This is a genomic window from Pontibacter sp. E15-1, assembly GCF_022601975.1.
GTDB lineage: Bacteria > Bacteroidota > Bacteroidia > Cytophagales > Hymenobacteraceae > Pontibacter.
Window position 1 is genome coordinate 1 of record NZ_JAKVIR010000036.1, and the last position, 56,129, is coordinate 56,129.

Below are 56,129 nucleotides of genomic sequence, written 5' to 3' on the forward strand. Positions count from 1 at the left end.
CTTGTATAAGCGATGGATAATGTAAACTTGCCATGCCCCTAAAACAAAGCATGCGTAAGAATCATTCGATAATGGTACTACTGAACGCTGCGGCATACCCAAGCTTTTCTTGCAAACCAGCTAGAATAAAGTAAGCTGTTGGTAAAGTTGATTGGGCAGCAATTGGAGAGGGGACTAGGTTTGGGGTATGGCTGAATGTAATAAGTTCTGTATAAAAATACCCCGGTACGCAAAATCCGTTCGATCATGGTTAGCCCGAAAATTCTATCAGAGAGCCGCACTTTAGTTATACCGAAAATTGTCCGATGAAACACTTCGCACCGCCCCACGCAAAGTCGCTGTTGGCAGCTGGACTTAGGTTTGTATTCGTTATACCACCCAACTAACTCGTTCGGCAAGATAATCCGTTTTCAAATTCAAGCTTAGCTGTCTGAGCAATAGTTATACCCTGAGCGATCCACGGAACGCCCTGGCAGCATAGTATGAGGGTGCACTGTTGTGATACACGAAGACATTGCCGTAACGGAAATCAGCAAAGAGAGCTCCGCCGAGGTTTCTGATCTCAGCAGGTGTATTTATCCAGCTGGATGTTTTCGTATCGAACTTTCCAAGTTTCTGCAACTCGCGATATTCTTCTTCGGCTAAAAGTTCAATGCCCATGGCAGCAGCCATATCAACCGCGTTATTGGCTGGTTTATGCTCTTTTCTTGATTCCTGCCCTTCGCGGTCGTAACAGACACTTCTGCGGCCTTTGGGACTTTCCGCTGAACAATCATAAAAAATGTACTCGCCCGTTTTTTTATCGTGACCTACAACATCTGGTTCGCCGCCAGTCCTTTCCATTTCATTAAGCGACCACAGTTTTTCAGTAGTAGCTTCCAGCTTTGCCTGTACTTTAGTCCATTCGATACCTTGATGGCGGTTCATGTTTTTCTCAAATCGGGCTTTTAATGCGCTGCGTAGTGCTTCACGTTCTTCTGGTGACAACTCCTTATTGTTTTCCATTGTCCTAATGTCTTGCGAATGGTTATGTGTTCTACGATTAAAAACTTTGACAGAAAAAACAGAAATACAAGAACCCCAATCTTTCCAAGCAAGATGAAGAGCAAAAAGGTGAAATTGCCCATCCGCTTATTCTCCCCATTGAACGTAGCGAGTTCAGGATCTATTAAATTTAGAGTCGGCATAGTTATAAAGAGCAAGCCGAAAATCAACATCCCGTATTTTAATCCTACAAAAGCATATTTGTCACTTTCCATTTTATGTTTTAATGCATCATAGCCTACCACTAAACAAAGTATGTTCCGTTTAGCCACCCAAATTGAGTGGCCAAATGAAACTCTTCAACGAATATAACCTATATACTTCAGAATATATAGGTATGATCTAGAAAGTAAATTTGGATTATGCCGTGTGTGCTTACGCTTTCATAGCTGGGCGAGAAGCATTGGAATATAGCTTCTCTTCAGGTCTGTCTCCTGAAGAGAAGTATTTGGCAGTTGGTGATAGGTGAATACGCTACCGCTTCACATCAGCCACTTTGGGTTGCTGGCAATGAAACTCAGCGGCGATGATGTGGTTGCCGTTTCCGTCTGGTGTTCGGATCACTTTTTTAAACGAGCCATCGTCGAAGAAGAAATACTGCCAAAGCACCTGTCTGGCTGCCTGTTTTCTGCCCCTTGCCGGCTCAAACAGGATCATGCTGAAATTGGGGTTCCAGTGACCGAACAGGATTTGGGTTGTGTTTCCTTTCCTGTCGAGCTGCATATACTCGAAGCGCTTGTTTTGCGCGGAATAGCGCAGAATTCCTTCCATCTTCTCCACAGATCCGTCGGGCTGCCGTACCGACAACTGTTCGCGTACACCGCCTTCGTCAACCCTGCTGAAACTGGCCTTGCCTTTCACTGAGGCGAATTTATGCTGCCACGGCTGCCAGGTAAGGGCATCAATTTGCCAGGCGCCAAGGGTATGATGCAGCAGGGCATTGGCCTCGTCTGCGGTGAGACTGCCTCTGGTTTGGGCGTTTGCTACGGGGGCTATTCCTATCAGCAGCGCAGCCGCTAGCAGGAAAACACTGAATAATTTTTTCATGGTTTGTTGGGGTTAGGGTTCAAGATTAATTTTCAAGGGTCACTTGCAAGTGCTTTATGTATTGTAAGTTTATGGGGTTTTAAGGAGAAAGTTTTGGCTTTTATACTAGCGTCCCATAGGAATAGCCGTAGGCAGGAATTGTTTGTACGAACGCAATCGTACTGGCAAGATTCATCGACGAATCTGATGGGGCTATGCTTTTTCGGGCACAGCATATAAAACACGCTGGTGAGGAAGGGATAACAGTATGATGGCTAGGGCTACTGCCTATTTAGGTGAACATGCATAAGCTGCTCTCAAAGCTGGGCTAACGCAGGATGGCGACCAACACAGGCTTCGTTGTTGTCGCACAGCGCTGCTGGAAGAAGCGGTGTATGCAGTTTATTTTGAGGAGCTTGCCTATACCCGCTTTTTAGTGTGGCTCTTTTGCTAAACGGTATAGCGCGACCAGATGGGCAAACAGCACAAGGGGCACCACCACAGTAGGCAGCAGGTGGTATGGGAAATACAGCACAGCCACGTTTGGCTGCTCCAGAGACAGTGCCTGAAACGGGGATGGGATAGCAAAGATCGCCGTAACGACAACGTTGAGCAGCAACAGCAAACAGATAACATTCCACCAGAAGAAAAGCTTTGTATTGGTATGATGGGGCTTAAAAGCAATATAAGCGACCAATGCGGCTGTGAGGCCCGAGAAGATGTCGAAGTTGGTGCCCTCAAAAGTCATGTAAACAGAGACCACCCCCTGGTGGAAAAGCAGCACCAGCACGATTTCTACCGGTATCCGGATCGAGTGGAAATAAGTGAGTGTTTTCAGGTTGACGCCGCCGATGAATGCCCTGCAGCCTGGACTAAGAAACGTGATGAGCATGGCCAGGAGGGTAGGGAGCACCCCAAAAAGCATGATTTTCGGAGGCATTGCCTCCACGTCCTGGTATACACCGGCAATTCCCAGCGTAGCCTGCAGCCCCGTCCACGCTATAACCAAAAGCAGGAACACGCGCGATCCGGAGGCATAAGAAATCCAGATAAGCGTCACAACCACCGTCAGTAAAAATAGCAGGGAGATATACAGTGGCAGTTCTTCAATCATTCTGAGGTTTTTACGGTTTGCAAACCGCGTGCTGCAGCAAACACGGAAGGTCTCTATCCTAAAGTAGTCAAAATAAACCAGGAAGTGAGCTGTGCGTCAATAGTTTATCTTAGACAATCCCAATATAAGCAGGGTATGGAGAGCATACAGTAATCAGATAGGGTTAACGAAGACGGCTGTTTCTAACTTCTATTTAGAGTCAGATAGCTTATACCCTAAAAAAAGCTCATACCATGCTGGATGTGATGCAACATAAAGCAACCCATACCTCCGGTATAGCCTCATACGCTGTGCCGTTTAGTTTTTAGGCGGTGAAATTGGGGCCAGAGGAGGGGTAAAACTCGATAGCAAAATAAGTCGTGAGTTGAGTTGCATAGTGTAATAGCCGACACGAAGGCAATCAGACCAGTACGATACCTTGGTGTTTTACCTGTCATGATGTGCCTATATATGGTATAGCGACAAATTAATTTTCTTACAAGTGAAGTTTTGATGTCTTTTTGTAAAATATACTTGACATTAAGTATTATTTGTATATCTTTGTGTAAATAAAACTTTACATTTAATCAAATCTGTTTTACTTATGAAAAATCGAAACGAAGAATGGGCTGTGTCTGGCAGGAAAAACACAACGCGGCTGGCCATCTGGACGGTCGCCTGGACGGGCTCTATGGCGCTGGCGGCCTTTGGGCCTAAATTTATCTGGTCAGAAAATGTAATGCTCACGGTTCTGGCCATCCTGCTCAACGCCGGGCTTGGCATCGGGATGATTCTGGCCAACATCAGGCACATGAAAGGGCTCGACGAACTACAGCAGAAGATACAGTTGGAGGCCATGGGAATTGCACTGGGGGTTGGCATTGTGGGCGGGCTCAGTTACTCGCTGCTCGACACCACCAATGTGATATCCGGTGATGCCGAAATCTCTGTACTTGTGATCTTAATCAGTCTTACCTACCTGGGTGGCATCATCATGGGACAAATCCGGTACAAATGAAGAATCGACTAAAGGTACTCCGGGCCGAACGGGATTTAACGCAGGCACAGCTCTCCGAGGCGTTGGCTGTGTCGCGGCAAACGGTAAACGCAATCGAGAAAGGCAAATTTGACCCCAGTTTGCCTCTCGCGTTCAAGATTTCACGCTTGTTTGAACTGCCGATCGAGGAAATTTTTCAGGATGAGGAGGCAGTGTGAGGGTATGCTGGTGTGTTGAGGCGCGTTTTATATTTGTTTCATGAGCGCATCAGCATCAGACTGGAAGAAGTTTTGAGACCAGCCTCGCATCAAGCTTCTTCCAGCACTTCAATTTAAAAAACGCCTCCTTTAAATTAGTTATACATGCTTTGAGGTATAAGGTATTTGCCATGGAGGCAAGGCCTTCTGTAATCGAAAGCCTGCGGCTATTTTATACCTAAATATTTAGCATTTGTCTTCCAGCCACCAGGGTTATTTTTTCCTGGTCATGCTTAATCTATTATCGAACGTTAATCGTGCTTTTGAGATCACGGAAATTTTACTTGCATCAGGATGATGCGGATTGATTAAGTAGTTGAATTCAGCAGGGACAATACTGCTAGGCACCTTCAGGACAGCCGCGCTGCTGCTGGTTACAAAGTCATCCCCTATATATTGTGTTTCAAGAGATGGCGGCTTTGCATCCCAGTTTTCTGGTAAGTCTTTGGTTCTTAGTTCTAAGGTCTGAACTTCATCCGGGATGTCTATTTCAACATAATATCGATCGGTGGGTAAATCTTCGCTGAGGTCTAAATGAACAGACACCTCTAAAGTTGCCAGTGCTCTGGATTCTGAGGTATAAACTAAATAGGTGTTGAGACTATTCCAGCGATATCCCTCCGTTAATGCTGCTCCAATTCCTTTTAAAGTCGTGGCAAGGTGTTTTTCTCTCTCAATCCGGTATACCCTCATTACGCCATATTTCCATATTCAAGTCTGTTCAGACTGTTTCTGACCTCCTGAATTCCGGTCAACGAATCGAACAGACTTTCTGGCGTAGCGCCCCCCAGCGAAATATTTGGCTTCTTTAGCCATCGTTGAAATTTTTCCTTTTCATCATTGAAAACTTCCAGGCCAAAATCCAGCAACTCTGTAAGCACCAATACTACTTCACTGTCCCTGCCGCTGAGTAAATCGTTGTCTCTCTTTTTCTTATTGTATGTAGTTTGGGGCACTCCCAATAAATGCAGGACTTGTTTTACAGGTAAATTTGTCCTTCTGCTTATGACTTCAATAGATTCATAAGGCAGTCCTTTTCTGATAATAGTCACTCGATCCATCTTTGTAGCCCAAACATACTTACCTCCGGTAAGGGCAATACTCCAACTGGGGCTTTTTGCCTTACTGCTGCTGGCTCGCTTGATACTTTCCTTTGGATCAAAGGCTTTGGGGCTAGACGGGGTATTTTCTTTCTTTGGGTACATGGCAACATATTTACTGTGAATGTACAGTAGATTTACTACAAAAACGAAGTTTTAGTTCAATAAATGTCCACAGGCATACAGTAGTAAACATATCCTTAGCGTACCAAATGGTGCAGAGCATACGCAATGAGCTGCCTTACCCAAAGCTCTCCATCTCAAGTTGCTTTCCGTTAAATCATTTTTCAGCCATCGCTGTTAGGCAGGTATAATTTACCGCTCGGGGCAGGCGTGTTGCGCCCCGTCTAAAAGTTGGCCGGGCCCCGAGGAGGCTTGCCCAAGAAAGCATAGCTTTGTAATATGGAAGTTAAGTTGAATCAGGCAGAGACCTTTGCGCCCGATAGCGCCTGGGGCCTGCCCGAGGTGCGGAACGTTACCCAGAACCGGTTGCTATTGCACCTGCTCTTCTGGACGGTGTATGTCACTTTTTTTGGCTTGCTATATGGCAGCTACATCGACGACTACTACATCGCGTTTATAGTGGAGCTGGTGGAACTGCCGTTTAAAATGGCGCTGGTATACTTTAACATGTACTACCTGATGCCGCGCTACCTGCTGGAAAAGCGCTATCTCGAGTTTTTCGTGTACCTGCTCCTGCTCATGGGGGCCATCGGGGCGCTGATGCAGTTCGTGCTGGTGCCCTTTTTGATTCACCCGTTCTTCTGCCCCAGCACCTGTACCGATGACAACCTGACCTTCTACCGCTTCACCAGAAATATTGTTAACATTAGCTATGTGGTGGCCATTACGGCGGTGATTGCCCTGCTCAAGAACTGGTATAGCCACCAGCAGGCCGCCCGCAACCTGACCCAGGACAAGCTGGAGGCAGAACTGAAAGTGCTGAAAGCACAGATCCACCCGCACTTCCTTTTCAACACGCTCAACAGCCTGTACTCCCTCACGCTCAAAAAATCGGATAATGCGCCCGAGGTGGTTCTCAAGCTCTCGAGCCTGATGGATTATATGCTTTATGATGCCAACGCCACCATGGTGCCGCTCGAAAAAGAGCTGGCTTATATCCAGAACTACATTGCCCTGGAGCGCATGCGCTACGGCGACCGCGTGGATGTACGTTTCACGGAGAGCGGGGGTATGGCGGGCAAGCAGATCGCCCCGATGATGCTGCTGCCCTTTGTGGAGAACGCGTTTAAGCACGGCGTGAGCACCGAGACAGAGAATGCCTGGGTGCGCATTGACGTGAAAGTGACCGATGAGAAACTTACCCTGTTGGTGGAAAACTGCAAGTGCGGCAGCCGCGCCAGCAAAAGTCCCCGCGACATGGCATCCGGCATCGGCCTCAAAAACCTGCAGCGCCGCCTCGAGCTGCTCTACGAAGACCGCTACGAACTGGAAATAGAAGACGAACCCGATAGCTACGCCGCGAAGCTGGAGATTTGGTTCTGATGGAGACGTTAGATACTGGACGTTAGACGTTAGACTTTCGGCAATTTTGAACTTTCGACTTTCGGCAGAAACCTGCCACAGGAATACGGTTCAGGTTTCTTATTGCTGCGCTGGCTCTTGGGAAGGATCAAAGATATGTTTATACCCCCTAAACGCTACTGAAGTCATCGGTACGTAAGACACACATATAGCACTGCCGGTATCTACTGGCCGGAGACGAACACCTAACATAGCAAAAGATGAAATTACGCTGTATGATCGTGGATGATGAGCCGCTGGCGCTGGATGTGCTGGAGACTTTCATCGCGCGCCTGGACAATCTGGAACTGGTATGCCGCTGCCACAATGCGGTGGAGGCGTATAACTGCCTGCAAAGCGAGCAGATAGACGTCATGTTCCTGGATATCCAGATGCCCAGGCTCACGGGCATCGACTTCCTGAAGTCGTTGGCGCACCCGCCCAAGGTGATTTTTACCACCGCTTACCGCGATTATGCGGTGGAGGGCTTTGAGCTGAACGTGGTGGATTACCTGCTCAAGCCCATTGCCTTCGAGCGTTTCCTGAAAGCGGTTTCGAAAGTGGCGGCACCTGAGCAACCGGCCCCCGTGGCCTCGTCGGCTACGCCACAAGCCGCCCAACCTGTCTCCAAGGCGAGCCCAGACTACAAAGAGGCCTTCATCTACCTGAAATCTGATAAGAAAATGGTGAAGGTGCTGCTGGCTGATATTCTTTACATCGAGAGCCTGAAAGACTATATCCGGGTAAAGACGGAGACAAAGGAGATTATCTCATACCAGAAAATCAGTTTCCTGGAAGAAAAGCTCCCGGCGGGCAAGTTCCTGCGCATTCACCGTTCCTACATCGTGGCCCTCGACAAGATCCAGGCCTTCTCGGCCAGCGCTGTAGACATCGGCCAGGCCGAAATCCCGATCGGACGCTTCTACAAAACAGAGGTGTTGCAGGTCCTCAACCTCAACAACCTGCTCGAAACCTAGCCTTTTTAAATTATGAATTATGAATTAAAAATTAGAGATTGAGTGTATATGTATAGAAGTGGGGAAACTGTATACTTCCATCACACTACCACTCGACCAATTTAATTATCAGAATTAGCGTTTAGTTTTATATGTATAGAAACGGCTATTGTGCCTTATTTCTAATTCTTAATTTCTAATTTTTAATTTGGCGAAGCACTACATTTCTAATTCGTAATTATTAACTCGTAATTCGTAATTCCCAAAAGGTGTATATCTCTAAAAAGAAGCTTTTTTATACCATCTCGGGGCGTTTGCGGAAGTACCTGCACCACTACGACCGCGAAACGAAGCTGGCCCTGCGGTATGAGGACCTGCTGCATTACTCCGACGCCTATCCCTACTTCGACAAAAAGGGCAAAGACACGCTGTGGGAATCCGTGATTTACGACCAGCATGCGCAGGAGGAACTTAAGACGGGGCTGGCCCAGATCTACGCGCTCCTCAAAACAGACGGCGACATGTCGGTGATGGAGCATGTGTTCGTGTCGCGGATCGACTACTGCACTTTTGGCAACTCCAGCCCCTTCCGGATACAGGTGGTGAATGAGCTAAACGATAACTACGATTATTTCTATGTGAAGCGGGCAGACGCATCCAGGGTGTATGGCCTGGAGCTGGAGCACATCCTCTCGCCGAGCCGCATCAATTACCTCGTGGACGGCGACACGCTGATAGAGGAGCATATTGCCGGCATACCCGGCGACGTGTTCATCAAAGAGTACCTGGAGCGGCCCAGCTCCAACAAAGTGCGGATCGCGAAGGAGTTTGTGAAGTTTAACGAGCGCTGCTTTATGCGCCTGCTCGGCGATATGCGCTCCTATAACTATGTGATCGACGTTACCCCCGATTTTGAGGACGAGCAGTACCGCGTGCGCCCCATCGACTTCGACCAGCAGTCGTATGAAGGCCGGAAGCGGATGTATCTGCCGCAGTTTTTCAAGGAAAACAACCAGATGGTGGAGCTGGTGCAGCAGCTGCTAAAGCCCGAAACCATCAAGCAGTACCAGAACGAGGAGCGCACCCTCATGTTCCGCCGCCTGCGCGCGGCCCGCTACCGCCTGAAAGATCTGGTGGACTGCATGCGGCAGGACACGGTATCCACGCCCGAGAAAATCGAGGAGCTTCGGCTTGAGCTTGCCGCACACCATCGCTCCGAGGAGTTTATGGCCTGCCGCAACATGGGCGACCTGGTGCGCCTGCACCTGAAAACCGTGATTACGCGGGCTCCGGGAGAGGGTAAGCTGAGGTTAGGACATGTATAAATTCTCTTTCAAAAGCCTAATTTATACATACCTATAGCCGTTCCAGTGTGGTGCGGGTGCGTTCACTGTTCTGCAGGTTGCCGGTGTTTACGGTAGAGGCGGGCTCAAACATCAGCACTTCGGCTTCCTCGTTGGCCACCGGGCGGTGCTCCACGCCGCGCGGCACGATCAGAAACTCGCCCGGCTGCAGCGTCACTACTTTGTCGCGGAGGTGCATCTCAAACTTCCCCTTTATCACCATAAAAAACTCATCTTCGTGCTCGTGGTGGTGCCACTCAAAAGGGCCCCTAAACTTTGCCAGTTTTACCTGCTGGCCATTCAGCTCCCCGGCAACGCGCGGGTTCCAATGGTCGTGTATCTGATCGAATTTTTCGGCAAGCACTACTTTATCAATCGGTTGCTTCTCCATATGTCGGCAGTTTTATTTTGAAAATCTTGTTGTTTTTATTTGGACTCGTTCTAAATAGGGGTTAGCTTTGTATATATAACCACCGCTGCTACAGCGAAGTTAGGAGAGAAGATGACAACAGCCACTACCTTAGCCGAGATTTTTGTGTCCGATGCCGGAGCCGTGTACCAGTGCGACAGACGCAACCGTGTATTGATAGACTTTGCCGGACAACTGACCGTGCTGCGCGTAGACGCCTTCCTGCGCCTGAAGCGGGCAGTAGACCAAGTAGACCTCGAGGAGATGGCCCTGAGCACCTCCCGCGCCGATGTGGAGCTGATTGCGGTGTGCGGGTGCGAGCGCTGCTATGTGCTCACGCTGCCTGAGTTGTATGCTTTTAGAGAACTGTTGGCCGGGGCGAAGTTTTGCATGTCGCTCAACAGCGTGCTGCACGAGTGCCTCAGCGCCACTTTCGCCTGATTTTCCTTTGATATCCCGATTTTCTGCTTTTTTACAGGCACAGCCATACCGCTGTGCCTTTTTAATTTAGACTGTTTCCATATTTCGGACTGGCCTATACATGTTATGGTATAAACTCGTAAATTAAGGTAGAAATAAAGATTCGCGCTGTTTAGTGTGCGTTAACTGATAACAAGTAGAACAACCTTATGAAGGATTTACTGAGATTGAGAACATCCCTCACCGAGGAGATAGAGCGGGTGTTGAACGAGCAGATAAAGATGGAGGCGGAGGCGTCGGCAATGTATCTGGCCATGTCAAGCTGGTGCGACCGCAACGGCTTTGACTTTAGCGCGGGGTACTTTAAAAAGCAGTCGGACGAGGAGCGGGAGCACATGTTGCGGCTCTTTAAGTATGTGTCAGACATGGGCGGCCGCGCGGTTTCCCCCAATATCGCAAACATACAGGTAGAGTATGATTCGTTTAAAAGTATATTTGAATTAGCCCTGCAGCAGGAAATTGCCGTCACCCAGTCGTTTAACCGTATGGCCGACAAATGCCAGAAGGAAAAAGACTACGTGACTTTCTCGTTCCTGCAGTGGTTCCTGAAAGAGCAGATAGAGGAAGAGTATGTGGCCCGCCGCGCGCTGGAGCTGTTTGAGGTGATAGGCGAGGATGGCACCGGCCATTATGAGATTGACAAACGCGTACCGAAGATTACCTACGAAAACACTTACGAAGCTTAGTAAAAGGATAGTATAGGCAAGAGGCAAAACGCCTTTGGGTAAAACCAAAGGCGTTTTTGTGTTTATCCGGGGCTGTTCCCAGTATCAAGGATATTCTTCTGGAAGGCTTCCCTGGTCATGTGCTCCGTGGTCTGCGCGTACCAGGCGTTGTTGGGTTGCATGCACACCACCGGTGCAAAGTCGCAGCGGTCGGTGCACTCTGTTTTCACGATTTCCACTTCTTTTTTCAGCCCCATCTCTTTAATCATACCCCTGAAAAGCTTCGCGAGGTCTTTGCCGCCTTTCTTTTTGCACTTGCTGCCAGTGCATACATAGATTACTTTGTCAGGGGTATCAAAACTTTTGCTCATATCGGTTTTTACGGTATATGTATAGCTAAAGCGTATTTTGATGAAAATAGTTTAGCGCAATGGGCAATCCCAATCCCGAAAATGCGAATGGGGGAGCCATACCTATACAAAATCTTGAGCACAGCGCTGTGGGTGTTTGTTCAAGCCTTCTCCTGCCGCACGGACAGGAATCGGCTTCCGGCTTTCCCGTCATCTGCCTGCCCGGCATGATTTTTTAGATTTTGAGCACAGGGTAAACTATAAGTATTCCTTTTGAGCAGGTATAAAAATACAGAAAGCTCCGGTTGTTTTCAGCCGGAGTTTTTTTGCTCAACTCCATTTATACATAGCCAACCATTTTCACACCTGATACACCTGCCGCGCCGGGTCCTGCTGCAGCAAGGTGGCCAATGCCTGATACAGGTCCGGGTGGTGCTGGCTGAAGTGGTGTGGGCGCTCAAAAAAAGACTCCGTGCTGACGGCGAAAAACTCGTGCTCGTCGTGGCAGGCCTGCAGACGCAGGAAGCCTTCCGGCTTTTGCTGGCGCAACTGCATCTCGTGTGCCGCCAGCTCGTTCCATTGCTGCAGGTGCGCGCTGTCCAGAAAGCCGTATTCATTGTTTTGGATGATGTTCTCGAAGTGAAGCGCGTGGGCCATCTCGTGGAGCCCGAGGTTGAAGCCGTCCGTGCCGTTGCGGTAGCCTGACTCAAAATCCTTCCACGACAGCACAATGTAGCCCCGCATGTTCACCTCGCCGCAGTGGTAGCGTTTGGAGATGGTAGAGTAATAGCGGTCGGGGTATACCAGGATCTTGCTGAAATGCGACAAAAAAACCGGTGCCAGCCCGAACGTCAGCTGCACAGCGGCGGCGGCGATGCTTACCTCCATGGCTAACGTTACTTTGAAATGCCGACCCCGCGAGATAAACGTTTTCCGGAGCACGAAATCAGCCACGCGCCGCTCAAACCTGCGCCGCAGGTGAGGCGGCAGCGCGGCATAATACGCAGGTTGCTGCCGCTGCAGCATTTTTATATAAGGGCGAAAGCGCAGGAGCTTTACGCCATACTGGATCAGTTGCATGAGCATGAAAACCAGCAGCACCATCAGGAGCGCCTGCACGTGCGTTAGCTCTGCCAGCTCCAGCGAGCCGAGACCTGCGCTGTAGCGGATGCAAAAGGGTGGGAGTCGCCATCCAGCATCAGAAAGAAAAGAGAAGTTGGCCAAGGGGTATAAATTATGCTTCCTAAATATAGGCTTTTTTAGATTATGGACGTATGCTTAGCCATCTTGCATTGTTTATTATCTTTATAGGTAGCGTCTGTTTGATATTCGTCTTTTGAAAGCGAAATTCACGCAGGCGCTCGCCATACCTAACCCCAGAGCGTGAAGCTGAGCATCATCATACCCACTTACAACGAGGAAGCTGTTATCGGGCAGCTGCTGGGTTTTCTCCGTCAGCATGTCAGCGCGGGCACGGAGATCATCGTGGCCGATGGCGGAAGCACCGACGCCACCCGGCATATAGCCGAGGCGCAGGGCGCATGCGTGCTCCACTGCAAACGCAAGGGCCGCGGGCCCCAGATGAACGAGGGGGCAGCCGCCAGCACAGGGGAGGTGCTCTATTTTCTGCACGCCGACACGTTTCCGCCCCACGGCTTGGAGGCGCAGCTAAAGCAGGCCATTGCACAAGGGGTGGGCAGTGGCTGCTACCGCCTCCACTTCGATGACCAGCACTGGTTCCTGCGCCTGAATGCCTGGTTCACCCGCTTCGATCTTAACGCCATCCGGTTCGGCGACCAGAGCCTGTTTGTGCGTCGCGACGTGTTCTGGGCAATAGGAGGGTTTAACGAGCGGCTGCTGCTGTTGGAAGACCAGGAAGTGATTGGGCGGCTCCAGGAAAAGGCCCCTTTTGTGGTGCTGCCCCAGCAGGTGGTTACCTCTGCCCGAAAATATAGGGAGCTAGGGGTATACCGGCTGCAGGCGGGTTACTTCCTGATCTACGGTTTATACCGGCTGGGTGTGCCGCAGGGGAGGTTGGTTCGGATATACAAGTGGCTGCTGCGGGTATAGCTGGCTGCTTACGCTTTTTCTGGGCCTTCGCCGACAGGATAGCTACCGGGGGTATGGAATGGGATGCTCACGTGGCTGCTATTGGCGTAACCCTGGGGCATGGATGCAGTATTCCTCTTTAAATCCTGTCAGAAATATACTACCTTGAGCTCAGCAAAAACCAACAGACATATGAATAAAACATACCTACTCTCTTTCCCGGCACTTGTTGCCGGCTTGCTTTCAGGGGGATGCACCTCCTCGGCCACCACGGAAAGCGTGGCTGGAGAAACCGTGGAAATGGAAATAGGCCGGGGCCTGGAACTGGCGAACATGGATACCACCGCGGATCCCTGCGCAGACTTTTACCAGTACGCAAACGGCGGCTGGGTAAAGAACAACCCCATTCCGGCCTCCGAGAGCCGTTGGGGGTCTTTCAACGAGTTGGCAGAGCGGAACAACGCGGTGCTGCGGGAACTCCTGCTGGAGGCCGCCTCCAACACCACTGCCCCTAGAGGAGCCCCGGCACAACTCATCGGTGACTTCTATGCCATGGGAATGGACTCCGTGGCGGCCAACAAGGCCGGTATCGCGCCGATAAAGCCTGAACTGGACAGAATAGCCGCCGTGAAATCGACGGATGACCTCATAAAGGTGGTAGCCGATGCGAAAACCAAAGGCATCAGCGGCTTTTTCAGCCTGTATGTGGGCCAGGACGACAAGGTGAGCACGCAGTATGCGCTGCAGGCGGGCCAGGGCGGCCTGAGCCTGCCCGACCGCGACTATTACCTAAAGGACGACGAACGCTCCAAGACCATCCGCACCGCCTACGCAACCCACCTCCAGAACATGTTTCAGCTGCTGGGCGATGATGTGACTGTGGCACAGAAGAAAGCGGAGACGGTGATGCGCATCGAAACCAGGTTGGCCCAGGCCTCCAAGGCCCGCGTAGACCTGCGCGACCCCTACGCCAACTACAACAAGATGACGCTGCAGGAGTTTGCCAAGCAAAACCCCAATCTGAAAGTAAGCCAGCTCCTGACAGGTATGGGCGCGCAGGCGGCCAAAGAGGTGATCGTGGGGCAGCCAGCCTTTTTCAAAGAGCTCGACGGCATGTTCAAGAGCATCCCGCTCCAGGACTGGAAAACATACACGCAGTGGCACCTGGCCCGCACGGCAGCACCCTACCTGAGCGACGATTTCGTGCAGGAGAACTTCAACTTCTACGGAAAGGCCCTGAGCGGCGCGAAAGAGATACAGCCGCGCTGGAAGCGTGCCCTGCGCGCCACAGACAGTGCCCTGGGTGAGGCCCTGGGACAGCTGTATGTAGAGAAGACCTTCTCGCCGGAAGCAAAGCAGAAAGCCCTGGACATGGTGAACAACCTGCAGGAGGCTTTCCGGGAGCACGTGCGCGACCTCGACTGGATGAGTGAGGAGACGAAAGCCCAGGCCCTGCAGAAGCTGAGTGCCTTCGCCGTGAAGATCGGATACCCGGACAAGTGGAAAGACTACCAGGGCCTGGAGATTAGCCGCGACTCGTATTTCACCAACGTGATGCGCGCCAGCCAGTTCGCCTTCCGCGACAACATCGGCAAGATTGGCAAGCCCGTAGACCGCACCGAGTGGTTCATGTCTACGCCTACGGTAAACGCCTACTACAACCCAAGCATGAATGAGATCGTGTTTCCGGCGGGCATCATGCAGCCTCCGTTCTTCGACCCGGAAGCGGATGACGCGGTGAACTACGGCGGTATGGGAGCCGTGATTGGGCACGAGCTGACGCATGGTTTCGACGACCAGGGCGCGAAGTACGACTACGAGGGCAACCTGAAAGACTGGTGGTCGGCCTCAGACTTGGAGCAGTTTAACGCCCGCGCCGATGCGGTGGCCAACCAGTATGACCAGTACACCGTGCTGGATAACCTGCACGTAAACGGAAAACTGACGCTGGGCGAGAACATCGCCGACATCGGGGGACTCAATATCGCCTATACCGCCCTGCAGAAAGCGTTGGAGAAGAAGAACCCCGGCAAGATTAACGGGCTTACCCCCGAACAGCGGTTCTTCCTGGCCTGGGCCCAGATCTGGCGCGTGAACATGCGCGATGAGGCGCAGAACCAGCAGATTATGACAGACCCGCACTCGCCAGGCCGCTTCCGTACCAACGGACCGGTGTCTAACATGCCGCAGTTCTACGAGGCTTTCGGCTGTGAGCAGAATGACCCGATGGTGAAAGGCGACGACAAGCGCATCAAAATCTGGTAAACCGGACCTTGGTTATACATGTCACCTATACATAGAAAGGGGCCGCAGACGATTCTGCGGCCCCTTTCTATGTATAGGTAGTATACATGCTCGACGGCTTTAAATAAAAGACCGACCAAATCCCCCTTATATAAACCTGATGGCTAGAATCTTTGTGACCTGTTTGTGGGCACAAAATCAGCAGCGGGCTATTCCTTCACCACCTTTACCACGTGCGGCACCACGCGCCTGGGCCAGTTGGTGCCATCCACCGGTTCCTGCTCAATCTGCGCTACCACGTCCATCCCCTCTACCAACTCTCCAAAAACGGTATACTCTGTGTCGAGGCCGGGCGCACCGCCAACGGCCAGGTACGTCTGGATCTGCTCCGGTGTATACTGCATGTTGTGCTGCGCCTCATACGCCCGCAGCTCATCCAATCCCACGGGCTTCCCGGTGACGATGTAAAAGTTATGCGACGAAGACTCTTTCTCGGGGTTGCGCTCATCGCCGTACCGGGCCATGGCCAATGCCCCGCGCTTGTGGATATGCCCCGGGTTAAACTCCTGCGGAATCTTGTACGACCCCTGCCGCATCTTCCGTTCATCCGAATCGCCGCCCTGCACGGCAAAGTCCTTCACGACACGGTAAAACTCCCCTTCATTGTAAAAGCCAGCCTTAGTGAGGCGTATAAAATTGGCGCGGTGCAGCGGCGTGTCGTGGTATAGCCGCAGCTTGATGGTGCCGTGCCGGGTCATGATGGTGACCAGGCTGTCGGGGTGCTTTTGCCCGTAGGCGCGCAGCACCTCAACGGCGTTCTCGGAGGTGAGCGGGCGCAGTTTGCGCTCGTCCTCGTCTGCCACGTTTTCAGTTGCGTCTGTGCCGTTGTCGGAAGCGGTCGGGTTACAGGATGCCGCCGTGGCAAGGCAAGCCGCCACCAGCACCGTGCGCAACCCTACAGCAAGAAATTGTTTTTTTATCATCTATAAACTGTTTTGCTGAATCCATAAATATACTAAAATCTGAAATAACACCATGTTGCCGGATTTCAATACCATATAGGATATATGAAATTTGATTATTCTAATATTAGGTTCAATGGCCGACGGCCAGGAAAATTGCCAGTTAGGTTGCCACCTGCATATCGGATTGTATCGCTGCCGGGGCGTTTGGCAGGGTGCCTGCAGCGTTGTATCGGGCAGTGGCAACTGGTGCGGACCCGGGTGCGGGAAGCGCATGGAATGGAGGGGGAGAAACTTCGCACATTCAGGTTCTGGAAAAAAAACAGAAATAAAATGTGGCACCATATGTTGGATATCTAAATGGAAGTGGATACTTTAGGGTCAACGTCATTACAAGTTCACATTTTTATTCACTTTTCTAACCCCTAATACAAGTATGAAAAACAGTGTACATTTCAGAGGCGTACTGCGCTCTCTCGTGTTCGGTGCGGCAGTAGCCACAGCAGCCTGCACCTTCTCTGCCTGCGATCAGGAAACCAAAGATGCGATGGAGCCCGCAGCCATCACACAGGCCGACAGCCAGAACGGCGCAATCATCAGTGGACAGTATATAGTTGTATTTAAACAAGACGGTAATCTCCGTACAGACGCCAGCGTTACGTATGCGCAGCGTGTGGAAGCCGTTCGTAAGATGGGCGATAACATCCTGACAGAGAACGGTATCAAGGCGTACAAGATTGAGCATGCCTACGGGCAGACAGTGACCGGTATGACAGTGAAAATGTCTGCCACGGAAGCAGCCCAGCTGCGCAAGGATATGCGCGTGTCCTACATTGAGCCAGACCGTATGGTGATATTGGCCAAGCCGGGTTCAGGCGGAACCGGAACAGCGGGCCAGGAAGTGCCTTATGGCATTAGCCGCGTGGGCTATGCCAGCGGCGCGGGCAAAACAGCTTGGGTGATCGACACGGGCATCGACCTGGACCACCCAGACCTGAACGTTGACGTGAGCCGCAGCGTGACCATGTTCACTTCGGGCAGAGATGCCAGCTCAGCGGACGACGGCAACGGGCACGGTTCTCACGTGGCGGGTACCATCGCCGCCAAAAACAACAGCACAGGCGTGATAGGCGTAGCCTACGATGCCACCGTGGTAGCCGTAAAAGTGCTTGACTCGCGCGGTAGCGGGGCCTATTCCGGTGTAATTGCCGGCGTGGACTATGTGGCCGCAAACGGAAAGGCCGGTGATGTGGCCAACATGAGCCTGGGCGGACCTGTTTCGCAGGCATTGGACGACGCGATTGTGGCAGCTGCCAGCAAGGGAATCAAGTTTGCCCTGGCCGCCGGAAACGAAAGCGCGGACGCGAATAATTCTTCGCCTGCGCGTGTAAACCACGCGAACGTATACACCGTGTCTGCGATGGACAACGGCGATAAGTATGCGTACTTCTCCAACTACGGCAATCCGCCGATTGACTACTGCGCACCTGGCGTGAATATCAAGTCTACCTGGAAGGGCGGAGCGTACAATACCATCAGCGGAACTTCCATGGCTTCGCCGCACGTGGCTGGCCTGCTGTTGCTGGGTAACATTGTAACAGATGGCTATGTGACCAACGACCCGGATGGCAAAGCCGACCCGATCGCACACCATTAAACCAAATACAAAAATCAGTTAGCCGGAAGGGGGCAGCCATTGTGGCTGCCCCCTTCTTTTTTTTCGACTGAAACTTCAAAGCTCCTTGCGCATCACAAAGTCATTCATCCAGTAAGGGCCGATGGGGATGTCTTCCTGCAGGTGCACCTGGTAGCCGCAGCGGCCGTAAAACTCCCTGGCCTTGTTGTGGCGGTTCACGTTCAGATCGAGGAAGCGGGCACCAAGGGCGCTCACCTCATCTTCTACTGCCGCCAGAAACGCTTTGCCATAGCCTTTGCCCTGTGCCTCGGGCAGCAGGTATATTTTATTGAGTTTATATACCCCTTCTGCCGCATCTTTGCCGGAATAGGCTGCAAAGCCAACGGGCACCTCCGCTTCAAGAAAAAGCAGGAATGTCTGGCCCTCCTGCATTTGCCGCTCCAGCGCCTCTCCCGAGTAAATCACGCCAAACATATAGTGAATCTGCTCTTTGCACAGGATGCTGCCGTAGGTTGGCTCCCAGGTGGCTGCGGCAAGTGCCTCAATCAACGGGACGTCTGCTAAACTGGCGGTTCGGATAGAATACTCTGCGCGCATAGGTATAGGTGCTGGTGGAAGGGCAAGGTACTCCGCAAAAAGAAAACTGTCAATGCGGAGCGTATTTTATGTACTCTGGCTAATTCTTCTATTTTTGTGTGAGGTCATCATATCCGTAAAGCGAAAACATGAAAGCAGTATACTTAGAGGCGATCGACGCGCCCTTCACCCTCATCGACACCGACAGACCAACAGCAGGGCCCGGCCAGGCCATCGTGCAGGTAAAGGCCGCCGCCCTCAACCGCCGCGATGTCTGGATTCAGCACGGCAAGTATTTCCTGAAAGACTATCCTGCCATCCTGGGCTCTGACTGCGCGGGTGTGGTAACAGAGGTAGGTGCTGGCGCAGACCCGAAATGGGTAGGGCAGGAGGTGCTCGTGGACCCCGGCTCGAACTGGGGCGACAACCCACGGGCACACTCCGCTGACTACAAGATTCTGGGTATGCCGCAGGCCGGTGCTTTTGCCGAGTTCGTGCAGGTGCCTGCCGAAAACCTCCACCACAAGCCACCGCACATGAGCTTTGAGGAGGCCGCTGCCTTGCCTCTGGCGGGCCTGACGGCTTACCGATCGGTGTTCAGCAAGTGCGGGCTGCAGCCCGGTGAGAAAGCGCTGGTAACGGGAGCCGGTGGGGGGGTGGCGCTTTTTGCCATGCAGTTTGCCATAGCCGCAGGCGCTGAGGTATGGGTTACGTCCGGGGACGAGGAGAAAATAGAAAAGGCAAAAGCGCTGGGTGCAGCCGGAGGTATAAACTACAAGCTAGAAGACTGGGGGAAACAACTGAAAGCCCAGGTCGGCGGATTTGATGTGGCGATTGACGGGGCTGGAGGCGAAGGATTTGTGCAACTTGTAAAGCTGGCCAAGCCCGGCGGGCGCATCGCCATGTATGGCGGCACCACTGGCATGATCGGGAAGATAAACCCGGCCGAGATTTTCTGGAAGCAGCTGGCCATTTTTGGAAGCACAATGGGCACCGCCCAGGATTTCGCGGGTATGATGAAACTGGTGCGGGAGAAGGAGATCAAGCCGGTTGTGGATGTGGTGTTCCCGCTGGAAGAGGCGGAGCAGGCCATGCGCTATATGGAAGCCAGCAAGCAGTTTGGCAAGATCGTGCTGCGGGTGGGGTAGCCGATGGTTGTTTATGTAGAGACGCAAAATTTTGCGTCCCTACAATTGCGTCCCTACATAAACAATCAGCAACCAGACTTACTGGTTCTGTTCCAGCAAATTCAGTAGGAAAGCATACTGCAGCGCTGTTTCCTTGTAGCGCTCGAAGCGGCCGGAGGCACCGCCGTGGCCGGCCACCATGTTGGTGTGCAGCAGCAGGGTGTGGTTGTCCGTTTTCATGTCGCGGAGCTTGGCTACCCATTTGGCCGGTTCCCAGTACTGCACCTGCGAGTCGTGGAGGCCCGTGGTGACGAGCATGTTAGGGTAGGCTTTGGCTTCCACATTGTCGTAAGGCGAGTAAGACAGCATGTAGTCGTAGTACTGCTTCTCGGCGGGGTTGCCCCACTCGTCAAACTCCCCGGTGGTCAGCGGAATACTGGTGTCCAGCATCGTGGTCACCACGTCCACAAAAGGGACGGCAGCCAGCACACCTTTAAACAGCTCCGGGTGCATGTTCACCACAGCGCCCATTAGCAGGCCCCCGGCGCTGCCGCCCTGGGCAAACAGCTTGTCGGGGTTGGTGTAGTGCTGGTCAATCAGGAACTGGGCGGCGTCGGTAAAGTCGGTAAAGGTGTTTTTCTTCTTCAGCATCTTGCCGTTCTCATACCATTGGCGGCCCATCTCCTGGCCTCCGCGAATGTGCGCGATGGCAAACACAAAACCGCGGTCCAGCAGGCTGAGGCGCACCGAACTGAAGCTCGGGTTCGTGCTGTAGCCGTATGAGCCATAGGCGTAGAGCAGGGTCGGGTTGTTGCCGTTTAGCTGTATCCCCTTTTTATATACCAAAGACACAGGGATTTTGGTCCCGTCTTCGGCGGTGGCGTAAATGCGCTTCGCCTCATAGTTCTCCGGGTTAAAATCACCCACCACTTCCTGGCGCTTCAGCAGTTCCCGCTCCTTCGTCTGCATGTTGAAATCATACGTGGAGTTGGGCGTGGTCAGAGAGCTGTACTCGTAGCGCAGCGTCTTGCTGTCGAAGTCGGGGTTGGTGCCGATGTAGGCGGTATAGGCCTCCTCGCCGAAATCAACATAATAATCCGTTTTCGGGTCGGCCCATTTGCGCACGCGGATCTGCGGAAGCCCGTTTTTGCGCTCCTGCAGGGCCAGGTAGTCCCTGAAAATCTCGATGCCCTCCAGCAGCACGTCCTCGCGGTGCGGGATAACCTCCTTCCAATTGGCCTTGCCGGGCTTGCTCACCGGGGTCTGCATCAGCTTAAAGTTGGTGGCGCCGTCCTTGTTGGTCACGATGTAAAACTTGTCGCCGAAGTGGTCCACGCTATACTCCAGGCCACGCTCGCGCGGCTGTATCATCTTAAACTCCCCATTGGGCTTGTCGGCATCCAGGTAGCGGTACTCATTAGAGAGCGTGCTGCCGCTCCCGATGATGATGTACTTATCGGACTTTGTTTTGAAGACGAAGGTGCCGAACGTCTCGTCGGTTTCGTGGTATACCTCCTGATCCTGAGCGGTGGGCATGCCCAGCGTGTGCTTGAAGATTTTGAAGGAGCGGAGCGCCGGGTCCTTCATGGTATAGAACACGGTTTTGTTGTCGTTGCCCCATACGGCGGTGCCGGTGGTGTTGGGTATGGCGTCGGGCAGCAGCTTGCCGGTTTTCAGGTCTTTGAAACGGATGGTATACTTGCGGCGGCTCACGGTGTCCTCGCCGAAGGCCAGCAGCTGGTTGCTCGGGCTCACATCCATACTGGCGGCGGCGTAGTAGCTCTGGCCCTGGGCACGCTCGTTGGCGTTCACCATCACCTCCTGGGGCGCCTCCAGCGAGCCTTTCTTCCGGGCATAAATGGGATACTCCTTGCCTTCCTCGTAGCGGGTATAATACCAGTAGCCATCGTCCTTAAAGGGCACCGACTCGTCTTTCTGCTTGATGCGGCCCACAATCTCCTTGTAGAGTTTCTCCTGAAGCTCCTCGGTATGGGCCAGCACCTGCTTGGTGTAGTCGTTCTCGGCGTTGAGGTAGGCGATCACCTCGGGGTCTTCGCGCTGGTTCATCCAGTAATAGTTGTCGGTGCGCGTGTCGCCGTGCGTGGTTAGTTGCTTCGGCACCTTTTTGGCCACAGGAGGCTGCAGTTCCTGCCCGATGGCAAGCACCGCAGCACTTTGCTGGGGCAGGGCGACCGTGGCGGTGGCGGGAGTGTTGCTTGGTGAGCAGCCCGACGCGAAGGCAAGGCATGCGCTGAGTAGTGTGGCAGAGGCTGCCGTTTGCGGTTTAAAAAGCTTCATAGGTTTAGATAAGTATGAGATTGGCTTCGGGCCACAGTCCTTTGCGGTAGCCACACAGCAAATTCAGCAAAAAACCGCAGGAAACAAAACTGGAATAAATAGGATGCATGCAGCGTGATTTTTCGTAAATTGACATCATACCCCATACCTAAACCCCAAACCAGAATGGCAACACAAACAGAATTTGAACAGGCAGTAGAAAGGTCGAAGACATTGGCCGAGCGCCCCAGCAACACGGTGCTGCTGCAGCTGTACGGCCTTTTTAAGCAGGCCACAGAAGGAGACGTGAACACAGACCGCCCTGGTGGCTTCGATTTTAAGAACATTGCCAAATGGGATGCCTGGAAAGAGCAGAAAGGCAAGAGCCAGGAAGAAGCCCGCGATGCGTATGTACAGCTGGTGGATGAGCTGGCGAAGAAGTAGAGGGCCCAGAATTATCCTGGAAGGGCAATGGCTGTATAGGCCATTGCTTTTTTTTTTGTGACAGAGCCAAACGCGAAAGCTTGCGTTCGGGAGGTAGCATATAGGATAAGTTAAATATTATAAAATCATAGATAGGGCGTGTTTTTTTGGTGTATAAGATTTAACTTATTGATATATAGATATTTGAAAATTAGCGAAGTATGTTTTAACGTTGGTATACTATCCGATAAATCATAGTTAACTTGTTTTAAGCTCAAAAGCGGGAGGTTGCTGCCCCCATGTCATATTCTACTACTAAACTATACTTTCTATGATGAACAAGTACGCTCTCAGGGCACTCATGCTATTGCTATGGGGAATGCCCTTCGCCGTTTTAGGGCAAACGACTGTGCGGGGAACCGTGACAGACGCTGGCTCAGGATCTGCTTTACCGGGTGTGAGTGTGGTGGTGCCCGGCACCACACTCGGCACGAATACCGACGTCTCCGGAGAATACACAATCCAGTTGCCAGGCAGTGCCGGCCAGTTGCAGTTCTCCTATCTGGGCTACGTGACGCAAACCGTCGACGTGACGGCTGCCAACCCCACCGTGAACGTGCGGTTGCAGGAACGCCTGACCAGCTTGAGTGAGGTAGTGGTGACGGGCCTGGCCACCACCGTAAAGCGCTCGAACGCGGCAAACGCCGTGTCCTCGCTGAATACCCGGGAAATTACCGGTATCACGACGCCGCAAACCGTGGACGGGGCCATCAGCGGCAAGCTGGTGGGCGCGAACGTGGTCGCCAACTCGGGAGCCCCGGGCGGGGGTATGGCTATGAAGCTGCGCGGGATTACCTCTATCTTCGGGAACGCGCAGCCGCTCTTCGTGGTGGATGGCGTGATCATCGACAACTCCTCCATCTCTGCCGGCCTGAACTCGGTCACGAACGCCGCCGGAGGCGGCAGCTCTTCCACACAGGATAATGCCTCGAACCGCATTGCGGACATCAACCCTGCGGATATCGAGAATATTGAAGTGCTGAAAGGGGCCTCCGCAGCCGCTATTTACGGTTCCCTTGCCTCGGCTGGCGTCGTGATCATCACCACGAAGCGAGGGGCAGCCGGTAAAACCAAGATCGATTTCTCGCAGGACATCGGCATCACCAGGATCTCTAAAAAACTGGGGATGCGCACCTATACCGAGGAGCGGGCGCGGGCTTCATTCGGCGCCGCTGCCGTGCCTTTGTTTCAGGAGGCGCAAAGCCAGAACAGGTTTATCGATTATGAGGAGGAACTGTACGGCAACACGGGCTTGCTGCTCAACTCCAGGCTGAACGTGAGCGGCGGCAACGAGAAAACCCGGTTCTTTGTGGGCGGCCTGATTCAGGACGAAGAGGGCATTATCAAGAAGACGGGGTATAACAAGAAGTCTATCCGCTTTAACCTCGACCATGACCTCTCGGATCGTTTCGATTTCAGCCTGTCTACCAACTACATCAACTCCTCTTCAGACCGCGGATTGACCAACAACGACAACAAGGGGGTATCCTTCGGGATCGCCATGTCCTCCACGCCAAGCTTCGTGGATTTGCGCCGGGACGCCAACGGGTTTTACCCCAACAACCCGTTTGCCGCCTCCAACTTTCTGCAAACCCGCGACCTGATCACGAATCAGGAAGCCACAGACCGGTTTATCGGCGGGTTCACGTTGAACACCAAGCTGCAGAGCAGCGAGATGAGCAACACGAAACTGGTGATCCGAAGCGGCCTTGACTTCTACAATTACAGGACCCGGGCCTTGTTCCCGACCACGTTGCAATTCCAGTCTAACGGCAACGGAACAGCCGGGGCCTCTATCCAGGGCAACTCGTATAACCTGAACACCAACCACGCTGCGTTCATCGTAAACAACCTTGCTCTCTCTGATAACAACCTCAACCTAACGTCTACACTCGGAGTCACGCGCGAGAACTTCAACCAGGACCAGGTGCTAAACACGGCCACGAAACTGATCGGCGTGCAGACAAACCTGGACCAGTCCGGGGCCGTTGCTGCCACGCAATACAGGCTGATTACCCGAAACAAGGGGCTGTTCTTCCAGGAGGAGGCGAACTACAGAGACCGGATTATCGCAACGGCCGGTATACGCCTGGATAAGTCGTCGAACAACTCGAAGGTGAACGAGTTTCAGGCCTTCCCGAAAGCCTCTCTCGCCTTAAACCTGGGTAACTTCGATTTCTGGACGTGGGACGCTGTTAACCTCTTAAAGCTGCGTGTCGCCTATGGCGAGTCGGGTGGCTTCCCGCCGTTCGGGGCAAAGTATACCTCCTTTACCCCGTTTAACATTGGCGGAAACGGGGGCTTAGTACCGGACATCCAGCGCGGGAACGAGGATATAAAGCAGGAGCGCCAGAAAGAGCTGGAGGCCGGGCTGGACTTCGGCTTGTGGGATAACAAGGTCATCTTTGAGGGAACGGTGTACAACAAAACCGTTTCGGACCTGATCCTTTTTCAGGGTGTGCCGGCCTCTTCGGGCTTTACCACGCGGGTTGTAAACGGCGGAGAGCTTAAAAACCGTGGTTTCGAGTTGGCGGTCACGACTACTCCCTTTGAGGGGCCGGACTTTAAGTGGAACTCCCGGACGAGTTTCTGGGTGAATAACTCGGAGGTGACACAGTTGGACGTGCCCGCTTTCCCGCTTGGCGGTTTCGGCACCACGCTCGGCACCTTCTTTATCGAGAAAGGGAAATCTGCCACCCAGATTGTGGGTATAGACGGTGACCGCGGGGTCGTGAAACTGGGCGATGCCAGCCCTGATTTCCAGATGAACTTCCATAACTTCCTCACCGTGAAGCGAAATCTCACGTTCTCCTTCCTCCTGCACTGGAAGAAAGGCGGGGAAAACATCAATCTGACGGAATTGCTGACTGACCTTGGCGGCACATCCCCAGACTTTGACGATGACGACAATAGCAACGGGGTAACGAACGCAAAGGAGCGCACCGATGCGCTCGGCGTAACGGCAAGGCCGTTTGTTCAGGATGCCTCATACCTGCGCATGCGCGAGATCGGGCTGTACTACACGCTCCCCGCAACAGCGCTGAGCGATGTGTTTGGCTCCCTTGTCCGGGAACTGAAGGTAGGGGTGTCGGCCAACAACGTTTTCGTGATCACAGACTATCGTAGCTACGATCCGGAAGTGTCGAACTTTGGGGCCAACGGGCTGTCAACAGGCGTTGAAGTGACCCCGTTTCCGGCTTCCAGAAGAATGTTCTTCCATTTTATGATCGGCTTCTAATTTTAAATGTATACAGACATGACGAATTTCCTCAATACTATAAGCTATAAGCAGGTGATCGGTGCGCTGGCACTTCTCATCATGCTTCCTGCCTGCGAGGTAGACAATATTCCGGACCCCAACAACTCTACCCTGGACGTGGTAGAGCTGAATGCCTCAATCCCAACCCTGAACAACCTGGTGGTAGGCACTGAGGCTGCCATGCGCATTGACATTGCCACCTATTACGATGGCATGGCAGTGATAGGGCGTGAAATCTACCGCTTCTCGGGTTCTGAGCCGCGCTTTGCCACTGATCTGTTAGGCGGCGGAAGCGCTGTGTTGGATAACAACACGTTTTATACCACCCGCCCCTGGAACGGTAGGTATCGGGCTGTGAAAGATGCGAATATCCTCATAGCCGCCGTAAACAACACAAATCAGGTAACGGAGGAGCAAAAGCAGGGCTATTTAGGGTTCGCAAAAACCATAAAGGCGCATCAGCTGCTGATGAACCTGACGATGATGAACGAGAACGGGATTCGCCTTGACGTAGCTGACCCGGATAACTTAGGCCCGGTGGTGGGGCGCGCTGCAGCCTATACGGCCATCGCGGCCATGCTGGATGAAGCGAAGGTTCATTTGCAGAATGCAGGCGACGACTTTGCTTTTCCGCTTTCTGATGGCTTCGAGGGTTTTAAAACACCCGCTTCTTTTCTGACGTTTAACCGGGCCCTGGCCGCCAGGGTGGCCGTGTACCGTGAGAACTTCGACGAAGCACTCACTTATCTGAATGAGTCTTTCCTGCAGCTTAACAACGTGGCGGGCAGCTTCAGGATGGGGGTATACCATACCTTTAGCAACGCTTCCGGGGATATCCTCAACCCTGTGTTTCTCCCCCGTAATTCGACCGGAGAGATCCGCCTGGCCCACCCGCGCTTCGTGACGGAAGCCTCGCCGAACGATGACCGCCTGGCCAAGGTGGCTTTGCGCGAGGCAGAGGCGACCCAAAGCGATTTAACCAGCCGGTATGATGTGTTTGTGTATAAAACGAACACAGACCCCATGCCGATTATCCGGAACGAGGAGTTGATCCTGATCTATGCCGAGGCGAAAATCCAGACGGGTGCGCTAATGGATGCGGTTTCAGCGTTAGACCTTATCCGGACAGGCCATGGCTTGCTGCCGTATGCAGGCGCTGTTACCAAAGAGGCGCTGATTGATGAGCTGCTGCGCCAGCGCCGCTATTCGCTCTATTTCGAGGGGCACCGTTGGGTAGACATGCGCCGTTACAACAAACTAAGTGAGCTGCCGCTAGACCGTGCCGGCGATGACGTATGGGTCAGTTTCCCGATTCCGTTTAACGAAGGGGTATAAACCTATCTGTTGGCTTTCGGCACAAAAAAAGGGCGTCTCTTCAGACGCCCTTTTTTTGTGCGATGCTTATGGTTTCCAGCGGTTTCCGCAGTTATGGCATTCATACCGGTCACCGAAGAGGGCGTCCAGCAGGTAGGGCCGTTGCGCCGTATCGGTGGAGCCGCACCGCGGGCATGTTACCTGTTCTACCGGAGGTGGCTCAGCCGCATCGGGCGGTGCAAGGTCAATGGTGTCGTAGTCGAAGTTTGTGCTGCCCTGCCATATCTGTTTCAGAATGCCCCTGGCCTCGTCCTCGTCGTTCTCCGTCACCTTAAGCTTCACGCCCCCCACCGCCACCGAGTAAAACGGATGCGCCCCGATGATGTGCTCATCGCCCAGAAAGCACAGGATGCCCTCCGACTCCAGGCGGCCTTTCAGGATATAGGCTTCCGTTACGTCGTTAAAAGTGGCAATAGTGATCAGGCGCTCGGCCATACGGGTTGCTGTTAAGGGGTGTTACTGCTTCTTGGGCGGAAGGTCAAACGCCTCCGCGTTGTGCTCAAAATGGCCTTTATGGGAGCCATCGCAAAAAGGCTTGTTGCTGGACAGCCCACAGCGGCAGATAGACACCAGCTCGCGCCCCTGCAAACCGTATGGGTTTCCGTTTTTGTCTACAATCTCAAATTCGCCCTCTACACGCAGTGAGCCATTGTTGTTCACAGTAATTTTTGTTTTTGCCATTTTACAGGTTATTTGGTAAGTGATCAAAGTTAGGGAAGCAGGGCAGCGACAAAGCGGCGCGCCCGCTGGTAACGCCCAGTAGCGAGCAGGCCTACGGCTTCAGTTGCTGGGTACTTCAAACAAATATAACTAATTAGGCTGACAACTGCGCGCGGTGGCCCAAGAAAGCAAAACCGGCCCTACGTGCGAGACGCCGGGCCGGTTTTGCCTGATCGGGATGTAAACAGCGGTTAGTTGCTGTACAGGTAATTGAACGTCTCGCTCTTGCCTGTCGGCGATACCACGGTTTGCGTAAGGGGGTACCCGCGCTCATCGTAGGTATACGCATAGGTATACTTGTATGTCTTCTTGCTGTTGTGCACCAGCGCCGAGGAAGCAATCATGTTATTCGGGCTGCTGGCACTCCCTGGCTCCGCAAGCTCATGAAATGGGTTCTGATTGGAGTCGTAAGAGTAGGTGGTGGTAGAGAAGAGGCTGGCCTCGCCTTTGTCGTCGATCACATACTGCTTCTCGTTGGCATAGTTGCCGTTCGGCAGCAGCTCAAAGGTAGTGTATGAGGTAGGTATGGCTTCTTCTGTAGCACTATTCACCTCGTAAAGCGACTTCTTCTTCAGGTTATTTTTGGTGTCATACTCCACGGTGGCCAAGGCGCTGTACTCCAGCTTGCCGCCTTTGTAATAGGCCATCTCTGTTTTGGAGAGCAGGCCGTTCGTGTTGTAGGTATACTTTTGCTCTGAGAGAAGGGCATGGTTGCCGGCTGCGTAGGAGGTCGCTTTCACCAGCTTGCCGCTGCCGTCGCGCTCGTATTTGTCGAAGCTCTCTAGCTTCCCTGTTTTGGTGTCGTAATGGTTGACCTGGCTCAATTGTTTGCCAGAAAAGGCATAAGCGGTAACTGCAGCGGAGTCCGCCATCACATGAGAAATCATACCCTGCTCGAACGCTGGCATGGCTGTCTCCTGCTCATTTTTTTCACAAGAACTGAGTGCTACCGCGCCGCAGAAAAGGAGGGCGGGCATAAATCTGTTTTTCAATCTCATTTGGCTAAAAGTTGAAATAATGAAACATTGGCCTGCTGTGCAGGTTTCAGGGAAAACGCAGATTAAGTTTTAAAAATTGCACTTGCTGTGAAAGTATCTGAGACGCACGCATCTAAACGGTAAACTATATAATTTATAAACAGCTGTAAACCAAGGTGTAAAAGACCGGTTCCGTGCCTACGAAGAGATTGAAAATTAGTTGAAAATAAGTTTAGATATAAAATTTACTATATTATATCTTGGGCTGATTTCTCAGTTTAGACTGGCACTCTGGGCAATGTTCAGCAACTCGTCGCCGGCATCAATGTCGTGGCGCAGTTCTTCCCTGAAATTGATAGAGAGGCGCAGCGCCTTCAGGCCCGGAACCCCCGGCAACTCTTCCACCTCCAGGTGCTCCACCTCCTCATGGATATACCCCTCCGAATGCAGGAAATCGATGTACCGCTGATACTCCACGGCGTCTTTCTGCTGAGTGTACACGATCGCGATTTTGCCGGGCTGCGTGATGCGCTCCTCCGAGCCGCGCACCGTGGCCTTGTCGATTCGCTTCTTGATGATCTCGTAGCGGATGTTGTTCGCGCCGTCCACGTCAAACTTCTTCTCATCCAGCCTGAACCGTATGGAGATCGGATCGCTGTGCACGAGAATGAGCTGTGTAATCTCGAGCGGCAGCTTCAGGTTAGCGCGCAGCTTGTGTATGCGCCGGGCAATCTCGCAGGTAAGCATAAGCTGCCACAGGCGCATGTTTTTAAGGTAAATCGGGTCGTAGTCGCCGTTGTTCAGCAGCGACGAGCCGATGTAGATGTTGTATTCCAGGCCATCCGTGCGGTATTTCTCAAAGTAATGCGGAAACAGCTGCTGGGCCTTTTCCTCTTCCCGCTCCAAAAACGTGGAGATGGTCTCGTTGATCATGAAGAGGCTCTCCTCATACGCGCGCCGCTTGTTATACACCACCCGGTAGGGGTTGTTTATCGCGTTGCGGTATGCCTGTATGGCCGCTTGCGCAGCCGGGCGCTTTCTGCTGAAATGGTCGAAGAGGGGTTCGATTTCTGTCCGGAGGAAGTCGAGCACCAGCACTTCGTCCCCGGAGCCGAGCTCGTTGAGGATGTTGAGCGAGTACTTGTCGATCTTAAACACCAACTCATCCAGAATAGACAGCGGCAAGTTGTCTTTCACGGCCAGGATAACCTCTTTGGCCAGCACCAACTGCTCCAGCAGGTCTCCCTGAATGGCCTTGTTGCGCTCGGTGGCTGATCCGCGGATGTCGGAGGCGCCATACAGCGGGTAAATCTCCCGGAACACGATCGGCTCTATCTCGGAGCTGACATTCCGCTCTATCTTTTCAAGCAGGTTCACCGCGGCCTTTGTAAAGCGCCATTCTACCACGGGGTGTATAGCAGTGTACTTCTCTTTGATGATGCTCTGTATACTGTTTCGCAGCTCGCCGAGGCTCCGGTTTATGGCCAGGGCAAACAGCGGAAGCAGCTCCTTCAGCCGGATGGTGGACAGCGCGTTCAGCTCCCCCGGTATGGGCGAGGCCAGTTCCATCAACCCGATAATCTGCTTGTCATACACCAAAGGGGCCACGATGAGGTTGCGGATGCCGGACTCCAGCAACTGTTGCTCTACCCTGGTGGGGTTGGCAAACTGCTTCAGGTCTTCCACAATGATCGTGTTTCCGCGCCGTAGCACAGGCTCATAAATCGAGTTGTTGAGGTCCTTCAGCATCAGGTCGCAGTTCTGTGTCAGCACCAGCCCGTTCCAGATTCTGCGGGCATAGCTGGTGTCAAACTCATGCAGCGAAGGGCAGGAGGAGAAACCCAGCCGGATGTCGGGCAGGCCAAAAAGGATGCGCAGTTTTTGCTGCAGGTTCAGAAAACCCTCCTCAGTGCTCACAGAGCTGCGGTCCAGCAAATTCAGGCGCAGCGAGGAGAGCGTCTCCTCGTTGGTCACTTCCGTGAAGTCATAGAGGGAGAAGCCGGAAAACTCAAAATTCTCGGGAGGCAGCTTCATCATCCACAGGTCCAGGTCGTTGTAGCGGTTGATGAGGAAGTTGATTTCCTGCGCAGACAGTTTCTTGATCTCGCCCTTCGCCTTCACTTCCATGAACTTCAGGTCGATGAGCAGCTTGTAATGCCGCGGCAAGCCCGTCAGCTTGTCTTTGACCGTGAAAATAAAGGGCTCGTCGATGCTGAAGTTGGCGTTGTAAAACTTTTCGAGAATGAGGGTATAGGCAGAGAGGGTTAGCCGGAAAAGCAGGGTTTTCGGGTCCAGGTTCAGCAGCTCGGCATAATTGTCGCCCTTCAGCAGCTTGAGATCCTCCAGTTTTGGCGAGGCGTAAAAGCTCTCGAAGTGAAACGGCACTACGGCCGCCATCATCTCGTTCTCCCACAGCGCGCTCGGAAAGATATCCTCCATCAGGATGTCCACCGTCTCCATGTGCTTCTCAATGACGGACACCTGCTCTATCGTCCCGGTAAGGTCGGAGGTGTTGCGCAGCAGGTCGGCCAGCTCCCGCACGCGCGCCGGGTTGCAGCTCGGGTCAGTTTTTTCCTTGTTCTCCCAATAGGCGATGAGCGGTGACAGGCTCAGGGAGGTTTTGAACGGGAACTTGTCTACGCTCAGGAATATATCGTTGTTGGATATGGAAACAACAGACTCATGAAAGTTGCCTTTGTCGATTTTGCTCATATGGATGTTGGTTACATGCAGCGGAAAGGGTGTCCGTAGCATATTTTGTGCCGCCAATGCCTAGTAAACGAAGTTTATCCGCAAAAGATAACAGAAAGAAAGTATCGATTATCGTAAGTTTGTGTGCCCGGGAAGAGTATTGCTGCGTGGCGTTGTTGCAAACCGGACGGAACGTGTTTTGTAAGTGTGGCATACTATTTACGGCAAAGGCATGTTATAGTTTATTTACGAAATTAACGAACAATGGACAAACTGATAAGATGGATACTGGTGCTGCTGCTGGCGGCGGTAACGGTGGAAGGGGCACAGGCGCAAACGAAAGTAGAGCAGGACCTGGCCGAGTTGCGCACCTGGATGCAGCGCCGGTCGGCTCAGGCCGACAGCACCATTCGCCAGGAGTGGCCCAACGTGAAGCAGGAGTACCGGGAGCTGACCTATGGCCTGAACCAAAACTCCCAGAAGCTCTCGGAAAGCTCCCGGAAGGAGTATGACGAGATGAAACACCGCTACAAGGGCTGGGAAGAACGCAACGAAAGCGAAGCTGTGGACCTGGACGGGGAGGAGCTGGAGCGCTGGGAACGGCAGCTGGCAGGCACGACCCACATTAGCAGGCTGAAGCCCGTGAAGATGCGCGATGCCTATGTGCAGCTGCTGGAGCAAACCCGTGAGCGGCGGCGCGAGTGGAGCCTGCGCGACTGGGAATATGCCGAGTTTGTGTACGGCGAGCTGAACAACCGTAGAAACGAGCTCCAGGACCAGCTAAGCAGCGGCGACAAGATCAAGATTGCCGCGCTGCAGGTAGAGTTCGCCTCCCTTAAGAAAGGCCGCGAAGCCCGAGAGGCCTACGAGACCATGCGCGAGAAGAACCGCTAATCCGGCCCAAAGGCCTGCTATACCCCCTGGAGCCCCGGTAGCAAACGCGCTGCCGGGACTCCAGGGGGTATAGCCATTGTGCCCGAGTCGCACATGTGCTGTTGGGCTGCCTGCTGTAGGCACGCGGAGTGGAAACCTGGCGGGGCCTACGGCAAGGGGTATAGCCATATGTGGATAACATGGTGGGCAAATGTGCGGGGGGCAAGCACCAACCTCTGCCTGAAAAGCCGTACTTTTGCTACCCAATTCAGACAAAACCATACCTTACCATGCACATTGCAATCGTCGGCAACATTGGCGCCGGCAAAACCACGCTGGCCACCAAACTTTCCCAACACTTTAAATGGGATCTGTACCTGGAGGCTGTTGAGGACAACCCCTACCTGAAAGACTTTTACGAGGACATGGAGCGCTGGGCCTTTCACCTGCAGGTGTACTTTCTGAACAGCCGCTACAACCAGGTGCTGCAGATTCAGGCCAAGGACAGCAGCGTGATCCAGGACCGCACGATCTACGAGGACGCTTTTATATTTGCGAAGAACCTGCATGTGTCGGGCCTGATGACCACCCGCGATTACGAGAATTATTTCGCCCTCTTCCAGTCGATGATCAGCAGGGTAAAGCCGCCGGATCTGATGATCTACCTGAAAGCCGACCTGCCGAAGCTGATTGGCCAGATTGAGAAGCGCAACCGCGACTACGAGAACAGCATCAGCATCAATTACCTCCGCAACCTCAACGACCACTACACTGCCTGGATGGGCAGCTACGACCTGGGCAAGCAGCTGGTGATTGATGTAAATAACCTGGACTTTGTGGCCAACCCCGAGGATTTAGGCCTCATTGTCGAGAAAATACAGGGTGAGCTGTTTGGCTTGTTTTAAGCATACATACCTGCCGGGCAGCTAGCCGGTCATTTTAGCTATACCGCATGAGGGGAAGGGCCAACGCTCTTCCCCTCACTGTTTTAGGGGGTATGGCTGAGCAGGAAGGGGCGCGGGGATTGGCTGTCGGTCTGAATTTTGCTATCTTCATCACCAAAATAAAAGAATACATCACATGAAACCACGCCATATTCTATTTGCTTCAGCGCTTGCGGCCTCGGCCTTTGGCTGCAGCGGCAACACCGCTACTTCTACCACCTCAGAAACCCCTGCCACTCCCACGGCACAGGCAGACGACAGCTTGCAGCAAAAACTGGGCATGTATACCAGCGTGCGCCTCACTTCGCCGCTGCAGGGCCTCAGCGCCAACGAAAAGAAGATGATCCCGCTGCTGATCGAGGCGGCAGACATCATGAACAAGCTTTTCTGGTATGAGGCCTACGGCAAGCGTGACTCGCTCCTGAATTCCCTGAGCAGTGAGGCGGCCAAACAATACGTGCGCATAAACTACGGCCCCTGGGACCGCCTCGACAACAACAAGCCCTTTATCGCGGGGGTAGGCCCCAAGCCTGCCGCGGCTAACTTTTACCCCCCTGACATGACCAAGGAGGAGTTTGCCCAGGCCAGCCTGCCCGACAAAGCCAGCCAGTATACCTTCCTGCGGCGCGATGCCAACGGCAAGCTGATCACGGTGCCCTACCATGTTCAGTTTAAGGAGGAAGTGCAGCAAGTGGCTGACCTGCTGAAGCAGGCGGCGGCGCTGGCAGAAGACGCAGGGCTGCGGAAGTACCTGAACCTGCGGGCAGAGGCGCTGCTCACCGACAACTACCAGCCCAGCGACCTGGCCTGGATGGATATGAAAAGCAACAAGCTGGATGTGGTGATTGGGCCGATAGAGACGTATGAGGACAAGCTGTTCGGCTACAAGGCGGCCCACGAGGCATACGTGCTGGTGAAGGACATGGAATGGAGCGAGCGACTTGCCAAGTATGCCGCCTTCCTGCCCGAGCTGCAGCGGGGCTTGCCTGTGCCGGCGCCCTACAAGAAAGAAACCCCGGGCACCGACTCCGACCTCAACGCTTATGACGTGGTGTACTATGCCGGCGACAGCAACGCGGGTAGCAAGACCATTGCCATTAACCTGCCAAACGACGAGGAGGTGCAGCTGAAGCGGGGCACCCGTCGCCTGCAACTCAAAAACGCCATGCGGGCCAAATTTGATAAGATCATGGTCCCGATCGCCGGCGAGTTGATCGTGGCCGACCAGCAGCAGCACGTTACTTTCGATGCCTTTTTTGCGAACACCATGTTTCATGAAGTGGCGCATGGGCTAGGCATCAAAAACACCATCAACGGGAAAGGCACTGTGCGTGAGGCGCTAAAGGAGCAAGCCTCTGCGCTGGAAGAGGGCAAGGCAGACATTCTGGGCTTGTACATGATCACGCAGCTGCACGAGAAAGGGGAAGTAGCCGGGAGCCTTGAGGACTATTATACCACCTTCCTGGCCGGCATTTTCCGGTCGGTGCGCTTTGGGGCGGCCAGTGCCCACGGAAAAGCCAACATGGTGCGCTTTAACTTCTTTGCCGATAACGGTGCCTTTGCGCGCGACGAGCAGACTGGCCGCTACCGCGTGAACTACGTGAAGATGCGCGAGGCGATGAACAAGCTCTCTGAGAAAATCCTTACCCTGCAGGGCGACGGCGACTACGCGGGAGTAGGCGAACTACTAGACAGGCAGGGGCAGATCAGCCCGCAGTTGCAGGCAGACCTGGACCGCCTGGCCGAGGCCAACATACCTGTGGATATTGTCTTCGAGCAGGGGCCAGCTGTATTGGGGTTAAAATGAAACAGTATACTATTTTTATAATTAATTGATTTATAGCGATTTGCAATCAATAAGGCTGCCGAAAAAATAAAGATAAATTCAGGTTCCTGATTAACTTAGTCTAGCGGCTGCACCAATTTGGTGTAGCCGCTATATTTTTTAGGGAAAGTATAAGAAAACCCTCTGTTATCGAATTTTTAAAAAGACTACCAAAAACTTAATCAATTTTTAAAGAGTATGATGCTTTACAAAATAATTGTAAGTCAACCTCTTAACTCTGATATCAACCATGAAAAGCTTTTATGACTTTAACAGAAACAATCCAGAAGAGCGGCTGGAACAGTATAAGTTATTCCCGGAGATGGCGCTATACCATATAGCACTGCATGAAGAGATGGAAGAGGAGGAGTATCAGGCATTTTACAGCGCAGAGAAGGCGGCTTTTATGTATGCGGCACCACATATGCATCAGCAGCGTTCGCAACGGTGGGCAGCGGTATAGTATCCGGGCCTGCATAAAGACAAATGATACTATACAGTAGAAGCGAGCAGATGTCAGGTCTGGCTCGCTTCTTTTTTGCGGGGCTGCTATGCATCCGGGCTGAGGGGGCCGATCAGCTTCGAAGTCAGCCACTGCAAGGCCCGAAAGCAGCTGTTATACCTGCTGCAGCACCAGTTCCGCACCCTCCTGGCCCACCAGAGAGCCAATGGCGATGCCCATGCCACTCAGGCGGATGGCACAGCTAACGCGCGGGGAGGTGTGCTGCACAAGTGTGGTTTTTTCAGCGCCTACCCCCATGATGCCACTCCATCGCTGCTCAACCTCGAACGGGGTTTCGGGCAGGATGACGGTTTGCAGCAATTCTTCCAGCTTATGCTGTATAACCTCTGTCAACCCAAAATCTGTGGTTTGTTCTGTGCCGAAATCGAGGTTGCGGCCACCGCCAAACAACACCCGGTTCCCGATGTTGCGGAAGTAATAGTAGCCTTTGTCGTAGTGGAAGGTGCCTTTGAGGCGTAGCCCCTGGATAGGCTTTGTGATGAGCACCTGCGCCCGCGCGGGCACGATGGACAGTTGCGGAAGCAGTTTCCGGGCAAACCCGTTGGTGGCGATCAGGGCAGCCTTTGCCTGCACGGGAACACCCTGTTCGGTAATGGCAGTGATGCCGTCAGGCGCTTCCTGTATTTCCTGCACCTCCAGTCCGTTTAGCACCAATACGCCCAGTGCCTGCACCTTTTGAGTGAGCGCCACGATCATCTTTCCCGTGTCGATCTGGCCCTCGGCTGTGCTCACTATTAGGTGGCGCACGTGCCGAAAGCCAAAGTCAGGGATTTTGTGGTCTGCGCCCTGGAAGATGGCCGGCAGGCCCGTTATCGCGTGCAACTGTCTGTTCAGGTAGGGGAGGCGGTTCATGCAGGCGGCGTACAGTTCCTGCTGGTGCGGGGCAAAGAGCTCATACCCTCCCCACCGGTGAAAGTCAATCGCGGCGTCGCCCAGGTTCTGCCGCAGGCGCTGAAGCCCTTTCCAGCGGCGCGCCACCTGGCTGAACACCGCTTCGTCAGACAGATGCGTTAAATCGTCTAACAGTTCGGAGGGGCTGCCAAAGCAGGCGAACCCAGCGTTTTTGGAACTGGCGCCCGTAGGCAGCAGGCCGCGCTCCAGCACCAGCACTTTCAGGTTGGGCTGTACCGTCTTGAGGTGCAGGGCTGCACTCAGGCCAACAATGCCACTGCCCACGATCAGCACGTCGATATTGCTGAAATAGGATTCCCGCTCCCAGAAGCTGAACTGCATCGGCTACTGGTCCTCCCGGACGTATGGGTGTATATACTGACGGGCCTCTCCTTCGGTCATTTCCTCAAAATGGGTGAGCATGATTTCGCGTTCCCCTTTGTTCAGCCCCTTCACAAAAACGCTCTCCGGCGTAGCGTAAATGGCATAGTTATGCTCTCCAAAGGGGTATAAGTTATTGCTTTTCAGGATAACCGCATGTGTGAGGTCTAGCGCTTTGCCACCCGGAACAGACACTATAAATTTGCTCTGACTCATGTGCTTGCTAAAATTTGGCTCAATATACCACTTATTTCAGGCGCCCTGTCCATCACCATTAAATGTTCGCCGCCCTCCACCCGTATCAGGGCGGGGTTACTGCACAGCGGCAGCACACGGTCGGCGGTGCCGTGAAGCTGCACAAGCCCGGGTAGCCTTTCGGCCTGTTGCCAGTTCAGCAGCCGGCCCAGCGACCAGCGCAGATACGCTTCATCTATATCCAGTATAATTTCTTTCAGCAGTTTTTTCTCGGGGGGAGTATGGGCGCCGAAAAACCAGGGGGCGAGCGGCCATCCGCTTTGCAGCAGCCGTAGCGGAACGCGCCGATGCAGCTGCGTTTTGCCCAGCATACGGTAATACCAAGGCAAGGCACAGGAAGTGGCCATGCTGGAGATAATGATCGTTTTTTCAGGCTTCAGGAGCTTTGCCAGTTCTATGGCAACGACCCCCCCATACGATAAGCCAAGCAAAATTGGGTTTGGGTCAGTGATCTGCTGTTTCAGGCGCAGGGCGTAGCTATGCAGGGGCTCATCCGGGTGCTCAGGCGCGATCCACTCCACATGGTGCTGTTGCAGGTGGGCAGGCAATTGCAGGTACTGGAACATGCGCTTGTCGGCCCCCAGGCCACTGATCAGAAAAATATTACGCATATGGTCGCTCGCTAATGGCATAGCCAGAGCAATGCTGTCCTCTGGCTTTTACCGCAAAGATAGCCCGCAAAGCTATAGTCTCCTGCCACTCTTAGCAGAATTCTCAAGGCAAGGCAGCAGCGTAAGTCGAGTATCCTAAGCTGCTGCAGGGGGATTATGAAAGGAGCTTTTGTTTCAGGCTACTGCCTCCAATGCTTTGTGCGCCTCTTCTACCGGAGAGAAGCGCTTTTCGACACTGCTTTGCAGCACTTTAAGAGAGGTGCTGGTAAAATAGTAGAACCAGCCTGCAATCCCCATCAGCTTAAAGCCATCCTCGAAGAGCACCTCCAACTCATTTATTTTGGAGGGTGCCACCGCATCCGTCAGAACTGAGAGGGCCAGGAAACCCAGTGCAGAGAGTAGCACAAGGTATGATGTGTCGAGTATCTTGTTGAGGAAATAGGCCAGGTATAGAACCATTAAAAGAGGGTATACTACCACGACGTACTTCTCCCCGATTCCAAGTAGTTTGGGAATGGCTTCTTCGTGCAACAGCATGAAGTCGTCCAGAAGCAGGAAAGTAGTCAGGAGTCCTCCATATAACAGGAAATCCCGGTTGGCTGTTATTTTGGAGACGTTCAGATACACAACAGTGAAGAGACAGATGGCGGCGGTGGCGCACCAAAGCAGAATTCCCAGGTTAGAGATGAGTCCGAAATAAAACATACCCTTGGCCACAACCACAGCATCACGGGTGAGATCGCTTACTTTTACGAACGGCTGTAAATAGACGCCAACCATAATAAGGAAAGCTATGCCATAGAACAAAATGGCCTTGCGCAGCGCTGGCAACTGAGGGAGCAACAGGGGCTTAAAATTCATAAAAAGTATATAGTTAAAGCAGACTTCAGCTATATACGATATAGCAGGATTATGTTATTAAATTGTTAAATTATTTGAATAAAACGGCTCAAAATTGGCATACAGGCCACAAAATTTTTGAGCAGACGTGCGTAAGACCCAAGTGAGTTGACTAAAACTATGGGTTAACCTACATTTAGGTCAGTAGCCAGACTACGTTTATAGGGGGCGGCTTTCGTTAAAAGTGAAAGTAAAACCGTGAAGGTTTTAGCAAAGATTAAATCAAAGACCTAAATGGAGAAAGTGGGCTAAGGCGCACGATTAGCTTCGCTTGTCTTTATTGTTCCTTGGACTTCCAGATGGCAGACCAGCCACCGCCATACTGGTCCGTGATTTTGCCTTTCACCAGACTCAACCCGATCACAAGCGCTCCGACAACCATGTCATTCACCAACGGGGCGGTGTGTTGATACTGCAAAACCCAGGGTGCCAGCAGGAGCCAGGCACCCACCGGGAGGTTGTAGAGCCGGACCGAGCGGGTTGCCTCCCACCACGAGATAACAGCAAAGGAGGCAATGATGGGGCCTGCGATGTGCGCGTTGTCGGTCGCTATCTTCTCAGAGCCGATTATTGCCGGGGAGGCCATAAGCCAAATCCCCAATAGTGCGTTTAGTACTTGTGCCCACATATTAAATTACTTTTCCCTGTACTTCCTTATACCCCCAGAATGCCTTCCAAAGTGAAACCCGGGCGTCTTTTACGCGCCGCATATACTGCATGCTCGCCAGAAACTCATCCATGGCAGGCCCGATCATGATCACAGAAATGGCCGCAGAACAAAGGCACAGCGTGCACCAGGCATCGAACATTACGGGTTGCAGAATGACGAGCAGCACACTGATAAACCCCAGCGGGCCAACCGCGAGCCCAAACATAATCACGATCCAGGGCATGGTGCGCCAGCGGCGCGTACCCCCGATTGCCCCCGTCAGGGCATCTGCCAGGTAGCCGATTGCGCCCAGTGCGGCATCCGGTATCGGGAGCACCCGGGATACGCTGGACGTGAGGATCTTGCGGCTGTCGTTTCCGAAAAAGGGCTCCCAGACGGTTCCGAACACATTCAGTTGAAAAAGCGCCATGTAGGTGGCAATGCCAAAACCCAGGATCGCCAGCAGCACAATGGGAACCCGCTGCCCCCAGGAGGCGGGGTTATAGCTCCACCCGGGTGGAAAACCTTGCGTTTCGCTCATAGAGAAGATAATAGTATGAAGGTAATAGAGCCCATGTGCCAGTGCATCAGCCACAGAACTCAGGTATGCTGCGCACAACGCAGGCGTTGGCTTCGCTACAAAGCGGGCCGCCCGAAGCCTGCCGAAAATAGTTTGCAGCGGGAGCACCCGAAACAGAACTCTTAAACCAAGCCTAAACTTACGCCTCTACTACGTGACCTCTGGCAATGCGTTTTATTTACGGTTCCTTCTGGCAACCGGAGCGCCGCAGTGAGAATTGAATGTTATGGCAAGCTTTTTGGCGGGCTAGGTCGGAAAACCCTGAGCGGCAGTCTACTGCACATGGCTGGTTCGTGTCGTTCGCCAATGCAGGGTGGTATTCATGTTTTTGGGAGTAGGCCTGCGCAGGTATGCGCGAGAAAATGATGGTAATGCCTGTAGCCTTCCCGATATAGCATCCGGGTACTTCTGGGTATAAATCACTAAGCCCTGGCTGCCGGAGCAGGCATGCGCTTCCTTTGGCTTCAGGTGCAAATTTGATTAGGGTAGGTATGAAATTGATGCTCTGGAAATGTAATGGATATATGCGCGAAAGGCTGATTATAAATGACTTGTCTCGATGAACGACCGCTTTTCCCAGACAAAAAAATACGGGGAGTTCATGGAGGGATTAGCGAGGTTCGCAGAACGAAGCAGAGCATTGGTATAAGAGGGGTTTATGTAACGCAACAGTACTTGGCATGACATAGTACTATATGGTATAAGATTGATAAGAAATGTTAACCATATAATTTAAAAGCCATGAAAATCGTCGTTCTTCTCTTCGCCTCTTTTTTTAGTTTCGGTCTCGCAGTGCAGGAAACTGTGCGTGTAGACGCACCAGCGCAGGAAACAATCAGCTACCGTGCTCCGTCAGAGGCAATGCCCGAGGAGCCTATGCTGCACGTACTGTTGGATACGCTAGAAGTTACCGTGACAGCCCCGGCGGCCGTAGCGCTTCAGTAAGAAGCTTGCCTCAACAATTGCAGGAAAGCAGCCAGTTTATGGCTGCTTTCTGGTCGTTGAAGTTTTCGATGTATAGGTTCGGTATCAGGCGCATGTATAAATCGCGGGCAGAGAGCCTGCTGAACATGTTGCTGGAGTATACGTGGGCCATCGCGCAAAGCCCGGCTTCAACAGCCTTGGGCAGCCACTCATACTGTAACCAGTCGTTTGCGTCTGTCCAATCGCCGGAAACTTCGGTCTTATCGTTCAGCAGCCGTGCCATGGGCGTTTTTTGCATCAGGGCAAGGTATATGTTTGCTGTGGTCACAACGTCTCCAGCGGTAATGTGCCCTATCCATTTGGCTTCTATATAGTTGGGTTGCTGGAGCAACGTCACGAACAAATCCCCCTCGGCATGGACGAGCTGCAAGGGAGCTGGCCAGGCAGCAATCAAATCTTCGTAATCAGTCATAACGAGTCCCATAAGCGCACTGTTTAGTGTAATGTAGGGGAGGTGTGATTAGTTAATAGCCAGAATGCATCTTAAACCGGCAAGCGCTAGCCTGCCGGCAGGCTCTGCTGCCTGATGCCAATGTACATGCCATCATCGCGGAACTCAATGGGGTGTTGCACAGCGTTTCGGGTGCGGTATTCACACTCACGGCCGCTTTCCAGGTCGAAGCGATAGCTGTGCCACGGACAGATCACCTCATTCAGGTAGTTGGTGGTGCCGCGGCTGAGTGAGTGGCCGAGGTGCGGACAGGCATCGTCCAGCGCGAAGAACCCCTTGGCTGTGTGCGCCAGGCAGATTGTACGGCCATCCACTTCCAGGCGCAGAAGCTGCCGTAGCGCGACTTGGGCTTTCGCCTCCTGTTCGGAGGAGAAGATTTTGTGCCAGGTATAAAGTGCCGGAGATGCTGCCATGTGCCTTAAAGTTCGTGTTCCACGCGTATGGCCTTGGCATAGCCCTGCACCGGCATCGACTCAAGCTTATTGCCGTCCAGCCACGCCTTAATCTCATGCCCCTCGCGCAACTGCTCGGGTTTCAGGGGCTTCCCGTTCATGTCCTCAATCTTCGTGTCCTCATCAATCCGGATGCTTGCGTCCGGGTAATCGCCTGTGAGGCCTTCTATGGCCTTGACCATAATCACGGCCTTTGCCGTGCTGTTTTTGGTGGCAGAGCGTTTGATGCTGCCGATATAACCGTGCACCTCAGGCAGTGTGTCGGGGATGCGCTTGGGCTCCTGGCTGCATCCGCTGAAGAGAAAGAGGCAGAGGAAAGGGAAGTAAAGAAGGATGAAGTGTTTTCTTCTCACAAATAGGTCTGTTAAGGGTCAGTAGTAAAAGTGTGTGTGTGATTGCGTTACATTTGGATTTGCTCCAACAAAGGATCCAGCTAGGCGCCTTCGAGGCAGCAAAGAGGCCAGCGAAATGGTTAGAGACGCGTGCTATGCCATTACCTGCGTCCATACCCAGTGCTTTTCGGCAGAGGCGGTATCCTTTTTAGCATACGGCATACGGCCTTTTACGGCTACGGTGTCTGCCTCAAACTGACACTTATACGAAGATTTTAATTTTGGGTAAAACTTTTCCGGTTTTTCCTGAAAATTTTGGGAGGTGGTTTCATGCAGAACGGGCGGGGCTCTTTGATGCCTGCCTCGGTGTAATCGGCTGCCAAACAAAAATCCCTCTTGCTGCACACTGTCGGCAGCAAGAGGGATTCGATATGGTATGTGAAGGGCACTATCAGGCCACGCGCAGGTATGAATCACCGAGCAACGCTTTCCGGATACGCACCTCCGACTCGTAGTGCGACAGGAAATCGCCGCGGCGGCAGTTCTGCGTTTGTGGCTCTTGCAGCAGCACCACTTTTGCGCGCTTACCTACTGTTATCACCCCAATGCGGCGGCGCTGGCAAACGTGCAGCAGATGCTGGGCCAGTTCGTTTCTGCGGAAAGTCAGGCTACTGACGGATATACCCAGCCACTGCTCGTCGGCGGGGGCATTTTTCAGGTCATCAAGCAAAACCTCTATTTTTTTCTGTAGCCGGATCTTTAGCAGGAAACTGTGCAGCACAAGTCCAGCGAAGGCAATGACCAAAGCCAGTGGCAAGGCGTAAAAAACGGACAGGTTAATGGCCTGAATGCCCACCCAGAGAGAACTCACCAGCAGGAAAGCCGCCGTGCCGAAGCGAAGCTTGCCAAGTCCATCGCTTTTGTAGCTGTTTAGTAGCGTAGCGATATCAGCAGAATTTCTGGTGCTGAGCGAGGCAATAAAAAGGCTTTTGTCCGGGTTCTCGAAAGAGAAAAGCCCATCTACCAAATGCCCTTGTTTTGTGCGTTCAGCCTGACCAGTCAGGATTTTTCTGGCTCCCATGTGGGTGGTATAATGGGAGCGAAGGAAGTCGAAGGCAAAGTCTTCTATCCGGGTTTCTTTGTTTTTTGGCATAAATCGCAACTGTGTTTCAAAGGCTTACGGCGAAGGAACAAAAGCTTTGTCTTGCGTTCGCAACATGCAGCCAGCACGCCTTATAATTTTTGTATTGTTTAAAAGGGAGATAGTGACATGCAACTACCAGGATATAAAAATGCTGACCAACAAACTTTTAGCAAACATATAGTATTCCTAATATAAAAGCAACCGAAATTTAAATTTTTTATAAGAAACGTTATTTATTCCAGTCTATTATCCGGCCATGCGGCTATACGCAATAAAGCCAGAAGCCGCCGGGCGATTTGCCCCGTATGGCAAAAATTGTTGTATGGCACCTTGTACTGTCTTTCTGGGTGGGTGGCGGGAATTGATTTTCCGTAGGTCCGGTTAATTTAATAGCTTTACAGAACGGGCCGTGCTTTTGGGATGGCCCAAAGGGCATGTATGAAATTCCTCCTTTGGGAGTGAAGTTATACATGCCCCAGGATTAATGTTCATCACGCGAAACTCCATGCAAAACCATTCTTCTCTCCGCGCCTGCCTGCCGCTGCTGCTGGCCTTCCTGCTGGCGGCACCCTTTGCCTGGGCGCAGGCGCCTGCCAAGCCATCGGCTGCAAAAGTGCTGCAGGACATCAAAAAGCTAAACGTGCTGGGGTCGGTGCTGTACGTGGCCGCGCACCCCGACGACGAGAACACGCGCCTGATTGCCTACTACAGCAACGAGGCCCTTTACAATACCGGTTACCTGGCCGTTACCCGTGGCGACGGAGGTCAGAACCTGATCGGGCCGGAGATACGCGAGGGGCTGGGCCTCATCCGGACGCAGGAGCTGCTGCAGGCGCGCCGCACCGACGGCGGGCATCAGTTCTTCACCCGCGCCAACGACTTCGGCTACTCCAAGAACCCGGAAGAGACCTTCACCATCTGGGATAAGGAACAGGTGCTGGCCGACATGGTGTATGTGATCCGGAAGTTCAGGCCAGACGTGATGATCACGCGCTTTCCGCCGGATGCCCGCGCCGGCCACGGCCACCACAGCGGCTCCGCCATCCTGGCGGCAGAGGCTTTTGACGCCGCCGCCGACCCAAAACGCTTCCCGGAGCAGCTCGAAGAGGTAGCCGTTTGGCAACCCAAACGCCTGCTGTGGAACACCGGGGTATGGTCTTTTGGCAGCCAGGCCGAGTTCGACAAATATGTGAAGGAAATGCTGAAGGTGGACGTGGGGGGGTATAACCCGCTGCTGGGCAAGTCGTACGGTGAGATTGCCGCCGAGAGCCGCAGCATGCACAAGAGCCAGGGTTTCGGCTCGTCGGGCACGCGCGGCACCGCCATTGAGTACCTGCAGCACACCAAAGGCACCAGCGCAACCCAGAGCCCCTTCGAAGATATAAATACCAGCTGGAGCCGCGTAAAAGGCGGCGAAAAAGTGGCCAAACTTATCCAAAAGGCAGTGGATACGTACAACCCGGCCGCGCCGGCCGCCGTGGTGCCCACACTGCTGGCCGCCAGAAAAGAACTGGACAAATTGCCCGAGGGCTACTGGAAACGCGTGAAGCAGGAGGAGTTGCAGCAGGTGCTGCAGGAGGCCATGGGCCTGTACCTGGAGGTATCCGCAACCGACTGGGCCGCCACTCCCGGCGAGCCTGTCTTGCTTCACGTTGAAGCCATCAACCGTTCCGCGGTGCCTGTTTCGCTGGAGCGCATCCGCTACAGTTTTGCCACAGCAGATACTACCCTGAACCAGAAGCTCAGTAACAACGAGGGCTTTACCTATAGCGCGAAAGCCACCCTCCCGGTGCGTACGCCCTATACCCAACCTTATTGGCTGCGCAAGCCGGGCTCGCTGGGGATGTATGCCGTGGAAAGCCAGCAGGAGGTAGGGATGCCCGAAAACGCTCCCGCCGCGCAGGCCACATTCATGCTGCAGGTGGCGGGGCAGCCCCTGGAAATTAAGGTGCCCATCGTGCACAAGCGCACAGACCCGGTAGAGGGAGAGGTATACAGGCCCTTTGTAGTAACGCCGCCCGTGTTTGTGAACATGACGGAGAGCGTGTATATGTTCGCCAACCATGAGCCCAAGCAGGTGCGGGTATTGGTGAAGTCGGGGCGCGACGGTATAGCCGGAAGCGTGGCGCTGCAGCTGCCGAAAGGGTGGCGCGCAGATCCCGCCGCCGTGCCCGTGAACCTGGAAAGCAAGGGCGCAGAGCAGCAGGTGGCCTTTACGGTATACCCTCCCGAGGGCCAGCAGGAAGCCACGCTACAGGCAGTGGCCACCGTAGGCGGCAACAGGTATACCCAGGGGCTCCGCGAGATCAGTTACAGCCATATTCCGGCGCAGGTCACTTTTCCGGACGCCACCGCCAAGATCGTGAAGCTTGACCTGCAGAAGAAAGGGCAGAACATCGGCTACGTGATGGGGGCCGGGGATGAGATTCCGGCCAGCCTGCAGCAGATTGGCTACAAAGTGACGCTGCTGCACGAGGAGGATATGCGCCCGGCCAGCCTTAAGCAGTACGATGCCATCATACTGGGCGTGAGGGCCTACAACACCGTCGACCGCCTGAAGTTCTACCAGCCCGCCCTGCTGGCGTATGTGCAGAACGGCGGAAACCTGATCGTGCAGTACAACACCAACCACAATCTCGTTATCCCGAACATCGCCCCATACCCCCTCCAACTCTCCCGCGACCGCGTGGCCGTGGAGGATGCCGATGTGCGAATATTGCAGCCCAACCATCCGGTGCTCAACTTCCCCAACAAGATCACGCAAAAGGATTTTGAGGGATGGGTGCAGGAGCGGGGGCTCTACTTCCCGAGCGAGTGGGGCAAAGAGTATCAGGCGATTCTCTCTTCGAACGACCCCGGCGAGCCGGCCCGCGACGGAGGCCTGCTGATCGCGCCGTATGGCAAGGGAAATTACATTTATACCGGCTACTCTTGGTTTAGGGAGCTCCCGGCGGGCGTGCCGGGCGCCTACCGCCTGTTCGCCAACCTGATATCGCTGGGGCAGAACAGACCGGGCGGCGCGTCCTCCACCACCAACGGAGCCAGTCAGAAATAAAGAAAAGATAACGATACCGCCAGCCTCCGTTGCATCGGCGATACCCAAAAAAATAAACCACTGATGCCAGATATAAATCCGCACGAGAGAGAGAAACCGCTAGAAAAGCCCCCGTTCTTTAAGCATTGGTCTGGCATGTACTGGCTGGTGCTCGGCAACCTGGTTTTCCTGATTCTGCTGTTTTATACCCTCACCAAAATCTACGCATGAAGGCACTGGACTGGGTGGTGCTGCTCGGCACGCTAGGGTTTATCGTGAGCTATGGGGTATGGAAAACGCGCGGCAGCCGCGACATTGAGGCGTACCTGAAAGGCGACAACAGCATGAAGTGGTGGTCTATCGGCCTCTCGGTGATGGCCACGCAGGCCAGCGCCATCACGTTCCTGTCCACGCCAGGGCAGGCCTACGAAGACGGGATGCGCTTTGTGCAGTTCTACTTCGGGCTCCCCATCGCCATGGTCATCATCTCGATCACGGTTATACCCATTTTTTACCGGCTGAACGTGTTTACGGCCTACGAGTTTCTGGAGAGCCGCTTCGACCTGAAAACCCGCTCGCTGGCGGCGCTGCTTTTTCTAGTGCAGCGCGGCCTGGCGGCAGGCATCACCATCTACGCGCCCGCCATCATCCTCTCGACCATGCTGGGCTGGAGCCTGAACGTGACGATCCTGATCATCGGGGTGCTGGTGGTGATTTATACCGTTTCGGGCGGCACCAGGGCGGTGAGCGTGACGCAGAAACAGCAGATGGCCGTGATGATGGGCGGCATGCTGGTGGCGGGCTATATGGTGGTGCAGTACCTGCCCGAGCGCGTCAGCTTTGGCGATGCCGTGGCCGTGGCCGGCAAGATGGGCAAGATGAACGTGGTGGACTTTTCCTTCGACTGGGACGACCGCTACAACTTCTGGTCGGGTATAACGGGCGGCCTCTTTCTGGCGCTCTCCTACTTCGGCACCGACCAAAGCCAGGTGGCCCGCTACATCGGCGGCAAGTCGGTGGCAGAGAGCCGGTTGGGACTGATCTTCAATGGCCTGCTCAAGATTCCGATGCAGTTCCTGATTCTGTTTATCGGGGTGATGGTGTTCGTTTTTTACCAGTTTAACCAGCCGCCGGTTTTCTTTAACGAGGCGGCCAAAGCCAGGGTATACGCCACGCCCTATGCCGATAACCTGCGCGCTCTGGAAACCCAATACGCAGGGGTGTTTGCGGAGAAGCAGGAGGCGGTGCAGGGACTCGTGACAGCGCTTCGGACAGAGGACGAAGGGGCCATTGCCACAGCCCAGCAACAGGTGGATGCCCTGACCGCCAACGCCAGATCCGTGCGCGACGAGGCCAAGCAAGTCATCAAACAGGCAACCCCGAAAGCCGAGCTGAAAGACACCGACTATGTTTTCATCTCCTTTGTGATGAAGTACCTGCCCACCGGTTTGGTGGGGCTTTTGCTGGCCGTTATCTTCTCTGCGGCCATGTCGTCGTCGGCCTCTGAGCTAAACGCGCTGGCGTCCACCACCGTGGTAGACATTTACAAGCGCTCTGTGAGACAGGAGGGCTCGGGGCGGCACTATGTAATGGCCTCGAAGCTGTTTACGGTGGGCTGGGGTGCCATTGCGATCACTTTTGCCATGTTCGCCTCGCTACTCGACAACCTGATTGAGGCTGTCAACATCATCGGCTCCATCTTCTACGGCACCATTCTGGGCATTTTTCTGGTGGCCTTCTACTTCCGCTACATCCGGGGCAACGCCGTGTTTGTGGCCGCGGTGCTGGCCGAGCTGGTGGTGCTTTACTGCTACTATTTCAGCGATATCGCTTTCCTTTGGTTCAACGTGATCGGTTGCGTCTGCGTGATCTTGTTCGGGTTTATCCTGCAGGCCCTGTTCGGGAAACCAGGGGAGCAAGAGGGGACAGCGTAGCCCGCCCTTCGTTAGCGGTGCGCTTTCTTGGGGATTTGGTTGCAGGGCCCTTCGTAGCGTATGAAGATGTTGATCCAAAGCACTCTGGACAGCCTGAAAATGACAGGCAGCAAGCCGACAACCACCACTGCCACCACACCCATCATCATCGCCATGGTGACTTCATCCACGAACTGGTATAGCACAAACAGGGCAATCAGAAAAATGGCCACGTTAAAGGCGAAGCTCACGTACATCGCCCCGTAATAATAGCCCGGCTCCGGCTCAAACGTCTGTCCGCAACAGGGGCAATGGGGATGCATGTCTGCAAACTTGGTGCTGTATAACGTGCCTTTCGGGAACATGTCGCCTTCGCGGCAACGGGGGCATTTAACGGCCATAATACCATATAACAGAGATTTTCGCTGGCTCATGTCTTTATCTGTAGGTTGTTTCAATTGCTTCGGATAATCAGCATGTCCTGTGTCTTAAACGCTACCGCGGCTTTTGGGCCGCGATGATGTAGACCAGACTGCCTCCCGCCGACACGTATTCCTCGTTCAGCAGCTTCTGCTTCAGCGTCACTTTGTTGAATAGCAGTGTCTGCCAATACGCGTCGAACTTCTCTTTCTGCCCGCCACCGGCCATAAAGTAGTTCAGGTTATCCTGGTAATCATACCCCATGGCATCCGAGTCTATCCACTGCAGCATCTGCTCCACGCGCAGCATTTTCTCCTGGGTGTCGTAGGGCGGGATGATGGAAAGTGCCTTGTCCGAGATCCATACCTTGATGTCCTGCAGCCCGGCCTTCAGGAAGAGGTCCGGGATCACGTCGCCCAGCGAGTTGAAGCCCTCGCCCAGCTGCTTTTTGCCTTTCTCGATGCGCAGTTTCACCTCCAGCACATCCAGCATCCCCTCCACGTTGTAGTCGGTTTCGCCATACCGGTCGAACATCAGGTTGGGCACCAGGTTGTTGGGCTCCAGGGCCAGCACCCAACCGCCCGGCTTCGTTACCCGGATCATCTCCTCGATCACCTTCTGCGGGTTTTTCACGTGGATCAGCAGGGTCTGGCAAAGCGTCACGTCGGCGGTGTTGTCGGGCAGCGGGATCTCGGTGGCGTTGCCTACCTTAAACTCATAGTCGATTTTGTTGTGCTGAAACTGGCTCTGCGCCCGCTGCCGCGCCTCTTCTATATACCCCTGCTCATAGTCCACGCCATATACCTTCGCGCCGGCGGGCATGTACTTCGAGAACTTGAAGCCCATCATGCCTTTGCCGCAGCCAATGTCCACCAGCGTCTGGCAGTATTCTATGTATAAACGCTGCGCCAACAGCTCGAGGTAGTCCTCGTTCCACCAGTACTCCCGGGCAGGGCCCAGGTGTTCTTCCGAATGTTGTTTCTCCTCTTGCACGGTATCTGCTTTTCTATTTCCTGCAAAGTTAAAAAAGCGTCCGGGAAACAGGTTCCCGGACGCTTTTTATACGCTAAAAGCTGCGTTGGCTTTATTTCATCTTCTTCCAGTCGGCGATCGCCTTCTCGTTCATGGCCACATAGTCTGCGTTGTTGGCCTTCTTGGCCAGCTCCATCGACTGCTCCGCTGTTTTGATGGCGGCTTTGTAGTCCTTCATCTTCGCCTCGATCTTGGCCTGCGTGTGCATGTTCCAGTATTTAGGGTCTTTCGCGTTGGCTTTCTTCATCCAGTTCTGGGCCTGCTTCAGGTCGCGGTTGGTCTCCAGATAGTAGCTGGCGGCTGCGGCATACACGTTCGGGTCAGCGTTGGCGTTATCGATCGCCTCTTTCTGGATCTGGGCCATCACCTTGCTGTCCACGTCCGTCTTCACGGTGAAAGGCACGATCACGTTGTCCCACAGGATCTCCACGTCAGACGCGTCGGCCTTCACGTTTGTGAAGTTGATCGTGAAAGACTCCACTTTGCGCGGGTTCTGCTGTGGCTTCACCGTAAAGCGGGCCTGGTCTTCGGTCTGCTTGTAGTCGGTGCCGCCATCGCCCCAATGCTTGGTGTTTTTGTGGATGATGACCGTCCACTCGTCTTTTCCGGGGATGGTATACAGCGCGTACTCGCCAGCCGGGATCTTGTTTCCCTCGATGGTCACATCCTCAGAGAATTTGATTTTAGTGGATGCGTTGGCACCCGTGCGCCACATTTTGCCATAAGGCACGATACCGCCAAACACCTCGCGGCCCTTCACCGCCGGGCGGGAATAGTCAAGGGATACCGTGGAGAGGCCTACTACCTGCTCTACCTTCTGGGATGGGCTCGGGGCGGGCATTTTAATGCCCTGGGCCTGTGTGGCACCTGCGCCGAACATAAGAGCGGCAGAAAGGCAAAAGCCAATAATTGATTTTTTCATGATAATGCGTTAGTTAAGTATAGTAATGCTTTGATCGTGTAATATTACAGATTTAATAAGGATTTAGCGAATTGCGGGGCACGGAAAGCGCTACTGGCCCCTTTTAAAAACTGCGGCCCACGCTAAAGCCAAGCCGCGGCACCACCCCGGTGCCCGGTATACGGGAGTCGGGGTTGGGGGAGATGAACGGCGTAACGGCCACGCGCACCAGCAGGCCGCCGCGCGGCACCTGGTACCGGAACCCGAGTCTGGCAAAATACATGTGCTGGAGCAACTCCGGGTCGTCGGTGAAACGGTGGGTATAGCCCAGGCCACCTTCAAAGTGCTTGCGCCTGTTCCCCAGCAATGCCATCGCCTCTACCGGCACGACAGGGTATACCGCGGGCTCTCCGGACAGGAAGAACAGATTCGTGCCGATACCCGCCCTGATCGCCGCCTTGAATTTTTTCTGCTGATAGACCACACGGTCATAGTTGACGGCATAGGTGTCGCTGTTGCCGCCCGCCTCGATGTAGAAGGCGTTGAGGGCCCTGAAATTCTGCGTGAACTCCTGTGCCTGAAGCCGGAGCGGCAGCAGTAGCAGGGATAAGCAGAAGAGAAACAGGCCCGTCGGGCGCGGTGGCTGTGGCATGGCGGCATGGCAACGCAGGGGCGCTGCTGTGGGGTATGGGTTTGTTGAGCGCTGCACCGTGCAGCTACAGGTAAATGTAAAAAGAAAAATCCTGCCGGTGTGCTACCAACAGGATTTTTCCATATTTATATATAACTTGAGTTAGCTGAGCTCGAACTGGAGTTTCAGAAGGTTGGCGTAGATGCCCTCGGGGTTCACCGACAAAAGATCATGCGAGCCTTCTTCCACAATCCCGCCGCCGTCTATCACCAGAATCTTGTCTACTTTCCGGATGGTGGCCAGGCGGTGCGCGATCACGATAGTGGTGCGGTTTTTCATCAGCGCGTCCATGGCCTGCTGCACCAGTTGCTCCGACTCCGAGTCGAGGGCGCTTGTCGCTTCGTCCAGGATCAGGATTACCGGGTTTTTGAGGATGGCGCGGGCAATGGCGATGCGCTGGCGCTGACCGCCCGAAAGCTTGATGCCGCGCTCGCCCACCAGCGTCTCAAACCCTTCGGGGAACGAAGAGATGAAATCGTAGGCGTTGGCCTGGCGGGCGGCCTCAACGATCTCGGCCTCCGTGGCCTCCGGCCGGCCATAGGCGATGTTCTCGCGGATGGAGCCGCCAAACAGCAGCACTTCCTGCGGCACGATGCCGATGTTGCCGCGCAGCGTGGTCAGGTTCAGGTCGCGGATATCTTTTCCATCCACGGTTATACCCCCCCCGGACACGTCATAGTAACGCATCAACAGCTGCACAATAGTGGATTTTCCGGCCCCGCTCGGCCCCACGAGGGCCACTTTCTCGCCGGCGCGCACCGTAAAGCTGATATCGCGGAGCACCTGTAAATCGGTGCGGGTAGGGTAGGAGAAGGCCACCTGGTTATAGACGATGTCGCCGTGCAGCTTCGGGATCTCGCTCAGCGCCTTCATACCCTTGTCGGTTGGCTCCTCCTGCTCCTGCAGTATCTCCAGGATGCGCTCCGTAGAGCCCAGCGCCGACTGCACCTTGCCGTAAATCTCACCCAGGCCACCCACGGAGGCCCCGATGAACACGGTGTACAGCACAAACGAGATCAGGTCGCCGGGGGCAATCTCGCCGTTGGCCACCAGCGTGGCGCCATACCAGATCACGAGGATAATGCCGCCAAACAGGCCGATGATGATGAACGTGATGAAGGCCCCCCGGTAATAGGCACCCTTCAGGGCAGTGCTTACAGCCTTGGCTAAGGTGGATTTATACCGGGCAATCTCAAACATCTCGTTGGTGAAGGCTTTTACCGTGTTGATCGCCTGCAGCGTCTCTTCCACAATCACGTTGGTGTTGGCCAGCTCGTCCTGGGTTTTCTTGGAGAGGCTCTTGATCTTGCGGCCAAACACCAATGCCAGCGCCACCAGCACCGGGAAGGTGGCCAGCATAAACAGCGACAGCTTGATGGAGACCCACATGATGATGCCGATGCCCACCAGCAGCGTGGTTACCTGCCTGAAAAGCTCGGCCAGTGTGATCGACATGGCATCCTGCACCTGGGCCACATCGGTGGTGATGCGGCTCGTGATCTCGCCCACACGCCTTTTCTCGTAAAACGATATCGGCAGCATCACAAACTTGCTGTAGAGGTCGCGGCGGATGTCGGCCACGGCGTTCTCGCTTACCTGCGCAAAAAAGTATACCCGGAAGAAGGAGAAAATGCCCTGCAGGATGATGATCGCGAACAGGCCCATGGCAATCAGGTTGATGTCCTGGAGCAGGCCCTCGGCGTTTCCGATAGAGGAATCCACCAGCTTGCCGACCAGGTATGGGAACGCCATGAACGTCAGGCTTGAAAACACTAAAAAGGCAAGGCCGATGATGAACTTGAACTTATAGGGTAGCACGTAGCTGAAAATCTGCAGCCCCCGGCGGAAGCTCTCTTTGCTGATCTTTTTTTTGCCTTCGTTGTCCTGCGCTGCACTTCGCCCGAATCCGCGTTTTGCCATTAATTGAAACTCTGCTTTGAAAAAATAAAGTGAGGCAGCCATACGCTCTGTAGCGCATCCAGCCACATCAGTGGGACACTGCAGGCTAACGACCCGCACTGCCGAATGATGCCACAGCCCCGGAAAATCTAACAAAGGTAAGGATTCTGGCGGATTATTGAGGCCTTGTTTCGGGGGATTCCTTTCTGATTAAATTAACCATCCCGCCTGCGGCATCCCTCCTTGAAAAAAGGATAGGAGTGGGAAAGTATACAGGCTGCTTTTTTATTGAGCGACTGCCCGAGGGGCTTACTTGCGGTTGTCGCCGCCGTGTAGCATGCTCAGGTAGCTTTCGTAGCGGGAGAGGGAAATGTCGTTTTGGCGCACGGCCTCCACAATGGCGCAGCCTGGCTCGTTGAAGTGCGTGCAGTTGTTGAAGCGGCACTGGTTCAGGCGCTCCCGCATCTCCGGGAAATAGTGGCCCAGTTCGGCGGCCGGAATGTCCACAATGCCCAGCTCTTTGATGCCGGGGGTGTCGATGATGTAGGTGCCGGGGCTTACCTCGAACATTTCGGCGAAAGTGGTGGTGTGCACGCCCTTGTCGGAAAAGTCAGAGATGCCAGAGGTCTTTAGCTGCAGGTCGGGCACCAGCAAATTGATCAGCGTGGACTTGCCTACGCCCGAGTGGCCCGAGAGCAGCGTGGTTTTGCCCTGCAGCAAGGCCAGCAGCGCATCCATACCCTCTTCTGCCATCGCCGATACAGCAACGCTGTTATACCCGATCCTGGCATACATGTGGCTGATCTGGCGCTGGTACTCCTGCACGTCCGCGTCGTATAAATCGGTTTTGTTGAAGACGAGTGTGGTGGAAATGTCGTAGGCTTCGGCCGTTACAAGGAAGCGGTCGATGAAGCCGAAGGAGGTGCGGGGCGAGACGAGCGTCACGATCAGCAGGGCCTGGTCGAGGTTGGCGGCAATAATGTGCGCGTGCGCCGACTTGTGCGTGGACTGCCGGATGATGTAGTTTTCGCGGTCCGCTATCTTATGGATAACCACCGTGTCCTCGCCCGTGTCTTCTATGTCAAACTCCACATGGTCGCCCACGGCTAGCGGGTTGCTCACTTTCATACCCTTCAGCTTAAACTTGCCGCGCAGGCGTGCCCGGTGCAGCGTGTGCTCCGCATCGCGCACCACATACCACGAGCCCGTTGACTTTACTACAACTCCTTTCATGCCTTCTTATTAAGCAAGCGCTGAATATCTTCCATTATCTTAACGGTTGCACCTGCCTGCTGTTTAACGTATTGTTTTTCGTTCTCTGTGATGCGTTGCCGCACGCCGGGCAGGGTATGGACTTTCTCGAAGGCCTTCAGCAGCCCAGCCGCGTTTTTCACCGGGAAGGCGCACCCCAGCTCCACCAAATCCTTCGCCTCCTGAAACCTGTCGTAGCGGGGCCCAAAGAAGAGCGGCAACCCGAAGACTGCCGCCTCCAGCGTGTTGTGCAGGCCTTTGCCGAACGCCCCGCCAATGTAGGCATACGTGCCGTAACTGTAGAGCGACGCAAGCATACCCACGTTGTCGATTACCAGCACGCTGTAATCGCCCACGGTGGCGGCGGTAGCCTCCGAGAAGCGGATCGCCTTCCCCGCTGCCACCTGCAGGATGGCCTGGATGCCAGCCTCATGTAGCTCGTGCGGCGCGATGATGAACTTCAGGCCGGAATGGTATTTCCGAATGAGCGGGTTCAGGGCCTCGATGTCGGCGGGCCAACTGCTGCCCACCACAAACACCTGCTGCTGCTGCACAAAAGCCTCCACCAGCGGCAGAATCTTAACGGAAGCCGCCGTTTGCAGCACCCGGTCGAAGCGCGTGTCGCCGGCTATGCTGGCCTGCGTTACATGGATGCGCCGCAGCAGCTCCAGCGACTGGTTATTCTGGGTATAAATATGCGTGAAGCGGTGCAGGATGTTGCGGTAAAACTGGCCGTAGGGCTTAAAAAACACCTGCTCTTTCTGGAAGATGGCCGAAACAGAAAGCACCGGAATCTGCTGTTGCTGTAGCTCTTGCAGATAGTAATGCCAGAACTCGTATTTGACAAACACCGCCAGTTTGGGCTGCACCAGCTGTATAAACTGCGCCGCGTTGGCTTCGCTGTCGAAGGGGAGGTATAAAATATAGTCTGCGCCGCTGTAGTTTTTGCGCACCTCATACCCTGATGGCGAGAAAAAGGAGAGCAGGATTTTGTACCTCGGAAAGGCTTCGCGGAACGCCTCTATCACCGGGCGGCCCTGCTCAAACTCGCCCAGCGAGGCGCAATGAAACCACACCACCGGCGACTGGTTGCCCTGCATTGCCTGCTGTAGCCGCTCAAACTGCTGCGCACGCCCTTGCTGCATCCGCCTCGCCTTCACGTGGAAGGGGGCAGCCAGGGCAATGGCTTTCTGGTAGGCACGCAGGCCAATGTCGTAGAGTAGCTTCAAATCAGGTCAGGTGTTTCGCTCAGTTCCTTACAGGTCAGTTGCCTGCTGTCAGGAAGCAGGGCTTCTGGGTGCAAATATACGGTATTGCCTTGTTTTGTGGCGGGTTAGTTTTTGGGGGGGGAGGGGTTGGTAACTGGGGTAATGATATTCTATGTGATTTTTGTAACTATCATAGTATATTCGGATATTCTTTTCTGTTAATCCACCGGATTTGGGAGTCTAGTAGGGAAGTAATCCTGTTATACAGTATTCATTTATAATTAATAAAATAACCCAAGTTGTGTGGTAGAGATCCTATGAATAAAAAAGGCATGGCACGTAATATTTAGTGACCAAACTAAATCT

At 53.7% G+C, this 56,129-nt stretch carries 54 protein-coding genes; 22 read left to right on the plus strand and 32 right to left on the minus strand.

What is annotated here, in order from left to right; translation table 11 throughout:
• Window positions 1-441: 441 nt before the first annotated feature.
• The 3 genes from MKJ04_RS20375 to MKJ04_RS20385 all read right to left on the minus strand — a co-directional run bounded on the left by MKJ04_RS20375 (window position 442) and on the right by MKJ04_RS20385 (window position 3,184).
• Window positions 442-1,005: a DUF4256 domain-containing protein gene (locus MKJ04_RS20375; protein ID WP_241643695.1), complete on the minus strand. Its 564-nt coding sequence runs from the start codon at window positions 1,003-1,005 to the stop codon at window positions 442-444.
• A gap of 513 nt (window positions 1,006-1,518) precedes the next feature.
• The gene (locus MKJ04_RS20380) at window positions 1,519-2,091 is read right to left on the minus strand and encodes a hypothetical protein (protein ID WP_241643697.1); all 573 of its coding nucleotides are present in this window, start codon (window positions 2,089-2,091) and stop codon (window positions 1,519-1,521) included.
• Window positions 2,092-2,503: 412 nt separating this feature from the next.
• A complete protein-coding gene (locus MKJ04_RS20385; RefSeq protein WP_241643699.1) occupies window positions 2,504-3,184 on the minus strand; it encodes a hypothetical protein in 681 nt (226 codons plus the stop codon).
• A 583-nt stretch (window positions 3,185-3,767) separates the two neighbouring features.
• Here MKJ04_RS20385 and MKJ04_RS20390 point away from each other — a divergent pair.
• Together MKJ04_RS20390 and MKJ04_RS20395 are read left to right on the plus strand one after the other, a co-directional pair.
• Window positions 3,768-4,181, plus strand: a complete 414-nt coding sequence (locus MKJ04_RS20390; protein ID WP_241643701.1) for a hypothetical protein — start codon at window positions 3,768-3,770, stop codon at window positions 4,179-4,181.
• Window positions 4,178-4,378: a helix-turn-helix transcriptional regulator gene (locus MKJ04_RS20395; protein ID WP_241643703.1), complete on the plus strand. Its 201-nt coding sequence runs from the start codon at window positions 4,178-4,180 to the stop codon at window positions 4,376-4,378. The genes MKJ04_RS20390 and MKJ04_RS20395 overlap by 4 nt, the downstream gene beginning before the upstream one ends.
• Before the next feature lie 252 nt (window positions 4,379-4,630).
• Here MKJ04_RS20395 and MKJ04_RS20400 read toward each other — a convergent pair whose 3' ends face one another.
• Together MKJ04_RS20400 and MKJ04_RS20405 are read right to left on the minus strand one after the other, a co-directional pair.
• Window positions 4,631-5,110 (minus strand): RES family NAD+ phosphorylase, encoded by a 480-nt coding sequence (locus tag MKJ04_RS20400; protein ID WP_241643705.1) that lies wholly within the window; start codon window positions 5,108-5,110, stop codon window positions 4,631-4,633.
• Complete coding sequence (locus MKJ04_RS20405; RefSeq protein ID WP_241643707.1) at window positions 5,110-5,622, minus strand: antitoxin Xre/MbcA/ParS toxin-binding domain-containing protein; 513 nt, start codon at window positions 5,620-5,622, stop codon at window positions 5,110-5,112. The genes MKJ04_RS20400 and MKJ04_RS20405 overlap by 1 nt, the downstream gene beginning before the upstream one ends.
• Window positions 5,623-5,919: 297 nt before the next feature.
• On the opposite strand from MKJ04_RS20405, the gene MKJ04_RS20410 reads away from it, so the two are divergent.
• The 3 genes from MKJ04_RS20410 to MKJ04_RS20420 all read left to right on the plus strand — a co-directional run bounded on the left by MKJ04_RS20410 (window position 5,920) and on the right by MKJ04_RS20420 (window position 9,322).
• Complete coding sequence (locus tag MKJ04_RS20410; protein ID WP_241643709.1) at window positions 5,920-7,023, plus strand: sensor histidine kinase; 1,104 nt, start codon at window positions 5,920-5,922, stop codon at window positions 7,021-7,023.
• Window positions 7,024-7,262: 239 nt separating this feature from the next.
• Window positions 7,263-8,018, plus strand: a complete 756-nt coding sequence (locus MKJ04_RS20415) for a LytR/AlgR family response regulator transcription factor (RefSeq protein WP_241643711.1) — start codon at window positions 7,263-7,265, stop codon at window positions 8,016-8,018.
• Between the two features lie 248 nt (window positions 8,019-8,266).
• Window positions 8,267-9,322 carry a hypothetical protein gene (locus MKJ04_RS20420; protein WP_241643713.1) on the plus strand — a complete coding sequence of 352 codons (1,056 nt, stop codon included), beginning with the start codon at window positions 8,267-8,269 and terminating at the stop codon, window positions 9,320-9,322.
• Window positions 9,323-9,353: 31 nt separating this feature from the next.
• Here the strand turns inward: MKJ04_RS20420 and MKJ04_RS20425 are convergent, their stop codons facing one another.
• Complete coding sequence (locus MKJ04_RS20425) at window positions 9,354-9,731, minus strand: cupin domain-containing protein (RefSeq protein ID WP_241643715.1); 378 nt, start codon at window positions 9,729-9,731, stop codon at window positions 9,354-9,356.
• A 111-nt stretch (window positions 9,732-9,842) separates the two neighbouring features.
• On the opposite strand from MKJ04_RS20425, the gene MKJ04_RS20430 reads away from it, so the two are divergent.
• Together MKJ04_RS20430 and MKJ04_RS20435 are read left to right on the plus strand one after the other, a co-directional pair.
• The gene (locus MKJ04_RS20430; protein WP_241643717.1) at window positions 9,843-10,190 is read left to right on the plus strand and encodes a hypothetical protein; all 348 of its coding nucleotides are present in this window, start codon (window positions 9,843-9,845) and stop codon (window positions 10,188-10,190) included.
• A 188-nt stretch (window positions 10,191-10,378) separates the two neighbouring features.
• Window positions 10,379-10,915 carry a ferritin gene (locus tag MKJ04_RS20435; protein ID WP_241643719.1) on the plus strand — a complete coding sequence of 179 codons (537 nt, stop codon included), beginning with the start codon at window positions 10,379-10,381 and terminating at the stop codon, window positions 10,913-10,915.
• Between the two features lie 62 nt (window positions 10,916-10,977).
• On the opposite strand, the gene MKJ04_RS20440 is transcribed toward MKJ04_RS20435, so the two are convergent.
• Both MKJ04_RS20440 and MKJ04_RS20445 read right to left on the minus strand, forming a co-directional pair.
• A complete protein-coding gene (locus MKJ04_RS20440; RefSeq protein ID WP_241643721.1) occupies window positions 10,978-11,265 on the minus strand; it encodes a (2Fe-2S) ferredoxin domain-containing protein in 288 nt (95 codons plus the stop codon).
• A gap of 339 nt (window positions 11,266-11,604) precedes the next feature.
• Window positions 11,605-12,468: a zinc-dependent peptidase gene (locus MKJ04_RS20445; protein ID WP_241643723.1), complete on the minus strand. Its 864-nt coding sequence runs from the start codon at window positions 12,466-12,468 to the stop codon at window positions 11,605-11,607.
• Window positions 12,469-12,627: 159 nt separating this feature from the next.
• Between MKJ04_RS20445 and MKJ04_RS20450 the strand changes: the two genes are divergently transcribed.
• Window positions 12,628-13,314, plus strand: a complete 687-nt coding sequence (locus MKJ04_RS20450; RefSeq protein ID WP_241643725.1) for a TIGR04283 family arsenosugar biosynthesis glycosyltransferase — start codon at window positions 12,628-12,630, stop codon at window positions 13,312-13,314.
• 171 nt (window positions 13,315-13,485) lie between these two features.
• Window positions 13,486-15,558 (plus strand): M13 family metallopeptidase, encoded by a 2,073-nt coding sequence (locus MKJ04_RS20455; protein ID WP_241643727.1) that lies wholly within the window; start codon window positions 13,486-13,488, stop codon window positions 15,556-15,558.
• 188 nt (window positions 15,559-15,746) lie between these two features.
• On the opposite strand, the gene MKJ04_RS20460 is transcribed toward MKJ04_RS20455, so the two are convergent.
• On the minus strand, window positions 15,747-16,520 hold the full coding sequence (locus MKJ04_RS20460) for a peptidylprolyl isomerase (RefSeq protein WP_241643729.1): 774 nt from the start codon (window positions 16,518-16,520) through the stop codon (window positions 15,747-15,749).
• Between the two features lie 415 nt (window positions 16,521-16,935).
• Between MKJ04_RS20460 and MKJ04_RS20465 the strand changes: the two genes are divergently transcribed.
• Window positions 16,936-18,156 (plus strand): S8 family peptidase, encoded by a 1,221-nt coding sequence (locus tag MKJ04_RS20465; RefSeq protein WP_241643731.1) that lies wholly within the window; start codon window positions 16,936-16,938, stop codon window positions 18,154-18,156.
• A 75-nt stretch (window positions 18,157-18,231) separates the two neighbouring features.
• Here the strand turns inward: MKJ04_RS20465 and MKJ04_RS20470 are convergent, their stop codons facing one another.
• Window positions 18,232-18,732 carry a GNAT family N-acetyltransferase gene (locus MKJ04_RS20470; protein ID WP_241643733.1) on the minus strand — a complete coding sequence of 167 codons (501 nt, stop codon included), beginning with the start codon at window positions 18,730-18,732 and terminating at the stop codon, window positions 18,232-18,234.
• Window positions 18,733-18,860: 128 nt separating this feature from the next.
• On the opposite strand from MKJ04_RS20470, the gene MKJ04_RS20475 reads away from it, so the two are divergent.
• Window positions 18,861-19,859, plus strand: coding sequence for a zinc-binding dehydrogenase (locus tag MKJ04_RS20475; protein ID WP_241643735.1), 999 nt, complete (start codon window positions 18,861-18,863; stop codon window positions 19,857-19,859).
• A 78-nt stretch (window positions 19,860-19,937) separates the two neighbouring features.
• On the opposite strand, the gene MKJ04_RS20480 is transcribed toward MKJ04_RS20475, so the two are convergent.
• The gene (locus tag MKJ04_RS20480; RefSeq protein ID WP_241643736.1) at window positions 19,938-22,136 is read right to left on the minus strand and encodes a S9 family peptidase; all 2,199 of its coding nucleotides are present in this window, start codon (window positions 22,134-22,136) and stop codon (window positions 19,938-19,940) included.
• A gap of 165 nt (window positions 22,137-22,301) precedes the next feature.
• On the opposite strand from MKJ04_RS20480, the gene MKJ04_RS20485 reads away from it, so the two are divergent.
• From MKJ04_RS20485 to MKJ04_RS20495, 3 genes are all read left to right on the plus strand, one after another.
• Window positions 22,302-22,559, plus strand: coding sequence for an acyl-CoA-binding protein (locus MKJ04_RS20485; RefSeq protein ID WP_241643738.1), 258 nt, complete (start codon window positions 22,302-22,304; stop codon window positions 22,557-22,559).
• A 310-nt stretch (window positions 22,560-22,869) separates the two neighbouring features.
• Window positions 22,870-25,836 (plus strand): SusC/RagA family TonB-linked outer membrane protein, encoded by a 2,967-nt coding sequence (locus MKJ04_RS20490; RefSeq protein WP_241643740.1) that lies wholly within the window; start codon window positions 22,870-22,872, stop codon window positions 25,834-25,836.
• Window positions 25,837-25,854: 18 nt separating this feature from the next.
• Window positions 25,855-27,192 carry a RagB/SusD family nutrient uptake outer membrane protein gene (locus tag MKJ04_RS20495; protein WP_241643742.1) on the plus strand — a complete coding sequence of 446 codons (1,338 nt, stop codon included), beginning with the start codon at window positions 25,855-25,857 and terminating at the stop codon, window positions 27,190-27,192.
• A 66-nt stretch (window positions 27,193-27,258) separates the two neighbouring features.
• On the opposite strand, the gene MKJ04_RS20500 is transcribed toward MKJ04_RS20495, so the two are convergent.
• The 4 genes from MKJ04_RS20500 to MKJ04_RS20515 all read right to left on the minus strand — a co-directional run bounded on the left by MKJ04_RS20500 (window position 27,259) and on the right by MKJ04_RS20515 (window position 31,640).
• The gene (locus MKJ04_RS20500) at window positions 27,259-27,666 is read right to left on the minus strand and encodes a DUF2007 domain-containing protein (protein WP_241643744.1); all 408 of its coding nucleotides are present in this window, start codon (window positions 27,664-27,666) and stop codon (window positions 27,259-27,261) included.
• 21 nt (window positions 27,667-27,687) lie between these two features.
• Window positions 27,688-27,912 carry a CDGSH iron-sulfur domain-containing protein gene (locus tag MKJ04_RS20505; RefSeq protein ID WP_241643745.1) on the minus strand — a complete coding sequence of 75 codons (225 nt, stop codon included), beginning with the start codon at window positions 27,910-27,912 and terminating at the stop codon, window positions 27,688-27,690.
• Window positions 27,913-28,142: 230 nt separating this feature from the next.
• On the minus strand, window positions 28,143-28,949 hold the full coding sequence (locus MKJ04_RS20510; protein ID WP_241643747.1) for a hypothetical protein: 807 nt from the start codon (window positions 28,947-28,949) through the stop codon (window positions 28,143-28,145).
• Between the two features lie 252 nt (window positions 28,950-29,201).
• A complete protein-coding gene (locus MKJ04_RS20515) occupies window positions 29,202-31,640 on the minus strand; it encodes a GAF domain-containing protein (protein WP_241643749.1) in 2,439 nt (812 codons plus the stop codon).
• 243 nt (window positions 31,641-31,883) lie between these two features.
• On the opposite strand from MKJ04_RS20515, the gene MKJ04_RS20520 reads away from it, so the two are divergent.
• From MKJ04_RS20520 to MKJ04_RS20535, 4 genes are all read left to right on the plus strand, one after another.
• Complete coding sequence (locus tag MKJ04_RS20520; RefSeq protein ID WP_241643750.1) at window positions 31,884-32,513, plus strand: DUF6565 domain-containing protein; 630 nt, start codon at window positions 31,884-31,886, stop codon at window positions 32,511-32,513.
• Window positions 32,514-32,782: 269 nt separating this feature from the next.
• Window positions 32,783-33,397 (plus strand): deoxynucleoside kinase, encoded by a 615-nt coding sequence (locus tag MKJ04_RS20525; RefSeq protein ID WP_241643752.1) that lies wholly within the window; start codon window positions 32,783-32,785, stop codon window positions 33,395-33,397.
• A gap of 175 nt (window positions 33,398-33,572) precedes the next feature.
• Window positions 33,573-35,243 (plus strand): dipeptidyl-peptidase 3 family protein, encoded by a 1,671-nt coding sequence (locus MKJ04_RS20530; protein ID WP_241643754.1) that lies wholly within the window; start codon window positions 33,573-33,575, stop codon window positions 35,241-35,243.
• A 268-nt stretch (window positions 35,244-35,511) separates the two neighbouring features.
• A complete protein-coding gene (locus tag MKJ04_RS20535) occupies window positions 35,512-35,724 on the plus strand; it encodes a hypothetical protein (RefSeq protein ID WP_241643756.1) in 213 nt (70 codons plus the stop codon).
• Between the two features lie 153 nt (window positions 35,725-35,877).
• On the opposite strand, the gene MKJ04_RS20540 is transcribed toward MKJ04_RS20535, so the two are convergent.
• The 6 genes from MKJ04_RS20540 to MKJ04_RS20565 all read right to left on the minus strand — a co-directional run bounded on the left by MKJ04_RS20540 (window position 35,878) and on the right by MKJ04_RS20565 (window position 40,012).
• Entirely contained in the window at window positions 35,878-37,017 is a 1,140-nt protein-coding gene (locus MKJ04_RS20540; protein ID WP_241643759.1) for an NAD(P)/FAD-dependent oxidoreductase, read from the minus strand.
• A 3-nt stretch (window positions 37,018-37,020) separates the two neighbouring features.
• Window positions 37,021-37,272, minus strand: a complete 252-nt coding sequence (locus tag MKJ04_RS20545; protein WP_241643761.1) for a hypothetical protein — start codon at window positions 37,270-37,272, stop codon at window positions 37,021-37,023.
• On the minus strand, window positions 37,269-37,922 hold the full coding sequence (locus MKJ04_RS20550) for an alpha/beta hydrolase (protein WP_241643762.1): 654 nt from the start codon (window positions 37,920-37,922) through the stop codon (window positions 37,269-37,271). Before MKJ04_RS20550 ends, MKJ04_RS20545 begins: the two co-directional genes overlap by 4 nt.
• 174 nt (window positions 37,923-38,096) lie before the next feature.
• Entirely contained in the window at window positions 38,097-38,783 is a 687-nt protein-coding gene (locus MKJ04_RS20555; RefSeq protein ID WP_241643764.1) for a hypothetical protein, read from the minus strand.
• A 316-nt stretch (window positions 38,784-39,099) separates the two neighbouring features.
• Window positions 39,100-39,423 carry an SPW repeat protein gene (locus MKJ04_RS20560; RefSeq protein WP_241643767.1) on the minus strand — a complete coding sequence of 108 codons (324 nt, stop codon included), beginning with the start codon at window positions 39,421-39,423 and terminating at the stop codon, window positions 39,100-39,102.
• A 28-nt stretch (window positions 39,424-39,451) separates the two neighbouring features.
• Window positions 39,452-40,012, minus strand: a complete 561-nt coding sequence (locus MKJ04_RS20565; RefSeq protein ID WP_241643769.1) for a vitamin K epoxide reductase family protein — start codon at window positions 40,010-40,012, stop codon at window positions 39,452-39,454.
• 780 nt (window positions 40,013-40,792) lie between these two features.
• On the opposite strand from MKJ04_RS20565, the gene MKJ04_RS20570 reads away from it, so the two are divergent.
• Window positions 40,793-40,996 carry a hypothetical protein gene (locus MKJ04_RS20570; RefSeq protein WP_241643770.1) on the plus strand — a complete coding sequence of 68 codons (204 nt, stop codon included), beginning with the start codon at window positions 40,793-40,795 and terminating at the stop codon, window positions 40,994-40,996.
• Window positions 40,997-41,006: 10 nt separating this feature from the next.
• On the opposite strand, the gene MKJ04_RS20575 is transcribed toward MKJ04_RS20570, so the two are convergent.
• From MKJ04_RS20575 to MKJ04_RS20590, 4 genes are all read right to left on the minus strand, one after another.
• Window positions 41,007-41,447 (minus strand): hypothetical protein, encoded by a 441-nt coding sequence (locus MKJ04_RS20575; protein ID WP_241643771.1) that lies wholly within the window; start codon window positions 41,445-41,447, stop codon window positions 41,007-41,009.
• 86 nt (window positions 41,448-41,533) lie between these two features.
• Window positions 41,534-41,899 carry a Rieske (2Fe-2S) protein gene (locus tag MKJ04_RS20580; RefSeq protein WP_241643772.1) on the minus strand — a complete coding sequence of 122 codons (366 nt, stop codon included), beginning with the start codon at window positions 41,897-41,899 and terminating at the stop codon, window positions 41,534-41,536.
• Between the two features lie 5 nt (window positions 41,900-41,904).
• Entirely contained in the window at window positions 41,905-42,291 is a 387-nt protein-coding gene (locus MKJ04_RS20585) for a YobA family protein (RefSeq protein ID WP_241643773.1), read from the minus strand.
• A gap of 430 nt (window positions 42,292-42,721) precedes the next feature.
• A complete protein-coding gene (locus MKJ04_RS20590; RefSeq protein WP_241643774.1) occupies window positions 42,722-43,423 on the minus strand; it encodes a hypothetical protein in 702 nt (233 codons plus the stop codon).
• A gap of 496 nt (window positions 43,424-43,919) precedes the next feature.
• Here MKJ04_RS20590 and MKJ04_RS20595 point away from each other — a divergent pair, with 496 nt between their 5' ends.
• From MKJ04_RS20595 to MKJ04_RS20605, 3 genes are all read left to right on the plus strand, one after another.
• Window positions 43,920-46,469 (plus strand): PIG-L family deacetylase, encoded by a 2,550-nt coding sequence (locus tag MKJ04_RS20595; protein ID WP_241643775.1) that lies wholly within the window; start codon window positions 43,920-43,922, stop codon window positions 46,467-46,469.
• A gap of 63 nt (window positions 46,470-46,532) precedes the next feature.
• Window positions 46,533-46,679 carry a hypothetical protein gene (locus MKJ04_RS20600; protein ID WP_241643776.1) on the plus strand — a complete coding sequence of 49 codons (147 nt, stop codon included), beginning with the start codon at window positions 46,533-46,535 and terminating at the stop codon, window positions 46,677-46,679.
• Window positions 46,676-48,382: a sodium:solute symporter gene (locus tag MKJ04_RS20605; protein ID WP_241643778.1), complete on the plus strand. Its 1,707-nt coding sequence runs from the start codon at window positions 46,676-46,678 to the stop codon at window positions 48,380-48,382. The genes MKJ04_RS20600 and MKJ04_RS20605 overlap by 4 nt, the downstream gene beginning before the upstream one ends.
• Window positions 48,383-48,393: 11 nt before the next feature.
• On the opposite strand, the gene MKJ04_RS20610 is transcribed toward MKJ04_RS20605, so the two are convergent.
• From MKJ04_RS20610 to MKJ04_RS20640, 7 genes are all read right to left on the minus strand, one after another.
• Entirely contained in the window at window positions 48,394-48,795 is a 402-nt protein-coding gene (locus MKJ04_RS20610) for a DUF983 domain-containing protein (protein ID WP_241643780.1), read from the minus strand.
• A gap of 61 nt (window positions 48,796-48,856) precedes the next feature.
• Entirely contained in the window at window positions 48,857-49,774 is a 918-nt protein-coding gene (locus MKJ04_RS20615; protein WP_241643782.1) for a class I SAM-dependent methyltransferase, read from the minus strand.
• Between the two features lie 91 nt (window positions 49,775-49,865).
• Window positions 49,866-50,735, minus strand: a complete 870-nt coding sequence (locus MKJ04_RS20620) for a DUF2911 domain-containing protein (RefSeq protein ID WP_241643784.1) — start codon at window positions 50,733-50,735, stop codon at window positions 49,866-49,868.
• A gap of 103 nt (window positions 50,736-50,838) precedes the next feature.
• Window positions 50,839-51,423, minus strand: coding sequence for a hypothetical protein (locus MKJ04_RS20625; RefSeq protein ID WP_241643785.1), 585 nt, complete (start codon window positions 51,421-51,423; stop codon window positions 50,839-50,841).
• Between the two features lie 84 nt (window positions 51,424-51,507).
• Window positions 51,508-53,325 carry an ABC transporter ATP-binding protein gene (locus MKJ04_RS20630; protein WP_241643787.1) on the minus strand — a complete coding sequence of 606 codons (1,818 nt, stop codon included), beginning with the start codon at window positions 53,323-53,325 and terminating at the stop codon, window positions 51,508-51,510.
• Between the two features lie 288 nt (window positions 53,326-53,613).
• Window positions 53,614-54,537 carry a ribosome small subunit-dependent GTPase A gene (gene rsgA, locus MKJ04_RS20635; protein ID WP_241643789.1) on the minus strand — a complete coding sequence of 308 codons (924 nt, stop codon included), beginning with the start codon at window positions 54,535-54,537 and terminating at the stop codon, window positions 53,614-53,616.
• Window positions 54,534-55,784 carry a 3-deoxy-D-manno-octulosonic acid transferase gene (locus MKJ04_RS20640; RefSeq protein WP_241643791.1) on the minus strand — a complete coding sequence of 417 codons (1,251 nt, stop codon included), beginning with the start codon at window positions 55,782-55,784 and terminating at the stop codon, window positions 54,534-54,536. The genes rsgA and MKJ04_RS20640 overlap by 4 nt, the downstream gene beginning before the upstream one ends.
• Window positions 55,785-56,129: the final 345 nt, after the last annotated feature.

Coding starts and splice junctions, on each gene's coding strand:
- MKJ04_RS20580 (WP_241643772.1), bottom strand. CDS start 41,899: ATGGCAGCATCTCCGGCACTTTATACCTGGCACAAAATCTTCTCCTCC.
- MKJ04_RS20405 (WP_241643707.1), bottom strand. CDS start 5,622: ATGTACCCAAAGAAAGAAAATACCCCGTCTAGCCCCAAAGCCTTTGAT.
- MKJ04_RS20530 (WP_241643754.1), top strand. CDS start 33,573: ATGAAACCACGCCATATTCTATTTGCTTCAGCGCTTGCGGCCTCGGCC.
- MKJ04_RS20535 (WP_241643756.1), top strand. CDS start 35,512: ATGAAAAGCTTTTATGACTTTAACAGAAACAATCCAGAAGAGCGGCTG.
- MKJ04_RS20610 (WP_241643780.1), bottom strand. CDS start 48,795: ATGAGCCAGCGAAAATCTCTGTTATATGGTATTATGGCCGTTAAATGC.
- MKJ04_RS20605 (WP_241643778.1), top strand. CDS start 46,676: ATGAAGGCACTGGACTGGGTGGTGCTGCTCGGCACGCTAGGGTTTATC.
- MKJ04_RS20480 (WP_241643736.1), bottom strand. CDS start 22,136: ATGAAGCTTTTTAAACCGCAAACGGCAGCCTCTGCCACACTACTCAGC.
- MKJ04_RS20555 (WP_241643764.1), bottom strand. CDS start 38,783: ATGAATTTTAAGCCCCTGTTGCTCCCTCAGTTGCCAGCGCTGCGCAAG.
- MKJ04_RS20455 (WP_241643727.1), top strand. CDS start 13,486: ATGAATAAAACATACCTACTCTCTTTCCCGGCACTTGTTGCCGGCTTG.
- MKJ04_RS20475 (WP_241643735.1), top strand. CDS start 18,861: ATGAAAGCAGTATACTTAGAGGCGATCGACGCGCCCTTCACCCTCATC.
- MKJ04_RS20490 (WP_241643740.1), top strand. CDS start 22,870: ATGATGAACAAGTACGCTCTCAGGGCACTCATGCTATTGCTATGGGGA.
- MKJ04_RS20430 (WP_241643717.1), top strand. CDS start 9,843: ATGACAACAGCCACTACCTTAGCCGAGATTTTTGTGTCCGATGCCGGA.
- MKJ04_RS20570 (WP_241643770.1), top strand. CDS start 40,793: ATGAAAATCGTCGTTCTTCTCTTCGCCTCTTTTTTTAGTTTCGGTCTC.
- MKJ04_RS20380 (WP_241643697.1), bottom strand. CDS start 2,091: ATGAAAAAATTATTCAGTGTTTTCCTGCTAGCGGCTGCGCTGCTGATA.
- MKJ04_RS20410 (WP_241643709.1), top strand. CDS start 5,920: ATGGAAGTTAAGTTGAATCAGGCAGAGACCTTTGCGCCCGATAGCGCC.
- MKJ04_RS20595 (WP_241643775.1), top strand. CDS start 43,920: ATGCAAAACCATTCTTCTCTCCGCGCCTGCCTGCCGCTGCTGCTGGCC.
- MKJ04_RS20545 (WP_241643761.1), bottom strand. CDS start 37,272: ATGAGTCAGAGCAAATTTATAGTGTCTGTTCCGGGTGGCAAAGCGCTA.
- MKJ04_RS20495 (WP_241643742.1), top strand. CDS start 25,855: ATGACGAATTTCCTCAATACTATAAGCTATAAGCAGGTGATCGGTGCG.
- MKJ04_RS20525 (WP_241643752.1), top strand. CDS start 32,783: ATGCACATTGCAATCGTCGGCAACATTGGCGCCGGCAAAACCACGCTG.
- rsgA (WP_241643789.1), bottom strand. CDS start 54,537: ATGAAAGGAGTTGTAGTAAAGTCAACGGGCTCGTGGTATGTGGTGCGC.
- MKJ04_RS20510 (WP_241643747.1), bottom strand. CDS start 28,949: ATGAGATTGAAAAACAGATTTATGCCCGCCCTCCTTTTCTGCGGCGCG.
- MKJ04_RS20590 (WP_241643774.1), bottom strand. CDS start 43,423: ATGCCAAAAAACAAAGAAACCCGGATAGAAGACTTTGCCTTCGACTTC.
- MKJ04_RS20630 (WP_241643787.1), bottom strand. CDS start 53,325: ATGGCAAAACGCGGATTCGGGCGAAGTGCAGCGCAGGACAACGAAGGC.
- MKJ04_RS20435 (WP_241643719.1), top strand. CDS start 10,379: ATGAAGGATTTACTGAGATTGAGAACATCCCTCACCGAGGAGATAGAG.
- MKJ04_RS20470 (WP_241643733.1), bottom strand. CDS start 18,732: ATGCGCGCAGAGTATTCTATCCGAACCGCCAGTTTAGCAGACGTCCCG.
- MKJ04_RS20385 (WP_241643699.1), bottom strand. CDS start 3,184: ATGATTGAAGAACTGCCACTGTATATCTCCCTGCTATTTTTACTGACG.
- MKJ04_RS20505 (WP_241643745.1), bottom strand. CDS start 27,912: ATGGCAAAAACAAAAATTACTGTGAACAACAATGGCTCACTGCGTGTA.
- MKJ04_RS20425 (WP_241643715.1), bottom strand. CDS start 9,731: ATGGAGAAGCAACCGATTGATAAAGTAGTGCTTGCCGAAAAATTCGAT.
- MKJ04_RS20600 (WP_241643776.1), top strand. CDS start 46,533: ATGCCAGATATAAATCCGCACGAGAGAGAGAAACCGCTAGAAAAGCCC.
- MKJ04_RS20395 (WP_241643703.1), top strand. CDS start 4,178: ATGAAGAATCGACTAAAGGTACTCCGGGCCGAACGGGATTTAACGCAG.
- MKJ04_RS20520 (WP_241643750.1), top strand. CDS start 31,884: ATGGACAAACTGATAAGATGGATACTGGTGCTGCTGCTGGCGGCGGTA.
- MKJ04_RS20390 (WP_241643701.1), top strand. CDS start 3,768: ATGAAAAATCGAAACGAAGAATGGGCTGTGTCTGGCAGGAAAAACACA.
- MKJ04_RS20500 (WP_241643744.1), bottom strand. CDS start 27,666: ATGGCCGAGCGCCTGATCACTATTGCCACTTTTAACGACGTAACGGAA.
- MKJ04_RS20460 (WP_241643729.1), bottom strand. CDS start 16,520: ATGATAAAAAAACAATTTCTTGCTGTAGGGTTGCGCACGGTGCTGGTG.
- MKJ04_RS20620 (WP_241643784.1), bottom strand. CDS start 50,735: ATGAAAAAATCAATTATTGGCTTTTGCCTTTCTGCCGCTCTTATGTTC.
- MKJ04_RS20465 (WP_241643731.1), top strand. CDS start 16,936: ATGAAAAACAGTGTACATTTCAGAGGCGTACTGCGCTCTCTCGTGTTC.
- MKJ04_RS20540 (WP_241643759.1), bottom strand. CDS start 37,017: ATGCAGTTCAGCTTCTGGGAGCGGGAATCCTATTTCAGCAATATCGAC.
- MKJ04_RS20400 (WP_241643705.1), bottom strand. CDS start 5,110: ATGAGGGTATACCGGATTGAGAGAGAAAAACACCTTGCCACGACTTTA.
- MKJ04_RS20415 (WP_241643711.1), top strand. CDS start 7,263: ATGAAATTACGCTGTATGATCGTGGATGATGAGCCGCTGGCGCTGGAT.
- MKJ04_RS20515 (WP_241643749.1), bottom strand. CDS start 31,640: ATGAGCAAAATCGACAAAGGCAACTTTCATGAGTCTGTTGTTTCCATA.
- MKJ04_RS20485 (WP_241643738.1), top strand. CDS start 22,302: ATGGCAACACAAACAGAATTTGAACAGGCAGTAGAAAGGTCGAAGACA.
- MKJ04_RS20565 (WP_241643769.1), bottom strand. CDS start 40,012: ATGAGCGAAACGCAAGGTTTTCCACCCGGGTGGAGCTATAACCCCGCC.
- MKJ04_RS20440 (WP_241643721.1), bottom strand. CDS start 11,265: ATGAGCAAAAGTTTTGATACCCCTGACAAAGTAATCTATGTATGCACT.
- MKJ04_RS20575 (WP_241643771.1), bottom strand. CDS start 41,447: ATGACTGATTACGAAGATTTGATTGCTGCCTGGCCAGCTCCCTTGCAG.
- MKJ04_RS20550 (WP_241643762.1), bottom strand. CDS start 37,922: ATGCGTAATATTTTTCTGATCAGTGGCCTGGGGGCCGACAAGCGCATG.
- MKJ04_RS20375 (WP_241643695.1), bottom strand. CDS start 1,005: ATGGAAAACAATAAGGAGTTGTCACCAGAAGAACGTGAAGCACTACGC.